55 protein-coding genes, 2 tRNA genes and 1 pseudogene (2 of these 58 cut by a window edge) are annotated in these 56,488 nt (G+C 64.5%); 37 read left to right on the top strand and 21 right to left on the bottom strand.

Features of this window, described 5'->3' with window-relative positions:
- Positions 1 to 504, bottom strand: partial view of a polyprenyl synthetase family protein gene (locus KF733_05345; protein QYK56907.1) — the 5' portion only. Its footprint begins 363 nt before the window's first position; the window shows 504 of its 867 coding nt (coding positions 1-504); it begins with the start codon at positions 502 to 504; its stop codon lies off the left edge, out of view.
- Positions 505 to 536: 32 nt separating this feature from the next.
- Entirely contained in the window at positions 537 to 1,655 is a 1,119-nt protein-coding gene (locus tag KF733_05350; GenBank protein ID QYK56908.1) for an ATP-grasp domain-containing protein, read from the bottom strand.
- 117 nt (positions 1,656 to 1,772) lie between these two features.
- Between KF733_05350 and KF733_05355 the strand changes: the two genes are divergently transcribed.
- On the top strand, positions 1,773 to 3,569 hold the full coding sequence (locus KF733_05355; protein QYK56909.1) for a response regulator: 1,797 nt from the start codon (positions 1,773 to 1,775) through the stop codon (positions 3,567 to 3,569).
- On the opposite strand, the gene leuC is transcribed toward KF733_05355, so the two are convergent.
- Positions 3,547 to 4,929: a 3-isopropylmalate dehydratase large subunit gene (leuC, locus tag KF733_05360; GenBank protein ID QYK56910.1), complete on the bottom strand. Its 1,383-nt coding sequence runs from the start codon at positions 4,927 to 4,929 to the stop codon at positions 3,547 to 3,549. The two genes, KF733_05355 and leuC, sit on opposite strands and share 23 nt — an antisense overlap.
- A gap of 175 nt (positions 4,930 to 5,104) precedes the next feature.
- Here leuC and KF733_05365 point away from each other — a divergent pair, with 175 nt between their 5' ends.
- From KF733_05365 to KF733_05380, 4 genes are all read left to right on the top strand, one after another.
- Positions 5,105 to 5,749: a hypothetical protein gene (locus tag KF733_05365; GenBank protein QYK56911.1), complete on the top strand. Its 645-nt coding sequence runs from the start codon at positions 5,105 to 5,107 to the stop codon at positions 5,747 to 5,749.
- Between the two features lie 116 nt (positions 5,750 to 5,865).
- Positions 5,866 to 5,951, top strand: a tRNA-Tyr gene (locus KF733_05370).
- Between the two features lie 166 nt (positions 5,952 to 6,117).
- Positions 6,118 to 6,192: transfer RNA gene (locus KF733_05375), tRNA-Thr, on the top strand.
- Positions 6,193 to 6,223: 31 nt separating this feature from the next.
- A complete protein-coding gene (locus KF733_05380; protein QYK56912.1) occupies positions 6,224 to 6,682 on the top strand; it encodes a DinB family protein in 459 nt (152 codons plus the stop codon).
- A 52-nt stretch (positions 6,683 to 6,734) separates the two neighbouring features.
- On the opposite strand, the gene KF733_05385 is transcribed toward KF733_05380, so the two are convergent.
- From KF733_05385 to KF733_05415, 7 genes are all read right to left on the bottom strand, one after another.
- Positions 6,735 to 7,352: a PEP-CTERM sorting domain-containing protein gene (locus KF733_05385; protein ID QYK56913.1), complete on the bottom strand. Its 618-nt coding sequence runs from the start codon at positions 7,350 to 7,352 to the stop codon at positions 6,735 to 6,737.
- A gap of 458 nt (positions 7,353 to 7,810) precedes the next feature.
- The gene (locus KF733_05390; protein QYK56914.1) at positions 7,811 to 8,263 is read right to left on the bottom strand and encodes a DUF1854 domain-containing protein; all 453 of its coding nucleotides are present in this window, start codon (positions 8,261 to 8,263) and stop codon (positions 7,811 to 7,813) included.
- A gap of 56 nt (positions 8,264 to 8,319) precedes the next feature.
- Entirely contained in the window at positions 8,320 to 9,732 is a 1,413-nt protein-coding gene (locus tag KF733_05395; GenBank protein ID QYK56915.1) for a VWA domain-containing protein, read from the bottom strand.
- A gap of 72 nt (positions 9,733 to 9,804) precedes the next feature.
- Positions 9,805 to 11,202: an FHA domain-containing protein gene (locus KF733_05400; protein ID QYK56916.1), complete on the bottom strand. Its 1,398-nt coding sequence runs from the start codon at positions 11,200 to 11,202 to the stop codon at positions 9,805 to 9,807.
- Positions 11,203 to 12,465: an FHA domain-containing protein gene (locus KF733_05405; protein QYK56917.1), complete on the bottom strand. Its 1,263-nt coding sequence runs from the start codon at positions 12,463 to 12,465 to the stop codon at positions 11,203 to 11,205. It abuts the gene before it with no gap.
- Complete coding sequence (locus tag KF733_05410) at positions 12,423 to 13,991, bottom strand: NAD(P)H-hydrate dehydratase (protein QYK56918.1); 1,569 nt, start codon at positions 13,989 to 13,991, stop codon at positions 12,423 to 12,425. Before KF733_05410 ends, KF733_05405 begins: the two co-directional genes overlap by 43 nt.
- Before the next feature lie 42 nt (positions 13,992 to 14,033).
- Positions 14,034 to 14,381 (bottom strand): hypothetical protein, encoded by a 348-nt coding sequence (locus tag KF733_05415; GenBank protein ID QYK56919.1) that lies wholly within the window; start codon positions 14,379 to 14,381, stop codon positions 14,034 to 14,036.
- 105 nt (positions 14,382 to 14,486) lie between these two features.
- Between KF733_05415 and KF733_05420 the strand changes: the two genes are divergently transcribed.
- The 12 genes from KF733_05420 to atpG all read left to right on the top strand — a co-directional run bounded on the left by KF733_05420 (position 14,487) and on the right by atpG (position 23,227).
- Positions 14,487 to 15,353, top strand: a complete 867-nt coding sequence (locus tag KF733_05420) for an alpha/beta fold hydrolase (protein QYK56920.1) — start codon at positions 14,487 to 14,489, stop codon at positions 15,351 to 15,353.
- An 85-nt stretch (positions 15,354 to 15,438) separates the two neighbouring features.
- On the top strand, positions 15,439 to 15,954 hold the full coding sequence (locus KF733_05425) for a DUF433 domain-containing protein (protein QYK56921.1): 516 nt from the start codon (positions 15,439 to 15,441) through the stop codon (positions 15,952 to 15,954).
- A 7-nt stretch (positions 15,955 to 15,961) separates the two neighbouring features.
- A complete protein-coding gene (locus tag KF733_05430; GenBank protein QYK56922.1) occupies positions 15,962 to 16,855 on the top strand; it encodes a phosphoribosylaminoimidazolesuccinocarboxamide synthase in 894 nt (297 codons plus the stop codon).
- An 86-nt stretch (positions 16,856 to 16,941) separates the two neighbouring features.
- On the top strand, positions 16,942 to 17,691 hold the full coding sequence (locus KF733_05435; GenBank protein ID QYK56923.1) for a hypothetical protein: 750 nt from the start codon (positions 16,942 to 16,944) through the stop codon (positions 17,689 to 17,691).
- A 4-nt stretch (positions 17,692 to 17,695) separates the two neighbouring features.
- Entirely contained in the window at positions 17,696 to 18,133 is a 438-nt protein-coding gene (locus tag KF733_05440; protein QYK56924.1) for an AtpZ/AtpI family protein, read from the top strand.
- A complete protein-coding gene (locus KF733_05445; GenBank protein QYK56925.1) occupies positions 18,130 to 18,435 on the top strand; it encodes a hypothetical protein in 306 nt (101 codons plus the stop codon). The genes KF733_05440 and KF733_05445 overlap by 4 nt, the downstream gene beginning before the upstream one ends.
- Positions 18,432 to 19,220, top strand: a complete 789-nt coding sequence (locus tag KF733_05450; GenBank protein ID QYK56926.1) for a F0F1 ATP synthase subunit A — start codon at positions 18,432 to 18,434, stop codon at positions 19,218 to 19,220. The genes KF733_05445 and KF733_05450 overlap by 4 nt, the downstream gene beginning before the upstream one ends.
- 51 nt (positions 19,221 to 19,271) lie before the next feature.
- Positions 19,272 to 19,511, top strand: a complete 240-nt coding sequence (locus tag KF733_05455) for an ATP synthase F0 subunit C (GenBank protein ID QYK56927.1) — start codon at positions 19,272 to 19,274, stop codon at positions 19,509 to 19,511.
- Between the two features lie 127 nt (positions 19,512 to 19,638).
- Positions 19,639 to 20,226, top strand: coding sequence for a F0F1 ATP synthase subunit B (atpF, locus tag KF733_05460; GenBank protein QYK56928.1), 588 nt, complete (start codon positions 19,639 to 19,641; stop codon positions 20,224 to 20,226).
- Positions 20,223 to 20,777, top strand: a complete 555-nt coding sequence (gene atpH, locus KF733_05465) for an ATP synthase F1 subunit delta (GenBank protein QYK56929.1) — start codon at positions 20,223 to 20,225, stop codon at positions 20,775 to 20,777. Before atpF ends, atpH begins: the two co-directional genes overlap by 4 nt.
- Positions 20,778 to 20,795: 18 nt before the next feature.
- Positions 20,796 to 22,322, top strand: coding sequence for a F0F1 ATP synthase subunit alpha (gene atpA, locus KF733_05470; GenBank protein QYK56930.1), 1,527 nt, complete (start codon positions 20,796 to 20,798; stop codon positions 22,320 to 22,322).
- 32 nt (positions 22,323 to 22,354) lie between these two features.
- Entirely contained in the window at positions 22,355 to 23,227 is an 873-nt protein-coding gene (atpG, locus tag KF733_05475; GenBank protein QYK56931.1) for an ATP synthase F1 subunit gamma, read from the top strand.
- Here atpG and KF733_05480 read toward each other — a convergent pair.
- Positions 23,224 to 23,895: a hypothetical protein gene (locus tag KF733_05480; protein ID QYK56932.1), complete on the bottom strand. Its 672-nt coding sequence runs from the start codon at positions 23,893 to 23,895 to the stop codon at positions 23,224 to 23,226. The genes atpG and KF733_05480 overlap by 4 nt on opposite strands.
- 29 nt (positions 23,896 to 23,924) lie before the next feature.
- Between KF733_05480 and KF733_05485 the strand changes: the two genes are divergently transcribed.
- Entirely contained in the window at positions 23,925 to 24,356 is a 432-nt protein-coding gene (locus KF733_05485; protein QYK56933.1) for a hypothetical protein, read from the top strand.
- On the opposite strand, the gene topA is transcribed toward KF733_05485, so the two are convergent.
- Positions 24,353 to 26,986, bottom strand: a complete 2,634-nt coding sequence (topA, locus tag KF733_05490; protein QYK56934.1) for a type I DNA topoisomerase — start codon at positions 26,984 to 26,986, stop codon at positions 24,353 to 24,355. The two genes, KF733_05485 and topA, sit on opposite strands and share 4 nt — an antisense overlap.
- Before the next feature lie 180 nt (positions 26,987 to 27,166).
- Between topA and KF733_05495 the strand changes: the two genes are divergently transcribed.
- Genes KF733_05495 through raiA form a run of 4 tightly spaced genes read left to right on the top strand, consistent with a single transcriptional unit; the run spans position 27,167 to position 31,715 of the window.
- Positions 27,167 to 28,552 carry a lasso peptide biosynthesis protein gene (locus tag KF733_05495; protein ID QYK56935.1) on the top strand — a complete coding sequence of 462 codons (1,386 nt, stop codon included), beginning with the start codon at positions 27,167 to 27,169 and terminating at the stop codon, positions 28,550 to 28,552.
- Between the two features lie 5 nt (positions 28,553 to 28,557).
- The gene (locus KF733_05500) at positions 28,558 to 30,039 is read left to right on the top strand and encodes a TRAM domain-containing protein (GenBank protein ID QYK56936.1); all 1,482 of its coding nucleotides are present in this window, start codon (positions 28,558 to 28,560) and stop codon (positions 30,037 to 30,039) included.
- Positions 30,029 to 31,171, top strand: a complete 1,143-nt coding sequence (gene ispF / locus KF733_05505; GenBank protein ID QYK56937.1) for a 2-C-methyl-D-erythritol 2,4-cyclodiphosphate synthase — start codon at positions 30,029 to 30,031, stop codon at positions 31,169 to 31,171. The genes KF733_05500 and ispF overlap by 11 nt, the downstream gene beginning before the upstream one ends.
- Before the next feature lie 4 nt (positions 31,172 to 31,175).
- Positions 31,176 to 31,715 (top strand): ribosome-associated translation inhibitor RaiA, encoded by a 540-nt coding sequence (gene raiA, locus KF733_05510; GenBank protein ID QYK56938.1) that lies wholly within the window; start codon positions 31,176 to 31,178, stop codon positions 31,713 to 31,715.
- Here the strand turns inward: raiA and KF733_05515 are convergent.
- Entirely contained in the window at positions 31,712 to 32,371 is a 660-nt protein-coding gene (locus KF733_05515) for a ComF family protein (protein ID QYK56939.1), read from the bottom strand. The genes raiA and KF733_05515 overlap by 4 nt on opposite strands.
- Positions 32,372 to 32,483: 112 nt before the next feature.
- On the bottom strand, positions 32,484 to 32,684 hold the full coding sequence (locus KF733_05520; GenBank protein ID QYK56940.1) for a helix-turn-helix transcriptional regulator: 201 nt from the start codon (positions 32,682 to 32,684) through the stop codon (positions 32,484 to 32,486).
- Positions 32,685 to 33,605: 921 nt separating this feature from the next.
- Between KF733_05520 and KF733_05525 the strand changes: the two genes are divergently transcribed.
- Genes KF733_05525 through KF733_05540 form a run of 4 tightly spaced genes read left to right on the top strand, consistent with a single transcriptional unit; the run spans position 33,606 to position 36,879 of the window.
- Positions 33,606 to 35,006, top strand: coding sequence for a Sapep family Mn(2+)-dependent dipeptidase (locus KF733_05525; GenBank protein QYK56941.1), 1,401 nt, complete (start codon positions 33,606 to 33,608; stop codon positions 35,004 to 35,006).
- Between the two features lie 10 nt (positions 35,007 to 35,016).
- Positions 35,017 to 35,559 (top strand): PepSY domain-containing protein, encoded by a 543-nt coding sequence (locus KF733_05530; GenBank protein ID QYK56942.1) that lies wholly within the window; start codon positions 35,017 to 35,019, stop codon positions 35,557 to 35,559.
- A gap of 37 nt (positions 35,560 to 35,596) precedes the next feature.
- On the top strand, positions 35,597 to 36,127 hold the full coding sequence (locus KF733_05535; protein QYK56943.1) for an inorganic diphosphatase: 531 nt from the start codon (positions 35,597 to 35,599) through the stop codon (positions 36,125 to 36,127).
- 20 nt (positions 36,128 to 36,147) lie between these two features.
- The gene (locus KF733_05540) at positions 36,148 to 36,879 is read left to right on the top strand and encodes a hypothetical protein (protein QYK56944.1); all 732 of its coding nucleotides are present in this window, start codon (positions 36,148 to 36,150) and stop codon (positions 36,877 to 36,879) included.
- Positions 36,880 to 37,390: 511 nt separating this feature from the next.
- Here the strand turns inward: KF733_05540 and KF733_05545 are convergent.
- Positions 37,391 to 37,918 (bottom strand): RNA polymerase sigma factor, encoded by a 528-nt coding sequence (locus KF733_05545; protein ID QYK56945.1) that lies wholly within the window; start codon positions 37,916 to 37,918, stop codon positions 37,391 to 37,393.
- Between the two features lie 396 nt (positions 37,919 to 38,314).
- On the opposite strand from KF733_05545, the gene KF733_05550 reads away from it, so the two are divergent.
- On the top strand, positions 38,315 to 38,551 hold the full coding sequence (locus tag KF733_05550) for a zf-HC2 domain-containing protein (GenBank protein QYK56946.1): 237 nt from the start codon (positions 38,315 to 38,317) through the stop codon (positions 38,549 to 38,551).
- Positions 38,552 to 38,574: 23 nt separating this feature from the next.
- Here the strand turns inward: KF733_05550 and KF733_05555 are convergent, their stop codons facing one another.
- Positions 38,575 to 40,959 (bottom strand): prolyl oligopeptidase family serine peptidase, encoded by a 2,385-nt coding sequence (locus KF733_05555; protein ID QYK56947.1) that lies wholly within the window; start codon positions 40,957 to 40,959, stop codon positions 38,575 to 38,577.
- A 46-nt stretch (positions 40,960 to 41,005) separates the two neighbouring features.
- Between KF733_05555 and KF733_05560 the strand changes: the two genes are divergently transcribed.
- Together KF733_05560 and KF733_05565 are read left to right on the top strand one after the other, a co-directional pair.
- Positions 41,006 to 42,115 (top strand): hypothetical protein, encoded by a 1,110-nt coding sequence (locus tag KF733_05560; protein QYK56948.1) that lies wholly within the window; start codon positions 41,006 to 41,008, stop codon positions 42,113 to 42,115.
- Between the two features lie 106 nt (positions 42,116 to 42,221).
- Positions 42,222 to 43,532, top strand: coding sequence for a GAF domain-containing sensor histidine kinase (locus tag KF733_05565; GenBank protein ID QYK56949.1), 1,311 nt, complete (start codon positions 42,222 to 42,224; stop codon positions 43,530 to 43,532).
- Here KF733_05565 and KF733_05570 read toward each other — a convergent pair.
- Entirely contained in the window at positions 43,529 to 44,350 is an 822-nt protein-coding gene (locus KF733_05570) for a Stp1/IreP family PP2C-type Ser/Thr phosphatase (GenBank protein QYK56950.1), read from the bottom strand. The two genes, KF733_05565 and KF733_05570, sit on opposite strands and share 4 nt — an antisense overlap.
- A gap of 50 nt (positions 44,351 to 44,400) precedes the next feature.
- Positions 44,401 to 45,303, bottom strand: coding sequence for an FHA domain-containing protein (locus KF733_05575; protein QYK56951.1), 903 nt, complete (start codon positions 45,301 to 45,303; stop codon positions 44,401 to 44,403).
- A gap of 73 nt (positions 45,304 to 45,376) precedes the next feature.
- On the opposite strand from KF733_05575, the gene KF733_05580 reads away from it, so the two are divergent.
- From KF733_05580 to KF733_05595, 4 genes and pseudogenes are all read left to right on the top strand, one after another.
- Positions 45,377 to 45,508: a VOC family protein gene (locus KF733_05580; GenBank protein ID QYK56952.1), complete on the top strand. Its 132-nt coding sequence runs from the start codon at positions 45,377 to 45,379 to the stop codon at positions 45,506 to 45,508.
- 379 nt (positions 45,509 to 45,887) lie between these two features.
- Positions 45,888 to 46,088: pseudogene (locus tag KF733_05585) on the top strand (hypothetical protein).
- A 298-nt stretch (positions 46,089 to 46,386) separates the two neighbouring features.
- The gene (locus tag KF733_05590; protein QYK56953.1) at positions 46,387 to 46,974 is read left to right on the top strand and encodes a DNA starvation/stationary phase protection protein; all 588 of its coding nucleotides are present in this window, start codon (positions 46,387 to 46,389) and stop codon (positions 46,972 to 46,974) included.
- A 26-nt stretch (positions 46,975 to 47,000) separates the two neighbouring features.
- On the top strand, positions 47,001 to 48,713 hold the full coding sequence (locus tag KF733_05595) for a hypothetical protein (GenBank protein ID QYK56954.1): 1,713 nt from the start codon (positions 47,001 to 47,003) through the stop codon (positions 48,711 to 48,713).
- A 41-nt stretch (positions 48,714 to 48,754) separates the two neighbouring features.
- On the opposite strand, the gene KF733_05600 is transcribed toward KF733_05595, so the two are convergent.
- The 3 genes from KF733_05600 to KF733_05610 all read right to left on the bottom strand — a co-directional run bounded on the left by KF733_05600 (position 48,755) and on the right by KF733_05610 (position 52,893).
- Positions 48,755 to 49,276: a peptidylprolyl isomerase gene (locus tag KF733_05600; protein QYK57157.1), complete on the bottom strand. Its 522-nt coding sequence runs from the start codon at positions 49,274 to 49,276 to the stop codon at positions 48,755 to 48,757.
- A 167-nt stretch (positions 49,277 to 49,443) separates the two neighbouring features.
- Entirely contained in the window at positions 49,444 to 50,163 is a 720-nt protein-coding gene (locus tag KF733_05605; protein QYK56955.1) for a peptidylprolyl isomerase, read from the bottom strand.
- Positions 50,164 to 50,271: 108 nt separating this feature from the next.
- Positions 50,272 to 52,893, bottom strand: coding sequence for a S8 family serine peptidase (locus KF733_05610; GenBank protein QYK56956.1), 2,622 nt, complete (start codon positions 52,891 to 52,893; stop codon positions 50,272 to 50,274).
- A gap of 172 nt (positions 52,894 to 53,065) precedes the next feature.
- Here KF733_05610 and KF733_05615 point away from each other — a divergent pair, with 172 nt between their 5' ends.
- The 4 genes in view from KF733_05615 to uppP are tightly spaced (at most 50 nt apart) and all read left to right on the top strand, a layout consistent with a single transcriptional unit that may run on beyond the window.
- Entirely contained in the window at positions 53,066 to 53,548 is a 483-nt protein-coding gene (locus KF733_05615) for a cytidine/deoxycytidylate deaminase family protein (protein QYK56957.1), read from the top strand.
- A complete protein-coding gene (locus KF733_05620; protein QYK56958.1) occupies positions 53,541 to 54,587 on the top strand; it encodes an undecaprenyl/decaprenyl-phosphate alpha-N-acetylglucosaminyl 1-phosphate transferase in 1,047 nt (348 codons plus the stop codon). Before KF733_05615 ends, KF733_05620 begins: the two co-directional genes overlap by 8 nt.
- Positions 54,580 to 55,713 (top strand): UDP-N-acetylglucosamine 2-epimerase (non-hydrolyzing), encoded by a 1,134-nt coding sequence (gene wecB, locus KF733_05625; protein ID QYK56959.1) that lies wholly within the window; start codon positions 54,580 to 54,582, stop codon positions 55,711 to 55,713. Before KF733_05620 ends, wecB begins: the two co-directional genes overlap by 8 nt.
- A gap of 50 nt (positions 55,714 to 55,763) precedes the next feature.
- Positions 55,764 to 56,488: the 5' portion of an undecaprenyl-diphosphatase UppP gene (gene uppP / locus KF733_05630; GenBank protein QYK56960.1), read on the top strand. Its footprint extends 85 nt past the window's final position; the window shows 725 of its 810 coding nt (coding positions 1-725); it begins with the start codon at positions 55,764 to 55,766; the stop codon falls past the right edge of the window.

Consider the following 56,488-nt stretch of genomic DNA (forward strand, 5'->3'; position numbering starts at 1 on the left):
GCGAAGGGCCTCGAGGGTGGTCTCTTGGCCCTCCGCCTCTAGGTCGAGCGTTTCACCGCCGACCAGACCGTCGCTCCCGGTCGCTCGGGCAAGCTCGGCGAGGGCGGACGGAGGCGCGGTGGATTCGGCCAAGGTTCGGAACGCGAGGGCGAAGAGGGCGTCCCCGGCCAACACCGCAGTCGCTTCGTCGAACGCCCGGTGGACGGTCGGTCGCCCGCGACGAAGGTCGTCGTCGTCCAAGGCGGGCAAATCGTCGTGGACGAGGGAAAAGCAGTGGGTGAACTCGATGGCGCAGGCCGCGTCGAGCGCCGAAACGGCCTCGCCACCGGCGGCCACCGCGGCTGCGAGGCACATCGCCGGGCGCAGGCGCTTGCCTCCACCCAAGACTGCGTAGCGCATCGCGCGGTGCAGCCGTGAAGGGGAAGTGTCTTCCGGAGGGAGGAGCGTCCCGAGGCGCGCGTCTACTGTGGCGACGACCTCGGCCCATGGCTCTGTAAGGAGCACGCTTCTGAGTCTACCAGCGGGGCTCGGCGGGTTCAGGAACGCCAGGATCGGTAGAAATGCCCGCGCGCGCGGCGCACGGTCTCGACTGCGCCGGGGCCGACGGCGTTGATGTGCCCCATCTTCCTGCCCGGCCTACTCTCGCCCTTGCCGTACCAGTGGAACCGGGCCTCGGGCACCGCCTCCAACATGGCCCGCATGGCGGGCCGCCAGTCGCCGGACCCTTCGCCGGGGGTTCCTTGGCCGAGAATGTTCGCCATGGCCGCCAGCTGCCCCTCCGGCTCGACGCACGGGGCGCCCATTGCCAAACGCACGTGCTGCTCGAATTGGCTCACCCCGCCCCAATCGAGGGTGTAGTGGCCCGTGTTGTGCGGCCTCGGCGCGATCTCGTTGACCTGGAACGAGCCGTCCTCCAGTTCGAAAAGCTCGACCCCAAAGAGCCCGAAACCCTCGACCGCCTCGACCGCGGCGATGGCGATCTCGCTTGCTTCGACGTCGGCCGGGTAAACGACGTCGCAGACATGGTCGACCTGCTCGGTGACCATTGTCGGGAAGGTCCCCGTCTCGCTCGGCGAGCGGTAAACCATCACCGCCAGCTCACGGCGGAACGGCACGTACTCTTCGGCGAGCCAGCCCCCCCCTTGCCAAAAGTCCGTGAACGCGTGCAAGTCCGCTTCGGAGCGGACGGTGCGGGTGCCTTTCCCGTCGTAGCCGCCAAAACGCGCTTTGATCACGTACGGCGTCGTGAAAGCGGAGGCGTCGGCGGCGCTTGTGAGGGCGATGGCGTGCGGGCTTGGGACGGATGCGGCGGCCAACCTCTCCCGCTGGCGCAGCTTGTCGTTGATCCAGCCGAGCGTCTGCCAACCAGGCGTCACCGCCGTTGCGGCGCGGCCCGCCGCCAGGACTCCCGCTTCGAGCACGTCCGCCGGGATGAACTCGTTCTCCAGCGTCACGCTGTGGCAACGGCGGCAGACTTCGGCAATCGCCTCGGCGTCGTCGAGCGGGCCCTCAATGGAGTCTGCAACATGCCCGGCCGGGGTGCCGCGGCCGGGGTCTAGCGAGAGGCAACGCAACCCCATCCGTTGCGCGGCCATGATCGTCATCCGCGCGAGTTGGCCCCCGCCGAGAAGGCCAAGGTCGTAATCGAACGCCAAAACGTCCTATTGTCCCTTGCGACGGCACGTTTGTTAAGGCAAGACCCTTGCTGCTCTTGCTTTAGCCCTAGAGCAGCGACCATGATCAGAAGTTCCTCAGGTGCACAAGACACTGATATGAGAAAGTACGTCTTGTCCGGAGTCTGGTCGGGTGTGTTAGCCGTTGTCACCCTGAGCGCCGTCGCCTTTGGCATCCTCTTCCTCAGGTTGGGCGGCAGCTGGGAAACGGGCTCGTCACAGGCCCCCGCGACTGGGGGCGGCTCGTTTTGGAGCCGCTTGGACTCCGTGTACACACCGCGCATCGCCTGCATGGGCTTCGAACAGCCGGTCGTGTGGCTGCACTTGGTGTCCGACATGCTGATCGGGATCGCGTACTTCTCCATCCCGATTGCGCTCCTCACCTTTGCCCTGAAGCGTAAGGACTTAGGGTTCAACTGGGTCATCTGGCTTTTCGCTGTGTTCATCTTGGCTTGCGGCACGACCCACTTCTTTGGTGTTGCGAACCTGTGGACGCCCCTTTATAAAATCGATGGCTTGGTGAAGGCGGTGACCGCCTTTGTTTCCATCGTGACGGCCATCGTGCTCTGGCCTTTGATCCCGCACGCTCTTGCCGTGCCGAGCCCGGCGATGCTCGAGCGGCAGGTCGCGGAGCGCACGGCCCAATTGGCCGAGACGAACGAAAACTTAACTGCAGAAGTCGCCGCACGTCGGCTCGCCGAGGCCGAGAACCAGCGCCTGCTCGAGAGCGAGAAGGCGGCCAGGGCCGAGGCCGAGCGGCTCAACCAGGTCAAGGACGACTTTGTCTCGACGCTCTCCCACGAGCTCCGGACGCCTTTGACCGCCATCCTGGGCTGGTGCCACATCTTGCGCTCGCCCCTGCGCGATGAGCAGTTGGAGGAGGGGCTCGCCGTCATTGAACGCAGCACCAAGACTCAGAGCCGACTTGTCGAGGACTTGCTTGACATGAGCCGGATCGCCTCGGGCAAGCTCACGATCGCTTCCGAACCGATCCTCCTGGCTGCGCCGACCCGGGCGGCGATCGAAACGATACAGCCCACCGCGGACGCGAAGTCAATCCGCATCCATGCCAGGGGTCTGGAAGAGACCTGCATGGTACTTGGCGACTTCGACCGGCTCCAGCAAGTGGTCTGGAACCTCCTTTCAAACGCGGTTAAGTTCAGTCAGCCCGGCTCCACGGTCACGCTTAGTCTGACCTCGGAAGAGAACACATGTGAGCTTAGGGTGCGAGACGAGGGCAAGGGTATCTCGCCCGAGTTCCTGCCCCAGGTCTTCGAGCGATTCAAGCAGGCCGACTCCTCGACGACCCGCGAGACGGGTGGGCTGGGCATCGGGCTTTCGGTAGCGCGGCATATCGTCGAGCTTCACGGGGGCACGCTAACCGCGCACAGTGACGGGCTGGGCGCCGGGGCCGTGTTCTCGTTGCGCTTGCCGATCTTCGCTCCTTCGCCGCATGAAGCGGTGAGCGTCCCGACCTTCGAGTCCCCGAGCAATTTCTTGCTCGAGGGGCTGCACATTCTGGTGGTCGATGACGAGGAGGACACGCTGGAGATGGTGAAGACGCTCCTGGAGCGCCACGGCGCGACCGTGACCGCCTGCCGATCGGTCAACGAGGGCTTCGTGCAGCTGGTCACCGCGCGTCCCCACCTTTTGGTTAGTGACATTGGGATGCCGAGCACCGACGGCTACGACTTCATGCGGATGGTGCGCGATTTGCCAGACAGCGAGCTGCGCCAGGTGCCGGCCCTCGCCCTCACGGCCTATGCGCGTCCGGACGACCGGCTGACCGCGATCCGCGCTGGCTACGACTGGCACCTGGGCAAGCCTTTCCCGCCGAACGAGCTCGTAGAGACCATCGCCTGGCTGGCCGTGACTAAAGGCTCCGCGCGTCCGTGAGCCGACCGGTCAGGGCGGTCGCGGCGGCCGTGAGCGGCGAGACCAAGTGAGTCCGAGCGCCGGGGCCCTGACGGCCTTCATAGGGCCGGTTCGAGGTCGAAGCGCTCCGGTGGCCCGGCTTCACGATGTCGCCGTTCATGCCCAGGCACATCGAGCAACCCGCCCTGTGCCACTCGAATCCCGCCTCCCTGAACACGTCCGCAAGGCCCTCTTTCTCGGCCTGGTCGCGGACGCTGGCGCTCCCCGGAACCACCAAGGCGCGCAGGGTCGATGCGACGCGTCGCCCACGGACGATACGAGCGGCCTCGCGAAGGTCCTCAATGCGTGCGTTCGTGCAAGAGCCGATGAAGACGGTGTCGATCGGGAGCCCCGCCATAGGCGTGCCGGGGGTCAGCCCCATGTAGCGGAGGGCGCGCTCTTCGTTGGCGTCGTGCGGTTCTGGAACGGCCTGGTCGATGTCGACCGTCATGGCCGGGGTCGTGCCCCAGCTCACCTGGGGCTTGAGCACGTCCACCGCGAGGGTCTCGGTCCGGTCGAAGACGGCCCCGGGTTCGGTGGGAAGGGAGAGGGCGTACTCCGCCATCCGGTCGAAGTCCGCGCCTTTGGGCGCAAAGGGGCGGTCGCCTTCGGCGACGTAGGCCAGGGTCGTCTCGTCCGGCGCCACCATGCCGGCGCGAGCCCCCATCTCGATGCTCATGTTGCAGATGGTCATGCGCCCGCTCATCGGTAGGTCCACGATGGCCTCGCCACGGTATTCCACCACGTAGCCCGCGGCCCCGCCCGCTCCGAGCTTGCGGATGATCGCGAGGATGATGTCCTTAGCGGTCACGCCTGATTGGAGCCGGCCGCTGGTTTCGACCGCGAGGGTCTTTGGCTTGGTCGCTTGCCGCAGGGTTTGGGTGGCAAGGACGTGTTCGACCTCGGTGGTGCCGATCCCGAAGGCGAGGGCGCCGAAGGCCCCATGGGTAGAGGTGTGGCTATCGCCGCAGACGATTGTCAGTCCGGGCAGGGTGAGGCCGAGCTGGGGGCCGATGATGTGTACGATGCCCTGGCGAGGGTCGTTGTAGCCGAAAAGGGGCACCCCGAACTCGGAAGCGTTCCGGTCCAGTGCGGCAAGCTGCTTGCCGCTGAGGGTGGTCTCGTCAATCGGCCGGCCGTCTGTCGGCACGTTGTGGTCGACCGTCGCAAACGTGAGGTCCGGCCTCCGGACTTTGCGGCGCGCTTCCCGCAGACCGTCGAAGGCCTGGGGAGAGGTGACCTCATGGACCAGGTGCCGGTCGATATAGAGTAAGGCGCCTCCACCCGGGAGGTCTTCCACCTTGTGCGCCTCCCACACCTTCTCAAAGAGCGTCTTGGCCATGGAGCCTCGATTGTACTGCCGCAACGATGCGTCTGCTGTTCCACCGTCCTCCGGTGTTAGGCGATTCTTACGTGCACAGGGCTCGTTTCTTACGGGGTTCCTACAGGGCCGTCCGTTCAACTAACAGTACGGAGCGAGAGCCACTAGCCTTGAGCCGTTAGGAGACACAGAACGAATGAACACACTCTACTTTTCTTTCAACAATCCGGACAATGCGGAGAGGTTCGTTGGTGCCGTCCTTGATCGCGGCGCCAAGGATTCGGACGTCAGCGTCATCGCGCAAGAAGGCGTGATCCGCCGCGGCGACAAGACTATGGGCGAGATCGAAAAGACCGGTGAGCAAGGCATCACCACGACAACGGCCCAAGACGCGGCCAGCGGCGCCATGCAGGGCGCGGGAATCGGCCTTGGGATCGGCGTCCTAGCCGGACTTGCCGCCCTGACGATTCCGGGCGTCGGCCTTGTCCTGGGCGGCGGCGCGCTTGCGACTGCGGTCGCCGGTGCGGCCGGTACGACCGGCGCGGGCGCGATTGCCGGCGGCGTCACGGGCTTCCTTCGTGACCAGGGAGTCGAAGGCGAGGTGAGCGAGAACTTCGACCAGGACTATCGCGCGAACCACGTGATCGTGGGCGTCACACCCGATCCGGAGCACCTTCAGATGGACGAGCTCTGGAACCTGGCGAACAAGTACCACGCCACGCGGACGTCTGCGCCGATGACGGCGGGCGGTGGTATGGCGGTCGTCTCGGACCCGATCATGGAGGACCCGATCATGGAGCGTCCCGAGCCGATGACGACCAGGGACCGTCCCCTGACCTAAAGACTTTCACCATCCCCTCCTCCAGGCGGTCCCACACCGGGGCCGCCTTCCGCTTTTCTTGGCCTCGGTGCCAATCGGGACTCTGCCGAAAAGGTATCATGCGGGACTCTCAGTCTGGGGGTGTGCCCGAGTGGCCAATGGGAACAGACTGTAAATCTGTCGGCGAATGCCTACGCAGGTTCGAATCCTGCCGCCCCCACCAGGTTTCCTCTCAGGAGCCGCAAGCTTCGCCGCGCGTTTCTGCGCCGGTTAAAGTCGCGGGCGATGTCGCGGATCCTTGGGATCGGCTGGGAATGGCACGAAGTTTGTGCTACCCAGAGGCCTCAGCGCCCGCGGGTTTTGATGCGCGGTAAACTCCTAAATCACGGGCCTTTGTAGCTCAGCGGTAGAGCATCCCCTTGGTAAGGGGAAGGTCACGAGTTCGATTCTCGTCAAAGGCTCCAGACATTCGATAAAGACCGCTAAAATAGGGTCTTGCACCCCTATCTCACGAATGTCCTTGAATTCGGCCCGAAGCTCATGGCCTACTCGTGCCGGCGTTTGCCGACTGAGAGTTGGGACGAGCCGACAGGGCCGGGGCGCTTCACCCCCCGCGAGATCCTTGCCCACCTGGCTGACTGGGAGCCCGTTTTCCTGGCCCGGATGCAGCAGGCTGTGCGCCTTCCCGGCAGTGTCCTGAAGGTTTGGGACGAGGGCCAGTGGGCCATCGACCATCGCTACGCCGAGTCCGATCCCGAAGCCTCTTTGGCCGCGTTCGCCAAAGCCCGGTCGGAGACCGCCGAATTCCTGCGGAAAGCCCCGATCGAATCCTTCGCCGCTGCCGCGCTGCATCCGGAGAAGGGGCTGATGACGGTGGACGACATGGCCAACATGCTCTTGGGCCACGACCTCTACCACCTGGAGCAGATCGAAGAGGCGAGCCTCAGATACTAGGACACCCCGGCGCGAGAGCCGGGGTGTCCACGGAACGGAGAGAAGCTCTAGCTTACTTTCGTCGGCGTCGAGCGGCGATCGCGGCGATGCCGGCACCAAGAGCGACCATAGTGGCCGGCTCGGGCACGACGTTCACGCGGAAGGCGCCGCGGGTGGCCTGCGAAATAGCGTAGGGACCACCGTTGGTCTGGAACGCGTGGAGTCCGACGTCGCCGGTGCTGTTGAGGTTCCAAGCGAGCCAGGAGTTCGGGTCGCTGCTCGCCATGAGCCAGTAGTTCTGGCCGGCGACGATGTTCACGGCGCCGCCGACGTTGATCGTCGTGGCGATGCCCGGGTTACCGAAGTTCCCCATGTTCGTGATGTGCCAGGAGCCGATGACCGCGCCAGGCTCAGAGTTGTTGTCGGTGTGCAAAGTGATGGTGGCGCCGTTGGTGCCCGTCACGTAGCCGAGGGCGATCGTGATCGTGTCGACCGGGCCGCCGGCGGCAGCGGTGAACTGGTCGCCCTGGTTGAAGTCGTTGTTGATCGGCGGCCCTTCGGAGATCGTGTAGCCGTTGCCGTTGTTGTAGGTGTCGCCAGGGCCGAAGTTGTTAAAAGCGACGATCTGAGCGTTGGCCAGCGTAAAACCAACGAGAGCGGAAGCGGCGAAAGCCGCGCGTAAGCCTTTCATGAGTATCCTCTCAAAAACCGAGATTTACCTCGGCACTCGTCTTATTACGTACGAGACCCTTCCAATATAACACGTATTCCTTAACACGTGACAGGTATATATACCTGATTCCCGAAGTCTGCCGAAAAAAAGGGCGGCGCAGGGTGCGCCGCCGAACTCGATTCAGAAGGTTTCTGCTCTCGGAAAGTCGTGTAAGTGCCTTTATCAGGCTTGCGCTTGCTGTCTCGCTATCTCTCAGCCTAGCTCGGTTTGCGTAGAAGAACCGTGTTGCGTGCCCACCTAGCTTCGTGGGCCGGACGACAACTCCATCTCGTTCTGCGAACCTCTCAACGTGAACAATCCCATAGCGGATGTCACGCCTTCACCAGACGATGTCTAGTATGCGCCAAGACATGCGCAAAAGTGCCCAGCAATAATGCTGGTTTGCGCGAATTTTTAGGGTGGCAATTTAAACGGCGTCAGACCGTTTTCTCGATCAGGCCGCGGCTTGCCTCGTCCATCTTGGTGGTGTCCAGCTCGTAGCGGTTCCCGTCGACGTCGAGGAGCAGCAGCGTGGTCGAAGTGAGCCAGTTCGCGTTCTCTTGGAGGCTCTGGGTGACCAACTCCCGCTCGCCGCGGTCGGTCACGACCGTCCAATAGGTGACCCCGAACTCGGTCTTCACGCTCTTGACCGCGTTCACTCGCGCAGTGAGGTAGCGCCGGTGCAGCTCCTCGTCGATGATCGCGCGGTTCTCGGGATCGAGCGTGTCCAGGTCTTCGACCATGGCGATCTCTCTCCCTTTTCCGTCGAGCAGGGCCAAGTACTTCCCTGGATGCGAGATCGGCGAGGCCCAAGCGGGCTTGACCTCTAGGTAGCTCCGGTCGTCCTTGGTCAGGCGCAACCGGCCCTCGGGCTTATAAAACAGCTTCATGGGTCAAGAGTAGCGGATTCGCGCCGCTCCTCCTGGGGACGCCCGACCCGAAAGCGCTACCCCCGGGTCTTGCCCTGGTCGAGGTTCACCATCGTGCCCATCAACGTCTTTTCTGCCCCCCCGGTATCGCCCCGTTGGATCGCCTGCATGGCGATCGTCACTTCTTGGGCTTCCTGGACGCGGCCTTGGGAGAGAAGCAGCGCTTGGGTCTTCTGGAGGTCGGCCACGGCCACCGCACTGGTGATCGCCTGCGTCTTCAACCCCATGATCGTCCGCTCGACCGCGCGCCCGGCCGCGGAGACCTCAAACGCCGAGGAGACGCGCGGGTCGACGGGCGCCGAATAGCGGGCCGCATCTGCCGTGAACTCCATGACGAGGTCGACGTCCACGGACTTCTGCCCGCCTCCGTCCGCATACGTCAGCTTTCCGCCCGCGACCCGGTAATGGCCGAGCGGGTGGTTCGGGAACTCGAAGTCGAAGACTTGCTGCAGGGTCGCCCCCCGCTCCAGGTCTGCCATCTCCACGGTGAACTCGCGCTGGTCCGGGACGACCGACATGCCCGTGGCCGCCCGCAGGTTCACCCACCTCGCCAGCTTCAGGGAAAGCTTCAGCCCAGTGACGGCGGTGGTCATCAGCTTCTCCAGTTCCGTGCGGAAGATCTCGGGGATCAGCTGCGGCTGCGGAATGTAGTAGTAGTTGCCCCCAGACCGCTTCGCCATCGAGGCGAGCAACTCCTCGTTGTACTCTGCGCCGAAACCCAGGAACGTCGAGGTGACACCGCGGCCCTTCATGTCCCCGGCGAGTTGGACCAGCGACGAGAAGTCCTTGATCCCGGCCGTCGGCTCGCCGTCGGTGAGCATCACGAGGCGCGTCGCCCGCCCCGTCTCGCCGCCAAATTGGGCGAGCTGTTGGCTGGCGAGGGTGAGAGCGTCGCTGATGTTCGTCGTATAGCCGGGGCGCAACTGCGCGATGCCGTCCTTCACCGCTTGCCGGTTCGTCACCCGCTGCGGGGCCATCAAGACTTCCACGATCTCGTCGAAGACGACGATCGAGAGGACGTCGTTCGGTCCCAGGAGGTCGACGACGTAGTTACAGGCTTGCTTGGCGTATTCCAGCGGAGGGCCCTCCATGCTGCCGCTCCGGTCCACGACAAGGCACAGGTTCACCGGCGTGCGCTGGCCACCGGAGACCATGCCAGGCAGGGCGGCGTCGCCGGGCGCCGTGATCTCCACCAAGAACTGCTCACGCGCCGGGCCGTTGGCCATGGCGGCCTTTCGGCTTGGGGTGGCGACCACGTTCAGCTCGGTCGAAGGGGGCGTCCAGGCGGTCGTCCGGTTCGGGTCTCCCGAAGCGGGCGGGGCACTGATCGCGACTGTCCGGTTCGGGTCCGGCCCACCGCCCAGCACGGTCTTGTTGGGGTCGAACCCCGTCATCTGTGTCTTGTTAGGATCGGGCGGCACCTGGCTCATAGTGAAAAGCGTAACCCTGTAGACGTATTCTCGGCTCTTCTCGTTCTTGACGTGCGATTCTGGGCCATGGGTCTATTCGACCCGAAACTGGGTAGAGCCGATCAAGATCGTGTCTCCCGGCCGGGCTTGGGCCGAAGTCACCCGCTGCCCGTTCACGAACGTGCCGTTCGTGCTGCCAAGGTCAGTGACGATGAGTCCGGCTTGGGTCGGGGTCACGGTCGCGTGACGGCGGGACGCTTGGGAGTCGAACCCGAGCGCGAGCCCCGCCGCCTCCCGGCCGATTTCGAGGGAACCGGCCACCGGGACCCGCTGCCCGGTCAGAGGCCCGCTCACGGCCACCAAGGAGAAGGCGGCCGGGGCCACCGTCGCCACGCCGGGCTGGGGCATGTGGGCCGTGGGTGAGGGCGAAGCCTGATGGGGCTGTTGTTGCGGCGCCGACCAAGGTGCCGGCTGCGCCGGGGCGGGACCGGCCGCGAACTGCCCGTGGGAGATCGCGTGCGCCTTTGCGCGGCCCTCAGCGGCGGCCTGCGCCGAGCCCGCGCGCATGAGGAACTGAAGGTTCAGGGAACCGACCTGGATCGTGTCCCCATGGCGCAGCAGCGCCTGTGGGACGCGGATGCCGTTGTGCCCTACCCCGATGGGGCTGTTGGGGTCTACGAGCATGTATGTCTGCCCCTGGCGCTGGATCACGGCGGCCAGGGCAGGGATTTGCGCGTCGCCGAAAAGGGGAACGTGGGCGCGCTCGTCCCTGCCGATCAGCGTCTGGCCCGCGTCGATCGGCCACTCGCGGCCCTCGTTCCGGCCGACGACAAGACGCAACCAGGCGCGTCGCGTCACCCGGTCTACTAGGGCCGTGAAGAGTCCGATGAAGAGGCCGAGGCCGAAGGCCATCGCGGCCCGGCCCGGTGCCCCGGTCTCGACCTGCTGCCCCGCGGCAACGGAGCCCATGTTCCCAAGCATCGTCACCGAGGCGAGCGCTGCGGCCAGGGGGTCGAAGACCATTCCCGTGATGAACCCGGCGATCGCGCCGCCGATGGCTCCGGAGAACAGCGAGCGGACTGACATCTGCGACGCCCCCACCGCCGCGCCGATTGCCAGCGCCATCGGCACGAAAGCGGCGACCCGCGCGATCGGTCCGGGCCCGCCCGTGCCCATCACGACCGCGGCGAAGACCGCCCCGCCGATGATCTTCCCGAGCCCGCCCCCGACCGCGCCGAAGACGAGCCCGAGCGCGCCCGAGACCAGAATGTTGCGCCTTCCGCCCCGTGCCGCCCCGTGGAGCACCCCCGAGGTACCGCCGACCAGGGCTCCCAGCAAGAGGAAGAGGATCTGTTCGACCGCTGCCCAGCGCGCGTCGACCTGCATCGCGCCAAACCCGGAGAAGACGCGAGGGAAGAAGGGTTCGCAAATGATCCAGGCGAGCGTGCCTGCGAGGGCGCATGCGAAGGCGCGAACAACGACGCTCCCCATCTATGCCTCGTAGCGCAGGGCCACCGACCCGAACTGGACGGAGTCCCCGGGGTTCAGCGCAGCGCTTCCTTCCAGCCGCACGCCGTTCACGAAAGTGCCGTTCGTACTGCCCAGGTCGGCGATGGTGAGGCTGTCCCCGGTCCGCGTGATCTGGGCGTGCCGTCGTGAGACGGTGGACTCGCCTGCCAGCACGATCTCCGCGCCCTCCTCGCGGCTGACCACGGCGGTGCCTTCCGGCAGTAGGTAGATCGAACCGTCCGCGCGCACGAGCCTCGGGTTCGAGACAGCGCCGACGGCGGGAACGCTGGCCGGGGCGGGGACGGGACCGGGGGGGCCGTCCCCGAGCACGATCGGTTGGATCGGTTGCGGGGCCTGCGGCACGGGGGCAGGGTCCCCTCCGGCTTGGGCTTGCTGGCCCTGGTCTCCAAGCCCGACCTGCTTCAGGGCGTCTTGGACCTTGGCGGGGTTGTTCTTGACGAACCAGAAAATTCCATAGCCGACCCCGCCCACGACGGCAAGACCTATAACAAGGTTGATAATTGAGGCGAGGGGGTTCAAGGGTTCTGTCGGCTTTGGCGGTGCCGCTCCGCTTTCTGACGCGGCCGCACCGCCGCTTCGTTCTGGCGCCCCCTCTTTTCGACCGGTCGCTGCGTCCGGCTTTTCTGCGGGCACGGTCTCCACGGGGTCGGCGATTTCGATCTTTCGGGGCTCCGTGACGCCTGCCCCCAGCTTAGCCACGAACGTTTGGGCCGGGGTCTGCTTTTCGTCGCCGCCCGATTTGAACTTCACGGCCACGGTGAAACTCCCCTCGGGAAGGTTTAGGAACTCGGCAATTCCCTTGTCGCTTGGAGTGACCAGGGCAGTCCGCTTTTCGTCCCCGGCGACGACCTCGACCACCGCCGTCGAGACAGGCTCGCCCCCGTGGGTCAGCAAGAAGGCGCTTCGAAAGACGCGGGCGTCGTCTTCGGGCAGCACCCGCCACCGGCCTTCCTGGACCTTCGCCAAGGCGCGGACGGCGACGTTTCCAGTCTTACGGTCGTGGACGAAGATCGCGAGCTTGCCGGGCTTGTCACCGACGGGCAGCTCTAGCGAAGTGCCGCTTGCGCTAACCGGGCCGTCGACCTTGCCGGGCTCCTCGAGCGAGCCGAGCCAGGCCACGCGGTCTCCCTCGCCCGGAAACTCCAGGCGCACAAACTTGGACTGTCCGAGCGATGCGGCGGCTACGAGCAGGAGGACGAGCAGGCAGACCGGTCTTCTTTGCACGTTAGCGTGAGTTTAGCCCGGGCGGCGGGAAGGCGCGAGATCACGTCTCGCGCGGTGTAGCCGACCGCACCCAGTTCCATCGCGGCGAGGTCGCCCGCCAGGCCGTGCCAAAACATCCCGGCTGCGGCCGCCTCAAGGGCCCCGGCGTCCTGGCCGAGGAGGGTCGTGACCACCCCGCCCAGAACGTCACCCATCCCTGCGGAAGCCATGCCGGGGTTGCCAGTCTGGTTCACGAGGAGGTCTTGGCCCGGCCCGGTGGCCAGGCTGTGCGCGCCCTTGAGGAGCACCGTCTTGCCCAGCCGTTGGGCCGCTTCCGCGACGCAGCCGAGGCGGTCGGCCTGGATCTGATCGGCGGACTTTCCGAGCAGGCGGCCCATTTCGCCCGGGTGCGGGGTCAGGACGCACTCGCAAGGCGGCAGGGTCAGCCCAGAGGCGATCGCGTTGAGGGCGTCGGCGTCGATACAGCTCGGCACCTCCCAGCGGCACCAGACTTTGGCCAGAAAGTCCTTGACGGGCTGCGTTTGGCTCATCCCGGGGCCGAAGAGGGCGGCGTCAAAGTGGTGCTGGTTTTCAATGACCCGCTTGAACGCGGCGGGGTCGATCACGCCGTCCGTCTCCGGGAGCGGCATCAGCACGCACTCCGGGCAGTGGGCCATCACGGTCTCGAGGACGGGTTCGACCGAGGCGACCGTCACCACGCCGGCCCCCGACCGGTAGGCAGCCTTTGCTGCCAGCGCCGCCGCCCCGCGCATTCCACGGCTCCCCGCAACGATCAGCACGTGGCCGTTCATGCCCTTGTGGCTGGACCGTAGGCGCTCGGGGACGAGGCTGGCCACCCAGTCTTGGCAGACCATGCGCGTGCCCGTCGGCTCGTTCGCGACTTGGCGCGGGAAGCCGATGTCCGCCACCGTCCAATAGCCGGAGTGCTCCAGCCCCATGGCTTGGAACAAGTAAGGCTTGGGAAGCCCGAATGTCACCGTCCGGAGCGCCCAGACGCTGTCGCCGAGCTCCGCGCCCGTGTCCGTCTCGATCCCGCTCGGGACGTCGATGGCGAGGACAGGCACCCCCGAACGGTTCACCGCGCGGACGGCTTCGGCAACGTTGCCGAGAAGCGGGCCGTGGGCGCCTATCCCCAGGATCGCGTCGACGATGAGGTCAAAACTGCCGAGGCACTCGAGCTTGCGCTCCCAGCGGGGGTCGCCCGCGAAGACGGGCCGCAGGCCCAGCCCTCGGGCCTGGAGCATCTGCTGCCGGCACTCCTCGCGAAGGGACGCTTCGTCCGAGGTGACCAGGCAGGTGACGCCGTAGCCGTGCTCGTGAGCAAGCCGGGCGACCACGAAACCGTCCCCGCCGTTGTTGCCGGGGCCGCAGAGGACGATGATCCGGCCCCCTTCCGGGAGCATCTGGCGAAGGGTCTCGAAGACGGCCAAACCGGCCCTCTCCATCAGCACCATGGCCGGGATGCCGAACTCTTCGGTCGCTCGACGATCGATCTCGCGGCAACGGGCTGTATCGGCGATCCACATGGCTTGCCGCTTTCTACGGAAGGCAGGGCGGGGTGTTTCGGCCTATTCGTCGACCCTGGAGAAGTAAATCACCGTAACCAAATGGGCCGGGGTCACGAAGTCTGTGTAGATGCGGGTCAGAAGGCCGATCACGTCGTCCTGGCTCCGGAGCTCCGGGTTCTCCCGCTCGATGTCCCTCGGGCTGAGCTCAGTGATCGGTTTCACCTCGACACGGTCCAAAATAGCGCAGAACAGCTTCTGGCGGCGTCCGAACCGGGGGCCCACCGTGACCCAAACGACCATGCCCGTCTTGTACTTGTCCGACTTGTCGCCCAGGCGGATCGTGGCCGTCTTCCGACTGTTCATCAGAAGCTCGTCGTAGAACTCAGAGTAAAAGTTAAGGGCGAACATGGTCTGGGAGCGCGTATTCTATCCTAGAAAGTCGGGAGCAACACTTTGTTCTTGACCCCTTTCCTAATCTTCCTCGCCAGTATTCTTGGCATATACCTCCTTGTGGTGGCCGCCGTCGCGTGGTTCAGCGTCCATCCGTTCCGCATCCCCGTCTTCACGGCGCCGGGCATGATGGGCGAGGAACAGCACGTCTTCCGGGTCCAGACGGACGACGGGCTCACCATAAAGGGGTGGTGGTCGCCAGCCCCCAGCCCCCGGTGCGCCGTGGTCTTTTGCCACGGCTACATGATGAACCGGTGCGAGTTCGTCCCCTTCACGTCGCTCTTCACGAGCCGCGGCGCCTCCTGCACCTTCTTCGACTTCCGGGCCCATGGCTGGAGCGAGGGCGGGACCACCTTCCTGGGGGTCGAGGAAAGACGGGACGTCGCCGCCGTCGTGGCCCATATCCGGGAGGTGAGCCCCGGGCTCCCCATCGTGCTCTGCGGGGCTAGCATGGGGGCGGCGGCAGCCGTCCGCGCCTGTGCCACTGACCCGAGCCTGGCCTCGGCGTTGATCCTGGATTCGCCCTACGAACGCCTGGACGTGGCGACGCGCGGCTGGTGGAACTACCTCGACCGGGGGCGGTGGAGCCGCTTCCTGGGTCCGGTCGCCTGGTTCGGCCGCCTCTTAACCGGGGTGGACCCAAAGGCGGTGGACACGGTCATGCTCCTGGAACAAATCCCGGACATCCCGATCCTCTGCCTCATCGGCCGCAGGGACCCGCTCTTGCCGCCGAGCTCCGCGGACCGCCTCCTGCGGGCGTGCGGCGACGACGTCCGCACGGTCTGGTTCGAGCAAAGCGGCCACTCTGAGGGCCGCTTCCACGAGCCCCGAAGATACGTGGAGGAGATGTTCTCCTTCCTGGAATCCCTGAATTTCTTGGATTCTCGCCAAGAGAACTGGATCAAATCACAGGCAGCCTCCGTCGAATAGTGCGGGTACCATGAAGCCCGCTGCAGGGACAACGGCGTTCCGGTATGCGAGTCAGGGCTCGCAAAGATATCGAGAAACGGAACGCATGAAGACCATTTCAAACCACTGGGCGCTTTCCCAGCTAGAGCGGCTTGCCCGAAACGAGCCGGACAAGTTGGAAGTGCTCCTCACAAAGATCAAGGAGTCCTTGCCGGACCTCTATGGCGAACTCGTTCTGATGTCGGTCGAAAGCGGCCAGACCTCGGAAGTCGACGCCGCCCGGCTACTCGACACGGATCCCGTCTCCGTCGGAATGCGGCTTGAGAGCTTCAGGCTCTCGGTCGGAGAGAACCAACTCGGGCACATCGTCCACGACGTTCACGGTGTGGCAAAGATTGAAGACAAACAAGTGACGGTCTGGGAGATCGTGCGCGAGTTTCGGCGCGCCGGTACGGTCTCGGCGATGCGCGACCAGTTCCCGGCCTTGAACGAGGTCGAACTGCGGGCCGCGCTCGCTTATGCGGGCCGAAACCCCGACGAGATCGGCGGCCAGATCCGCGCCTACGAAGAGCTCGTCGAGCGCAGCCGCGCCGCTTATCCGTTCGCCAAGACCTCGCCATAATCCCGGCATGGCGCTTCTTTCGGCCGAGGGGGTGGGACTCCCCCTCGTCCACCGGGGCAAAGTCCGCGACGTGTTCGACCTGGGCGACGCCCTCCTTTTCGTCGCGACCGACCGAGTCTCCGCATTCGACGTGGTGATGGAGAACGGCGTGCCGGACAAAGGCCGCCTCCTCAACCAGATCTCCAACTTCTGGTTCGAGAAGTTGGCCGCCACCGGCCCGAACCATTTGCTCTCCACCCAGGACGAGGAGATCGTTGCGCGCGTCCCCGGCTGGACGCCGGAGCTCGAAGGCCGCTCCGCCCTCGTGCGGAAGACGCGCCCGCTCACCTTCGAATGCGTCGTCCGCGGCTACCTCGCAGGCTCGCTCTATAAAGACTATATGCGCGACGGCGGTCGCGTGCACGGACTCGACCTCCCATCCGGCTTGCTCGATGGGTCGCGGTTGCCGGAGCCCATCTTCTCGCCCGCGACCAAGGCCCAAGAAGGGCACGACGAGAACGTCTCGTACGCCCGCATGGAATCGGAACTGGGCGCGGACGTCGCGCGGCAGGCACGCGAGTGGTCGCTCGAACTCTTCCGGGCCGCCTCGGAGCACGCTGCGACCGTAGGGCTGATCCTGGCCGACACCAAGTTCGAGTTCGGCCTCGCCTCAGACGGGCTCGTCTGGATCGACGAGGCCCTTACGCCCGACTCTTCGCGCTACTGGGAAGCCTCCGCTTGGAAGCCCGGCGGACCGCAACCGAGTTTCGACAAACAGCCTTTGCGCGACTGGCTGGAGGCGAGCGGCTGGGACAAAAAGCCGCCCGGTCCGCGGCTCCCCGAGGCCGTCGTCAAAGCCACGCGCGAGAGGTATGTGTCGGCCTTCGAACGCCTCACCGGCCAAAGGTGGCCCGCCGCATGAACGACGGAGCGCGGACGAGGACGTCCGCGCTCCGGGGAGGGGTGGCGCAATTCTGGGGAGCCTCCATGAGTAGAATCAGGAGGCGCATGCGCGAGAACTACACGCTGCACAAGTTGCACTCGTTGAGCGGGATCATCCCTACGGGCTTTTACCTGTTGCAGCACCTGACGCTGAACACGTTCAGCCTGGCCGGGCCGGAGCGGTTCAACGGGGTCATCGGCTTCTTCGAGGGAATGCCCAAGCATGTGCTCTACGGACTGAAGGCGCTCATCTGGATCCCGCTCATCTTCCACGCGGTCTATGGGCTTTTCATCGTCAGCAACGGCGAGATGAACCAGTACGCGACCTCGGTGTACAAGTTCCGCGAGAACCGTTACTACTGGCTCCAGCGCGTCTCCGGCATCGTGGCGTTCTTCTTCCTTGCGTACCACATGACGATGACCTCGGTGATGGGGCAGATCAAGGGCGCGGAGCAGACGATCACTTACGAAAACTGGGCGAGGATCCTCACCGAGCCTTGGGGGCCAGTCCCCTATGCGGGCATGGCGGTCTACGTTATCGGGATCGTGGCGAGCAGTTACCACTTCGCCTATGGCATCTGGAACTTCTGCATCCGGTGGGGCATCACGGTGAGCGACGCCTCTCAAAAGGCCACCGCCAAGCTTTCCCAGTTCGTCTTCATCGCGGTCTCGCTGCTCGGGATCATCGCCCTCAGCGGCTTCTTCAACCCCGTGCTGGAGGGCGGCGGCCACGGCGCGGTCGAGGTGCGTAAGGAGGCCCAACCGCTTCACGATGCGTCTTTGGAGACTCCGCTGCGAAAGCCTGGGTCAGAATAGGCGGATGGACGACGAGCGCTCTGAGGAAGAGGCTCGGCTGGCGGCAGAGGAACTCCGGTTGAAGGACATCGACGCGGCCATCGCCCGGGCGCGTCAGGAAGCGCGGCTGGCCGCGCCGCACGACGAGGACATCGAACTCCAGCTTCGCGACATCGAAGACCGGGCCCGCCGGGTACGCGCGCAGAAGGAGAGCCCCTTGCCCTCTGTCGGCGGCGGAAAGATGAGCGACGAATCCTACCGGGACGCGGGAGTCGCCTTGGCCGTGGCCTATAACGTCGTCGGCGGCACGATCGGGGGCTGGGTGATCGGCCTCCTCATCGATATGGGCACCAAGAACCCGCCGTTGGGCCAGGCGCTGGGCGCATTGATCGGCGGGGTCGCGGGCGTGACGGGCGCGATCATCATGGCGCTGCGCGCGGATCAGAGGAACTCGAAGAAATGAACTGGCTCATCGCAATCGGCTGTTTCGCACTGGGATTGGTGACGGCGTGGGTGAGCGTGGCGGGAACGCGCGCCTATGTGCGGCTCGTCTCAGGCGAGGGGACGCCCCCCGGCCTCGGCCGTACTATGATGATCGTGCTCTTCGTTCTGAAGCTGCCGCTGCTCTGCGGGGCCGTTTGGCTCGCCACAAGACCCGGGCCGTGGGGCTGGGGCCCTTTCTTGGTCGGCGCGGCAGTTGTATACTTTTTGACCGTCGGGAAGTCGGTCAAGCGACTTGAGAAGACCGACGCGACCCAAGTATGAGAGACTTACTGCCGGGCCTCTTGCCAAGCCTGCTCGCGGAAGCGGAGCATGCCGCCGAGGGGGGACACAGCGACCACCACGCAGCGGGTTTCTATATCTTCATTTACGTCGGTATTACGATCGCCGTAATGGTCGGCTTCTTCATGCTGATGAAGCAGGGTCTTTCGACCCGCGGCGCCAAGACGCTGCCCGCGAAGCTCGGCGAGCACATCTACCTCTTCCTCGACCGGATGTGCGTTTCGATCATCGGCCCGCACGGGCGGCAGTACCTGCCCTTTCTCGCCACGCTGTGGTTCTTTATCTTCACGTCGAACATCCTCGGGCTCTTCATGGACCGCGCCGCGACCGGCAACCTCGCCATCAACGCGGCGATGGCGCTTATCACGGTCATCTACGTCCAGTACGCAGGCATCCAGAGGAACGGCCTTGCCGGCCACTTGAAGCACTTCGCCGGCCCCGCCGGAATCCCAATTTTCATATCGGTCCTGCTCTTCGTCGTCGAGCTCGTCTCGGAGACGGCGAAGATCGGCTCCCTCACCCTGCGCCTCTTCGCGAACATTGAAGGGGGCCACTTGGTCGTCAAAAACATCAACGACCTCTTGACCGGCCAGCTCGCGGGCATCCCGCTCGGCGGGCTGCTTCTGCCGATCAAGCTACTTTCGGCCATCTTGCAAGCCTTCATTTGGGTTATGCTGACTTCGGTCTACTTGAACCTGGTCACCCACCACGAGGGCCACGACGAACACGACGACCACGACTCCCCCGTCCTTGCGGGGGCGCACTGACCTCAACCGCTTTTCAACTCGCAGACCACACTCGAAGGAGAAACTAAGGAAATGGAGAACCTCATCGCCCAGGCAGGAGCCCCGCTCGCACCAGCCTTTGGATTCGGCATTGGCGCAGGCCTTGCCGCTCTCGGAATCGGTATCGGACAAGGGCTGCTCGCCGGCCAGGGCCTCGCGGCCATCGCACGGCAGCCGGAGAAAGCCGGTGACATCCGCACGTCGATGATCATCGCGCTCGTCTTCCCCGAGCTGATCTTCCTGCTCATGTTCGTCCTCTGCCTTATCAAGTAAGGCCGGGCGGACGCGCCGATTTAGCCGGGAGCGCCTGACGGGCCTCCCGGCGACGACCCCGCCCGCTGTGGCGAAACCATCAAGAGAAGTGAGCTCAGAAAGCACTGGGAATAACAAGACGGGCAAGGTGCCGGCAACCACGTTCTTCGTGGTCGGCGTCGTGTTCTTGGCGGTCGGCTGGTTCCTGCACCAACAGGGCGCCAACGCCATCATGATCGGCGGCCAGTTCGAGTTTGACTACGCGGTCATGGTCAGCATGATCGGCGTGCTCTTCCTCCTTTTCCCGGTGGTCGACATGTTCTATTTAAAGCCGCTGGGAGACATCCTCGAACAGCGGAACAACGAACTGGAATCCACCTTCGCGGAGGCCGAAGCGCTGCGCACGCAGATGACGGACATGAAGTCCGACTACGAGCGCCGGCTCGCCGACACCGAGGCGAAGGCCCGCGAACAGATCCAGGGCCAGATCCGCGAGGCCCAGGAACTCCGCAAGACGCTGATGGCGGAAGCCACCCAGCGCGCGGACGAAATGGTCAAGCGGGCTCAGGAAGAGATCGCCGCCGAGCGCGACCGCGCCCTCGCCGGCATCCGCATCCAAGTGGCCGACCTCTCGCTGATGGCGGCCGAGCGCATCCTCCGCGAGAACATGGACGACGAGCGCAACCGACGGCTCGTCAACGAGTTCTTGGACACCGTCGAGGTGCCCTCAGCGTGACGGACGCCAGGGTCGCCCGCCGCTATGCAAGGGCTCTCTTCAACGCCGCGAAAAAGCAAGGCATCGTGAAGAGCGTCGAGGACGACCTGGCCCTGATCGGGACCGTCACTTCCAACACGCCGGGCTTCCGGCGGTTCCTGAACGACCCCTCCGCGCCCCAAGCCACGAAGCTCTCCCTCTTTGAGAAGGCCTTCAGCGACCGGGTCACGGCGACGACCATGGGCTTCCTGCGGCTCGTCCTGGAAAAAGGGCGCGAGGACAGCCTCGACCTGGTCCGGTACGCGTTCGTCGAACTGCGCCGCGAGGACGAAGGCGTCGTCCGCGCAGTCGTCACCACCACCCGCGACCTCTCGGAAGAGGAGCGGAGGCGCATCGTGGACCGGCTCACCCGCGCAAGCGGCAAAACGATCGAGGCCGAGTTCGAAATCGACCCCAGTTTGATCGGCGGCATCCGAGTCGCCTACGCCAGCTACGTGCTCGAAGGCTCTGTGAAGGGCGCCCTCGACCGGATGCGCGAAAGACTCATCTACGACGTTCTCAAGCAAAACTGACCCTAACCACCAACGACCATGGCAATCAGACCGGAAGAGATCACATCCATCCTTGAACAAGAACTGCAGCAGTTTGAGCGCAAGGCCGAAGTCGAACACGTCGGCACCGTGCTGCAGATCGCGGACGGCGTCGCGCGCGTTTACGGCCTCCCGGACTGCCAGGTCGGCGAAATGCTCGAGTTCCCAGGCGGCGTCATCGGCCTCGCCTTGAACCTCGAGGAAGACTCGATCGGCGCGGTCTTGATCGGCGACTACACCAAGATCAAGGAAGGCGACCCCGTCCGCGAGACGGGCCGAATCATCGAGGTCCCCGTCGGTAAGGCCCTGCTCGGCCGCGTCGTCAACGCGCTCGGGCAGCCGCTAGACGAGGCGGGCCCCATTGCCGCCACCGAGAAAAAGCTCATCGAGACGCTCGCCCCCGGCGTCGTCGACCGACAGCCGGTCACCGAGCCGCTCCAGACCGGCATCAAAGCCATCGACGCGATGATCCCGATTGGCCGCGGCCAGCGCGAGCTGATCATCGGCGACCGACAGACCGGCAAGACCTCGGTCGCGGTCGACACGATCCTCAACCAGAAGTCCACCCACGAGCCGGGCGGAAGCCCCGTCTACTGCATCTATGTCGCGATCGGCCAGAAGATGGCCAACGTCGCGCGCGTTGTCGAAACGCTGCGCGCGAACGGCGCCCTCGAATACACGACCGTCGTGGTCGCCAGCTCCTCGGACTCGAACGCCATGCAGTACCTCGCGCCGTTCGCGGGGGCCTCGATGGGCGAGTACTTCCGCGACAACGCGATGCACGCGCTCATCGTCTACGATGACCTTTCCAAGCACGCCGTCGCCTATCGCGCGATGTCGCTCTTGCTTCGCCGGCCTCCGGGACGCGAGGCTTATCCCGGCGACGTCTTCTACCTGCACAGCCGCCTGCTCGAGCGCGCGGCGAAGATGTCCGATGACCGTGGGGGGGGATCGCTCACCGCACTTCCCATCATCGAGACGCAGTCCGGCGACGTCTCCGCCTACATTCCGACCAACGTCATCTCGATCACCGACGGGCAGATCTACCTTGAGCCCGACCTCTTCTTCGCGGGCGTCCGCCCTGCGATCAACGTCGGCATCTCGGTCTCCCGCGTCGGCGGCAACGCCCAGATCAAGGCGATGAAATCGGTCGCGGGCCGCCTCAAGCTCGAGATGGCGCAGTTCCGCGAGGTCCAGGCGTTCGCCCAGTTCGCGAGCGACCTTGACCGGGCGACCCAGATGCAGCTGCTTCGCGGCCAACGCCTGACCGAGCTCCTGAAGCAGGGTCTTGCGGCTCCGTACAACGTCACGGACCAGGTCGTCGTGGTCTATGCGGGCACGAGCGGCATCCTTGACGAAGTCGAGAACTCGCAGGTCCCTGCGTTCGAGCGCAGCCTTCTCGCCCACGTCCACGAGAAGTACCCGGACGTGGTCGAAACGCTGAACGCGACAAAGGCTATGAGCCCCGAAATCGAGGAAAAGCTTAAGACCGCGTTCCAAGAAGCGCTCGCCGCGTTCAGAAAGTAACGCGTCTTCTGGCCGCTTAACCGCTAACAGAAATGGCAACCCTCAAGCAAATCCGCCAAAGAATCCGGACGTCGAAGAACATCCGGCAGATAACACGCGCCATGAAACTCGTGGCCGCGGCGCGGCTCAACCGCGCGAAAATGCGGGTTGAGGAAGCCCGGCCTTACGCGGAGAAGATGAGGGAGTTCATGGGCAGCATCGGTGCGGCGGGCGAGCTTCCGCCGCACCCCCTGCTTGAACGGCGGCCGGTTAAAAAGACATTGCTCTTGCTTGTTACGGGCGACCGTGGACTTGCCGGATCCTATAACACGCTCTTGATCCGAAGGGCGGCTGACTTTCTGCGGTCGGTCGAAGGCGAAGTCGGAGTGATGGCGGTGGGTAAGAAAGGGTCGCAGTTCTTCGGAAAACGGGGCTATTCGATTGTCGAGACGATTACGGTCCCTACCGCCGGCGCCCGGCTCGAAGACGCCGTTCTTGTCACCGATAAGCTGCGCAAGCTGTTCGAGGACGGATCGGTCGACGCCATCCACATTTGCTACTCAAAGTTCTATTCTCCGATCCGCCAAGTGCCTCAGGTTGTGCAGCTCCTGCCAATCGAGCCGCCGCGGGCCGAAGAGAACGAAGCGGCGGCGGCTGGAGCCTCGAAAGAATATAAGTTTGAACCTGAGCCGGTTGAACTCCTCGCCCTGCTCCTCCCGAAATACTTGCTGACTGTGGTCTACCAAGCGATGCTCGAAGCGAGCGCAAGCGAGCACGGCGCGCGCATGACCGCGATGACCAGCGCGACCGACAACGCAGGCAAGATGATCGCGGACCTGACCCTGAGCGCCAACCGGGCCCGGCAGGCCGGTATCACCAAGGAAATCTTGGAGATCGTGGCCGGCGCCGAAGCGCTAAAGGCTTAAGACTTCTGGGCCCAGACGGACTGCATCAAACTGTAACCTTTGGGGTCAAAGGTAGCCAGTTCCGGCTTCGTAAAGGGGTAAAAGTCGTTCTGTCCGAAGAACGCCTCGGTAGCCTCGGCGAAGTATTCCATCTGGTTTGTTAACGCATAGTGACGGACATTCTTGCCGTCCCAATGGAGGACGCTCTCGTACTTCTTTGCGGCGACCGCACTTTGATAAGCCACCAAGACTTGGGGGTTCTCAAACCCAGAGTCGAGGAAACGGTCGTGATAGGCGTGAGCCAGCTCGTGCAAAACCATCCATGGCTGTTGCTGCGTCCAATCAATGAAAGTCTGCAAATTGCCGACCTCCACGCCCTTCTCCATTTCTGGGTTTAATCCGTGCTGGACCAGCCAGTCGGCGCCGGGGTGGTAGGCCATGCAAGCGGTGTGCTTGTTGCCGTCGTTCACCCAAACTATGACTTCGCGCAGACGTGAAAGGTGTGGCTCTGGGACGACGCGCGAGACTCGATAAAGTTGTGTCGCCAACTCCTTTCGAGCGCGCATCCAAGTCTCAGGTGACGCTTGGGCGATCCCCAAGTCAAACCGCACGTCCCAGCCTTCGATCTCCTCGAGACGATAGCTGCCCGGGGTCGCGAGAAGGGTCCATGCGACAAGGCATCCGACCATGGTTCGGATATCATACTGGAGCGAGCGGCATGGAGCCAGAGGAGCCGACCAACGAGTCCCAGGCCACGACGGAGGCCTATCCCGATCCGCCCCCGGCCAACCCCCGAGAGCTGGCGTCCGTCGTAATTGGAACCCTCGCCGTCCTTGCCCTCCTCGTGGCGCTCGTGATCTTCACGACCCCCTACGACATAAAGGAGAAGAGTCCGATCCTGGAGACCGCACATATCTCAAGCCTTATCAAGGCAGAAGCGGTTAAGGGCGTCGCCGAACCTTCGTGGCCGACTTACGGCGAAGACGAATCAAAGCCACCGGGTACATACCGCCTGGTCAACACCTATTCTAAGCGCGAGAGGTTCTCGGTGAATTACTACGCAGACTATGACGTTATGGTGCTCGGCAAGCCACGAAAGCTCACCGTCTCCGTCTCTCAGGGCGAACTCACGCACGCCTCGCGGGACTAAGACTTCTTGCGCCGGACGAACCGCTTCTTCTTGGTGGGCCCGGCAGCCTGTCGCGCGCGCAACAGCTCCATCGCTTGTTCTACAGTTAACTTTTCAGGATCCGTGCCTTTTGGAACCGTGGCGTTCGTCTTTCCGTCCGTGACGTAGGGGCCGTACCGGCCTGGCAAGACGCGGACTTCACCCTCGAAACCTTCGAGTTTTCCAAACGACTTAATCGGCTCGCTCTTCGCGGCCGTTCCGCCCGATCCCCAGGCCTTGCGAGGCGCGTTCAGCCGTTCGAGCGCTTCGGCCAGGGCGAGGCTGCGCGCTTCGCGCCAATCGCCGACGTTTGCCCTCTTCTCCCCGCTCGAGAGATAAGCGCCATAGCGGCCGATGGCGAGGACGACGGGCTCGCCGCTCTCCGGATGGTTTCCGAGTTCCTTCGGAAACTTGAGGAGTTCGGCGACGTCCTCGTCGGAAAGCTGTCCGCCGTCCATGCCGGGGGGCAGGGTCACGCGCCTTGGCGTTGCTCCTCCCGCCCTTTCATCCTCGCTTTGGTCGACTTCCAGGTAGGCGCCGAAGCGGCCCTTCTTGAAGAAGACGCAGCGCCCGGAACCAGGGTCGACGGCGATGGCGGCAGGACCCTGAGCCTGGTTCTCGATGAGCCGCTTCGCCTCGTCCAGGCTGAGGTCGGCGGGCGGCATCTCCTCGGGGATTGAGGCTGTGTTGCCGGTGCCGCCTTCGCCGCGCTGCAGGAACGGGCCGTTGCGCCCGATCCGCACGACGATGTCGTCGCCGAGGGGCATGACGGGGAAGGGGATCTCCTTCGCTTTTGACTCGACCTGAGTCTCCAGGCCCGCCTCGTCGCCCTCGCCTTCATAGAACTTTCTGAGGTGCTGGACCGGGCTGCGCCTGCCGTCGGCGATCTCGTCCAACTGCTCCTCCATGTTCGCCGTGAAGCTGGTGTCCACAAGCTGCTGGAAGTTTTCTTCGAGCAGGCTCGTCACTGCAAAAGCGGTCCAGGTCGGCACAAGTTCCTTTGCCCGACGGAAGACATAGCCCCGGTCTTGGACCGTGCCGATGATCGTTGCGTAGGTGCTCGGTCGCCCGACCCCTTCTTGTTCGAGCTTCTGCACGAGCGATGCTTCCGTGTAGCGCGCGGGCGGCTTGGTCTGGTGGCTCGTCGCGGTGACGGCCTTGGCGGCCAGGGCCTCGCCCTGGCGCATGGCGGGGAGGATGCGCTCGCGGTCGCCGAGTTCGGCCTCCGGGTCGTCGGCGCCTTCGACATAGACACGCAGGAAGCCGGGGAAGACGATCCGCTTGCCGCTCGCAACGAAGGTCAGGGTCTGCCCGTCGTCTTCCACCTCGACTTCGACCCGGGTCCGCTCGACCTCGGCCTGCTTCATCTGGCAGGCCAGAGTGCGCTTCCAGATCAGTTCGTAAAGCTTGTACTGGTCGGCGTCCAGGTGGCGTTGGACGTCCTGCGGGCGTCGCCCCAGGTCTGTCGGACGGATGGCCTCGTGGGCTTCCTGCGCGTTCTTCGCCTTACTCTTGTACTGCCGGGGCTTGGCAGGGACGTATTCCTTGCCGTAGAGGTCGGCGATCACGGTGCGGGCTTCAGAGACCGCGCGTTCGGCCAGGCTCAAGCTGTCCGTGCGCATGTAGGTGATGAGGCCGACGCGCTCGCCGCCGATGTCGATCCCTTCATAGAGCTGCTGGGCGATCTGCATGGTGCGGCGCGCGGCAAAGCCGAGTTTGCGGTTCGCCTCTTGCTGCAGGGTCGAGGTCATGAAGGGCGGGGGCGGGTTCTCGACGCCGGGGTTCGTCTCAAGCTTTGTGACGGTCCAGGGCGCGGCCCTCTCCAGCCGGGACACGCGGGTCTCGGCCTCCTCTTGCAGCAGCCACCGCGCGTTGCGCTCCACCAGTTCGCCTCTTGGCGAGAAGCTTTGCCCATCGGCGACGGGCGCCCCTTCGATTCGGGCCAACCGGGCCGAGAACTCGCCTTCGGCGGCGCCCAGCTTGGCCTCGATGCCGCTATAGTCCACGACCACGAAGTCGCGCCGCTCTCTCTCGCGCATCACGATCAGCCGAACGGCCACGCTCTGCACACGGCCCGCGCTCAGGCCCTTCGCGACCTTGCGCCAAAGCAAGGGGCTCAGCGTATAGCCGTAGAGCCGGTCCAGGATGCGCCGCGTTTCCTGGGCCCGGACCAGCGCCTCGTCGATGGACCGCGGGGAATCGAGGGCGGCGCGGATGGCCTCAGGCGTGATCTCGTGGAAGACGATCCGCTCGACCTTCACCTTCTTCGCCGGCTTGAGGATCTGGAGGACGTGCCAGGAGATGCTCTCGCCCTCCCGGTCTTCGTCTGTCGCGAGCAGCAGCCGTTCGATGCCCTTTGCCGAGCGTTTCAGCTCGTCGACCCGCCTCCGCTTGTCGCCGGGCACCACGTAGAGCGGCTCATACTCGCCCTCGACGTTCACGCCGAGCTTGGCCCACTTCTTCTTCTTGAACTCCTCCGGAATGTCGTCGGCGCTTTCTGGCAGGTCGCGGACGTGCCCATAGCTGGCCACCACGTCATATCCGGGACCAAGGAAGTTCGCGATCGTCTTGGCCTTCGCGGGAGATTCGACTATTACAAGGCTCTTGGTCATGGGCGGCGTCGGGTTTGTACCAACCTCAGTCAAGGGCACCCCCGTCCATCGGGCCCAAGGCGAACCTTTCGGCTAAGCCTTTTCCCGCTTCCACCGTACCTAGGAGCGACGGTTCGCCTTCTGGCCCAATTGGGTGGATCGCCTCCGCTTCGGAATCCGTCACACTGCTAGATAAACGCCATGAGCCGAATCTGGTCCGCAATTGTGCTCGTCGCCTTCGCCGCCCTTTCTTGGGCGGGCGAGGAGTGGCTCGGCGTTTACCTCAACAACAAGAAGATTGGCTACGCAAGCCACATCTCGCGGCCCGAGGGGAGCGGCAAAGTCACCGAGAGCACGGAGGTGATCGACGGCCGGCTCCTGGGGGCGCAACTTGCCATGACGGTCGTGACGAAAACATGGCAGGACGGCTCGGGGCGCATCACTCGGATGCAGTCCAAGACCGAGAGCGGCGGACGGGTCCAGCATGTGGACGCGGAGTTCGGCGAAAAGGAGATCGTCGCGACCACGTCCAACGGCGAGACGACCTCCAAGAAGACGATCCCCATTCCTTCCGGCGCGCGGCTGGTCGAAGACCCCATGGCGCCGCTCCTCCAAAACGGCTTCGTAGGTTCCACGACCGTCCACGTCTTCGACCCGAACACCCTGACCCTTTTGGAAACGAAGGTGCGGGTCGCTGGACACGAGGCGCTTCAGACTGAAGCCGGGGAAGTCCAGGCGACCGTGGTGCGGGTGGAAGACCCGCGCGCGCCCTTGACCGTCTACCTCTCGCCGAAAGGGGACTTCATCAAAGCGGTCGGCCCCTTCGGCATGGAATTGCGGCCCGAAACTCGGGAGCATGCCCTGGCTGGGTTGGGCAACGACGTCGATATCGCGACGGCGAGCTCGATCGTGCCGGACCGGAGCATCGACGGCTACCTCTCCGCGACCCGCGTGAAGGTGAGGGTCACGGGTGTCGACCTTGCAAACTTGCCGAGCGACGCCCACCAGACCGTGACGAAGGACGGCGACGGCTGGATCGTCGAGGTCCACCCGGTCAAGCCGGGCGAAGGGCCGAAATCGGAGGAGAGCCCCGCAAAGTGGCTCTCCGAAGACACCTATGTCCCGGTCGGGAACGCGACCTTCCGGTCGCTGGCCCACGAGACCGCGCGGGCAGACGGCTCCAAGTGGGTCGTGGCGGAGAGCCTGCGAAAGATGGTCCATAACCGCGTGGAGGCCAACGCGGGCATCAGCGTCCTGCGGGACGCGACCGAGATTTGGAGCAGCGGGGAAGGCGTGTGCCGCGACCACGCCATAGTCCTGGCCACGATCCTCCGCTCGAACGGAATCCCAGCGAGGCTTGTGAGTGGGCTGGTCTACGGGGCCGGGGCCTTCTACTACCACGCCTGGGTCGAGGCGCTGATCGAGAACCGATGGATCGGGCTGGACTCCACGCGGAGCCGCTCCTTGATCGATGCCACGCATATAAAGGTGCGGGAGGGCACCGTCGGGGAGGCGTTTACGTCCTTTCTTTTGGACGGCGCCAAGATTCAGGTCTTGGAGGTTCAAGCTCAGGGTGACGAGAAATGAAGGATATGCGGCTTTTCGTCATCGCTGCGTTCGCCCTCTTGGGGGCGTTCCTCTCGGTGACGGGCATGCCGGCCGTGCTGGACATGATCTTCGAATCTGTCCGGTCCTCCACAACGACTTCGCAGGTTAAAGAGCAAACTTCCGCGGCTGTCGACATCGAGACGTTCCACTTCCGTCGCATCGTCTTCGGCGACCCCACAAAGTCTGCCGAAGAGCGGCTGAAGATGGCGCGCAGCGCGGAAGACGCCGTCCGCTCGAAGGAACTCACTTTCGGCCAGGCGATCGACCGTTACCAAAGCGAGAAGTACCCGACGACCGTCGGCTTCTCGGAGAAAAAGATCCGCGAGCGACCGGATTTGGCGCCGTTGCTCAAGCTGCAGCCGGGCCAAATCAGCGACGTCTTCATCGATTCGGAATTGCAGCTGCCCGTGATCTTCGAGCTGCAGAGCATCGACCAGGCAGGGGGCAACTCGGCGGCGGTGGAAGACCAGACCGGTTACCGTGGCTCACAGAACCCCTCGGTCCTTGTTGCGCTTGCTCTCTTCGGCGCCGTCCTTGGCGCCGTGACGGGCACCCTGGTCTGGCGCGGCCTTGGGGCCCTGGCGACACGTTGGGAGGGCATGGACACGGGATCCAAGGTGACCCTCTTCGTGGGCATTTTCTTTGGGGTCGTCGCCTCGCTGCCGTTCCTGTTCGCCTTTGGAAGCCTCGGCAACGTCATTGCGCCGCTCCTCACGTTCGGCCTGACGATCGGCCTGAGCGCCCTCACCGTCTATGCCCTGCGATCGATGGAGGACGTCTTGCCCTGGCAGACCGGGAACCGGAAAGTCCGGCGGACGGGGGTCAAGGTCCTCGACACGAACGTTTTGATCGACGGCCGCATCTACGACCTCGCAAGGACGGGCTTCTTGGAGGGCGAGCTTTACGTACCCCGGTTCGTATTGCTGGAGCTCCAGCACATCGCAGACTCGTCGGACACTTTGCGGCGGCAGCGGGGAAGGCGCGGCCTGGACGTCCTCCGCCATCTCCAGTCCGACTTTCCGGTCGAGGTGGGGACTCACGACAAGCTCGCCGGCGACGACCGCGAACCGGTCGACAGCCGCCTGGTGCGGCTTGCGAAGGCCCTCGGCGCAGACTTGGTGAGCAACGATTACAACTTGAACCGGGTGGCAAGCATCCAGGAGGTCCGGGTGCTGAACATCAACGACCTCGCCTTGGCCCTGCGCCCGACCGTCCTGCCCGGCGAAAAGCTGGAGCTCAGCATGATCCGGGAGGGGAACCAGGCGGGGCAAGGCGTGGGCTACCTCGACGACGGCACCATGGTCGTCGTCGAGCAGGGCAAGCGCTTCATCGGGGAGTTGGTCACGGTCTCCGTGACGCAGGTCATCCAAACTGAGCGCGGCAAGATGATGTTCGCCGAGATGGACGAGGAGACCCCGACGAACGAACCTGTCCGACGCAAACCGGGCGCCCGGCATGAGCGCTGAGCCCCCGGTCTGCGCCATCGTGCTGGCCGGGGGCCGGTCCGAACGCTTTGGCGCGGACAAGCTTTGGCAAGAGCTGGACGGCGCGCCGCTCTGGACCGCCAGCCTCCGCCGCTTTCTCCAGATGCCGCAGGTCTCGGCCGTGGGCGTCGTCTGCGGCCCGGGGCGAGAACCGGAATACCGCCCCTGGGCGCGAGACGCGGCCTTTCTAGTGCCCGGGGGGGATTCCCGGCAAGAGAGCGCCTTGCGGGGCCTCCTGGCCGTCCCAGAGGCCTTTGAATACGTCCTGGTGCACGACGCGGCCCGGCCCAACGTCTCAGAGGCGCTGGTCGAGCGGGTGGTGCAGGCGCTGGCCGATGCGGACTGTGCCTTTCCCGGCGTGCCCGTCACGGACACCCTGCGGCTGGTCGAGACGGACGGCTTCTCCGCTGTGGACCGTAGCCGGGTGCTGGCCGTGCAGACCCCGCAGGGTGTGCGGCGGTCCAAGGCCCTCGCGGCCTATGCGGCCACAGACTTTGCGACCATGACCGACGACGCCGCCGTCTTCCAGGCCGCGGGCGGTAAGGTCGTCGCCGTGGAGGGCGATCCCGCGAACCTGAAGGTCACCTTGTCTGGGGACCTGGACCGTCTTGCCGGCCCCTTTGAGACGCGGACGGGCATGGGCTATGACGTCCACGCTTTCTCGCAGGACCCCGACCGGCCCCTCTGGCTCGGCGGGGTGGAGTTCGACTCTCGTCCAGGGTTGGAGGGCCACTCGGACGCGGACGCGCTGCTGCACGCCGTCGTGGACGCCCTCCTCGGGGCGGCAGCCCTTGGCGACATCGGCCAGCACTTCCCGAACACGGACATGCGCTGGCACAACGCTCCCTCTCGAACCTTCCTGGCCCACGCCGCGAAGCTCCTCCAAGAGCAGGGTTGGCGGATCAACCATGTCGACGCGACCGTGGTCGCGGAGCGCCCAAAGGTGATGGCCCGCGCCCAAGAGATCCGGTTGGCGATCGCAGACGGCCTGGGGACGACCGTCGACCGAGTCAGCGTCAAGGCCACCACGAACGAAGGATTGGGCTCGATCGGCCGCGGCGAAGGGATCGCATGTTTCGCCACAGCCACGATCGCCCGTCGTGTGAGAAACTAGGGACATGGAGTTACTCGTCCGGAACGCCGAAGGCAACTTGACCGAGAAGGACAAGGAGTACGCCGCCAAGAAGCTGGGGCGACTCGACCGCTACTTTTCCGCCGCCGACAAGGTCGAGATGGTGCACCGCGAGGAGAAACGGGGGCACCGCATCGAAGTGACCGTCTTCGCAGACGGGCTTTACCTTCACGCGAGCGAGACGGAGACCACCACCCACGCCGCGATAGACAGGATCGCGGACAAGATGGAGAACCGGCTCCGCCGCCTGAAGACGCGGCTCGTGGACGCCCACAAGAAGCGGGGCCGCGCGGTGGCCACCGCCCTAGAGGAAGTCGAGTCCGTCCCCCTGGAAGACGAGGAGGTCGGCGACGTCCGCGAGGAGCGTCGCTTCTCGATGAAGCCGATGTCGGTGGAGGAAGCGATCCTGCAGATCGAACTTGGCGACCATCCGTTCTTTCTCTTCCGAAACCAAGATTCCCAGCAGACCGAGCTCCTCTATAAGCTTGACGGGGGCGGGTACGGCCTGCTCATCCCCCACGGTTAGTTTCCGACGCAATAGGTGAGCACGCCGACGCTTGCCGCCCCCGCAATTTTGAGGGCACTGGCGCAAGCCACGGCCGTTCCGCCCGTGGTCAAGACGTCGTCGACGAGAAGGACGTGCCGGTTCAGCGCTTGGGGGTCGGCCCGAAAGGCGTCCCGCAGGCTGCTGAGGCGCTCGGCCGCGCTGAGCTCCACCTGGGGGCGGGTCTTGCGGATGCGGACCAAGCAGTCCCAGGAGACCAATTTGTCCGGCATGCCCTCCGTCAGAAGCTCGGCCTGGTTGAAGCCCCGTTCCCGGTGGCGGCTCTGGTGGATCGGTACGGGCACGACCATGTCGTGGTACGGCAGGGCCGCCCGAGCTGCGGCAAGCTCTGCCGCCAAGGGCCGCGCGAGCGCGGTCTCCCTTTGGTACTTCAGCCTCCGAACGGCTTGGGAGGCCCGACCCCAATACGGATAGAGGCCGTACGACCAGTCGAGGGGACCGTGCGGCGCGCCCAACCGGTCTTGCCAGACCGGGAACTCTAGGCGGCACCTTTCGCAGATCGGCTCGACGCCAAGGGACTCGCAGAGGCAGCAGCGGCGGGGATAGACCCAATCCAAAGCGGCCTCGAGCCACTCCGGCGGGGAGAGCGGCCGATCACGGAGGGCGCCCTGGAACACGGGCCGATTTTGGCACCGTGGCCTGACAAGAGGGTGCCAGTAAAAAGAACGGGGCTCGACCTACTGCGGTCGAGCCCCGTTCCGTCGTGGAACCGTAGCGCCTGTCAGGACCCTACGATTCGCCCTGCGTGTGGCCGAAAAACGGCTCAAACGGGATCAAGCCAAGTCGCGTCGCCGCGCGCAAAGCCTGGACTCGGTTGTTCACCTGCAACTTCTGATAGATGTTTGCAAGGTGGAAGTCCACCGTTCTCTTGGAAACGACCATTCGATCGGCCGCTTCTTGACTGCTATGACCTTGAGCGATTAGGCTCAAGACTTTAACCTCCGTCGGCGTGAGTCGCACGCCCCGGGGGCTATCACTGGATCTGCTCGTACCTGGCATTGCCATTAACCCATCCCTCGCTTCGAGTTGATTTGCCGCCTGCCGGTCTCTTTCCATGTCACCCCAGAAATCTGAGATGATCTGCCCCGATTTTTTAAGACGCTTTGCCGGTTTAGCGGTGGTTTAGGAGCGAAGCCCCGGTTATGGCGCCGTACAAACGATCCGTGCCCCCCTGTCCCGGATCTAGTGCCCAGGCTCGGGTGGCGGCACGGCCAGGTCCGACTCGCCGCCAGCAGACGCCCAGTCCCGCAGAAGGCGGTACGAACGATAAGCGGGCGGAAGGCCCGGCGTCCCACGCGGGTAGCGCTCGGGTGCGACCTATTAACCATGCCGTCTATTACGATGCGAACGGGCTGTGAAATGTTCCGTTGGGTCCTGGGATTCATGCCGGTCGCAAAATTGCGAGGGGCATTTGGAACCCGCCTCGCCGGAGGGGCGCAGGACCGGAACCTTTCGAAGTCGCTTGCATTGGACAACGTCCAATGGGCCCAGACGGGGCCGGTATGAGAACAGTTCACTGCCTGGTCGGCAGGGGTCCGCGATTTGTAGACGTTCGGGCACTTTGGGGTACTTCGAATCGAGTGATCAAATGCCGGTCCTTCGGCTCTGTGGCAGTCCCTTGACCTGCGGTTGTGTCCCACCACCTTAACATTCTGTCACTTTGCCGTTTTCCCGGTATGGATAACAGGGCGTTACGACCGGGTACTGGGAATATCTTGGTTGGAGCGCGGCGGCCCACATTTGTCGCCCGGGCTGTCCGCGCCTCCTACTCCCTGGCCCCCTCGACGGGGTTCCAGGGAGTTTTCTTTTGGAGCGCCAGGGTCTCCTTTTGGGCAAAGGTAAAAAGGTCTCATGGCTGACGAGACCGTCGGGCGCCTTCATGCGTGGCTGGCTGACCACGAGAACGAGCTGCTGCAAAACTTCCGCTCTCTGCTCAACATTCCTTCGCTCAAGGCGGATCCCGAGCCGAACGCGCCCTACGGCGCCGCGAACCGGAAGGCGCTGGACTTTATGCTCGCCCTGGCCAACGAGAGCGGGATGGTGACGGTCGACATGGAAGGGCACTGCGGGTGGGCCGAGTTCGGTTCCGGCGAGGCCCAGGTGGCTTCGTTCGGCCACTTGGACGTTGTTCCCGTGGGGGACGGCTGGGCTCACGACCCCTTCGGCGCGGTGATCGAGGACGGTTATGTCTACGCCCGTGGTGCGGTCGACGACAAGGGCCCGACGATCGCGAGCTTCTATGCCTGCCGCGCGATCCAAGCGGTGGTGGGCGATCCCGGCGCACGTCTCCGCCAGTGGTTCGGCTGCGACGAAGAATCCGGTTTCGGCTGTTTACACCACTATACGAAGACTGAGGCCGCGCCGACCTTCGGGGTCGCGCCGGATTCCGGCTGGCCCCTCTACCATGCGGAAAAGGGCATTGCGAACCTTCACGTCGAAGTCGTCCCGCCGAGCGGAGAGCTCACCTTGCTGGAGGTCTCGGGCGGCCAACGCGGCAACATCGTCATGGATTCCTGCACCGCCCGGTTCCGCGCCAATCGGAAGGTGGTCGGGCCCCTGCTGGCCGAACTCTGGGACAAGAACGTCGTCTTTCGGTGGGAGGGCGAAGACCTGGTCCTGAAGGCGAGCGGCAAGGCCGCCCACGGATCGACGCCGCACTTGGGCGACAACGCCGCCGCCCGCGTCTTTCGGGCTTCCCGCGAGATCGCCCCGCCCTTGGAGCGTTATGCGTTCGAGGACCTGCTCTCCATGATCCACCCTGGTGGGGAGGGGCTCGGCATCACCGGAGCGGACGCGGAGAGCGGCGCGCTGACCAACAACCTTGGCGTCATCGGGATGAACGCGGGCAAGGTCCGCATGATGTTCAACGTGCGCTACCCGGTGACTTGGTCCGCCCAGGAAGTCCCCGGTCGGTGCGAAGCGGGCTTGAAGAAGCTGCAGCACTTGGAGGCGAAGCTGGTCGAGTCATCGGACAGCCGCCCGCTCTATTTCCCGCTTGACCATCCGCTCGTCGCGACGATTGTGGACGTGGTCGAGGCCGAGACCGGGCAGCGCAAGGAGCCCGGGGCGATGGGGGGCGGCACCTATGCCCGCGCCATCGGCAACACGGTGAGCATCGGCACGGGCTGGGCGGGGGACGGCGCCGCCCACGAGACGGACGAGCGGCTGGCCATCGAGAGCCTCCACAAAATGAGCCGCATCTACGCGCACATTCTGTGGAAGCTGCTGCAAGCCGCGAGGGCTTCAGCGTAAGGTTAGACAGATGTTCCGACGGCTGAGGACCCTGCATAAATGGGTCGGTCTGGTGTGCTCCCTCTTCCTCGCCCTCATCTCCGCGACGGGCTTCCTCCTCGCGATCAAGGCCAAGCTGGATTGGGTGCGGCCCCCGACCATGAGCGGCGGCGAGGTCCAATCGCTCTCTGAGGTCGTCTCGGTCCAGAAGGCGGTCGACGCGGTGGTCGCCCTTGGGCACCCCGAAATCCAGTCGATCGACGACCTCGACCGGTTCGAGTACCACGCGGACAAGAACGTTTACAAGCTGATCTCCAAGGACAACTATTTGGAGGCGCAGGTCTGCGGTCTGACGGCGGACGTCCTCTCCACGGGCCGCCGGAACGACCAGTTGCTGGAGGACATCCACGACATGTCGTTTTTCAGCGAGGGCGCGAACGAGTGGCTGCTGCCCGTGGTGGCGGCGGGCCTCTTCGTGCTTTCAGTGTCCGGCATCGTCATCTTCGCGGTGCCGATCTTCCGCCGCATAAAGTTCGAGCGCCAGCGGCCGGGGCGTGCGGCCCCGGGCGCTTAGCCCGGGCAACTTGGGGATCGGCAAGGTTTAGGGAAGCGTGGGACGGTACGCTAAGGGCCGCATGTCGCTCCTGACCGTACCGATTGGCCATCGGGCTCCAGACGAGGTCAACGTCATCATCGAGATCCCTCGTCTGAGCCAGAACAAATACGAGATGGATCCAGAGCTCGGTGTGATGAGGCTGGACCGAGTGCTCTTTTCCCCGCTCCACTATCCCGCCGACTATGGGTTCGTGCCGCAGACCCTCTATGAAGACGGCGACCCGGTCGACGCGCTCGTGCTGGTCTCCCGTCCGACATATCCCGGCGTGGTCGTGGACGCCCGTCCCGTGGCCGTGCTGGAGATGCGGGACGGTGGCCTGCCAGACGAGAAGCTGCTCTGCGTCGCCACGCGCGACCCGCGCTTCAACCCGCGCCGGACCCTGGCGGACATGAACCCTCACACCCTGGCCGAGATCGTCCATTTCTTCGAGGTCTACAAGCAACTCGAGAACAAGCAGGTGGAGATCCTGGGCTGGAAGGACCGCGATTACGCCGTAGCGATCATCGAGAAGTATCGTCTGCCTTAGAGGAGGTACTTTCCGACCAAATGATCGCGCCGCTTGCCCTTGCGCTCACCCTTGCCGGGCCAGACGAGACGCTCACCCTGCGCATGCCGAACGGCGCCCTGTTCACGGCTTACGTGACCAAGCCGCCCCATCTAGACAAGGCCCCGGCCGTGCTTTTCGCACCGGACGCGGCCTACCCCATGAGCGAGCCCTTGATCGCCAGGGCGAAGGACGAGCTGGTTCGCAAGGGCTACCTGGTCATGACGATGGACTGGCACTTCTATATCCAGGGGGCGAGGCCCTCGGGCCAGCTCGAAAGCGAAGAGGCGCAGTGCCAGGCGGCCGTGAACCACCTCAACATCCACCCCGGCGTCGACAAGGCCCGCGTGGTGGTGGTCGGCAAAGGGCTCGGCAGCGTCGTGGGTTGGCGGGTCTTCCAGAAGACGCCTTGGCTGGCGGGTTTCGTCATCACCGCTCCGTCGTGGCCGACCGCTCGCGAGGCCCGGCGCAACTATCCGGGGATTGGCGAGGCGACGAGGCCCCTCGCCTTTATCATCCCTACAGACGACGCAGTTGGGGCGCCGGCTGACGTGCGAGCGGCCTTTCTGGCAGGGGTGCCGAGCGGCGCGATCGTGACCGAACTGCCGGGCGACCACTCCTTCGAGGTAGCCGACCCCGGGTCTCACCAGGGGCCGAACCTGAACGAGGCCAGTGTCCGGGCGGCGATCGACGCAACCGTGGCAGCGGTGGAATCGATGACGAAGGGGCGCTGAGAGCGTCCCCGCAAAAAAATGTCGACCGGGGGAGAGGTAACGAACCCCGATCGGCAACCTGCTTTCTCCACGCGGCGTTTTGCCGAATCTGTCGCTCAGCCGTCGCAGTCGAATCGTTGCGGCCTCGCCAGAGGACCAGCCGCTTCCGCCAAATCTTCGGTTCGGCACCGGATTCTCGGTACCGTGCAAAAAGCGGGTTTCTTGCTGCGTGCCGCGCGGCCACAGCAATAGTCCCAGCCTCAGAACTATCCTCTCACTTGCCCTCGTCCAAAAAGTGCTGGCCGGCAGAGAGGTACAAGCGCCGACCAGCGAACCTTGGGCTTTTGTGCGTAGGAATCGCGCCCTCGCACTTGCCATTTCGGTGTCCCCCGCTATCTGAGGACTACCACGCTCTTTGATTGTCAAATAGCGCGCCTTTTGTGACGTCAGTTTTCCACATGACAGACAAAAGTGCAGGCAAAAAAAAGAGCCAGCCCCGAAGGCTGGCAACTTGAACGAATCTCGATTGGACTTAGACTGCGAAACCGAATTCCTGGCGCAACCCCTGGTTCTGACGAAGCGCCTCGACAGCCCTGGAGACGCGCTTGCGCGCGTTCACAGGAGTCAAGCCCGACATGTGCGCGATCTCGTCGAAGGAATAGCCGAAGCCGAACCGCATTTGCAGGAGCTCGACGTCTATCGGGCTCAGCGAGCTGAGCGCCGTCTCCAGCGCCCCGCTGCCCGCGAGGTCGACTCCATCGGGCGAGGCCATTTCGGGGACGACGTCAAACGCGGTCTCGCTCTCGCGACGGGCATAGACGCCTCGCCACCAAGAGCGCGCCACGTTGCGCGCGAAACCGGAAAGCCAGGCGTCCAGGGACCCCTTGCTCTGGTCGAAGTCGCCCAAGGCGTCAAAGATAAGGGTGACGCAATCCTGTACGAGGTCTTCAACATCGTTCGAGTTGAGACCAAGCGCAGAAAACCGACGACGAAGAACGGCGCGAAAGTGTTCGGCGAGCCGCTCACCAGAGTGACGGTCGCCGAGAGCGTATTGCTCCAACCAACGGGCAGGTATGCCCTGTTCCTGAACTCCTAGCATATGAACCCCACAAGCAAGAACCCCTTAAACAGCGGTGCGTCCGACTTGCGCCGGTTCCCCACGCAGACCACTGTGGCTCGTGAGAGTATTGACTCTTGGGGGGCCGAAAGTGACGCTTCGCGACCGCGATTTTTCAACACTCGCAAAAATCTCGGAGGGGGCCCCAGGGCGTGGACCCCAGCATACGTCCCTGGTTATTGGACAAGTAACATAATAGCAGTCACATTTCGCCCAGGCAGATACAAAGAGTCCTGTAAGCGAAGTCGCAGTCTTTAAAATCGACGGACTCTCGCGGAATGTTGGCTGTACGTCACGTATCTAGATTAGGAAGTCGGACTCCTTCACTCAAAATTGACCATGAATCAGCGCCGTACCACCGATCCTGAGCCCAAAATCCTCTGCCAGGACGTCCTCGACCTTCTCTACCTCTACGCGTGCGACGAGTTGGATCCGGAAGAGAAGGACGAGGTGGAGAAGCACGTCGCAGTCTGCGAGTCTTGTCGAAAGGCGGCCGCTGAGCACCGCGTCATGCAGCGCTCGCTGCCTTCCGGTTTCGCCTCGCGAAAGCTGTTCTATTACAGCTCCAATAATTGATCCGCGAGACGGGTAGAGCCTGTCTAGAAATTCGGAGCCTTCCAGTCAGGCGTGAAAAACCCGGCGTCCGCGACCTTTCCGGTGCCCTCGCCGACCGCCTCAAAACCCGTCACGACCCAGTCCGGGAAGTGCGTTGCAGCCGCCAAATAGGTTAAGCGCGTGGTCGCGCGCAAGGCAGACACGTCGCCCGCTCCCACCGCGCCGACCAACCGACCTTGCCGTCCAACCTTCGGCAAGGCCACTAGACAGGCCAGTTTTCCTACTTGGGCCTTCGTGCCTATCATGATCCGCCCAGTCTGAACATTGATCGGTGACTTATCCAAATAGGTGTTCCAAAGGCGGTTCGTCGTCGGGCCGCCATAGAGGACAAGGTTCCGGTCGGCGAACTTCTGAGGGTCCACGTCTATGTCGCGGACGATCTCTGCGTCACCGTTCGCCCTGGGCCACCAGACCTCGGCGTCGTAGCGCGCCCGGTTATAGATCTCCTCGGACTCGCCCTGGGTGCCGCCAGTCCCCACCACTAGCGCGAAGCGGTGGCGGAAGACGTCCTTGAACCCGCCGTAAGCCGCCGGGCTCTTCTCGCCGACCGGTTCCTCGGCGACTCTCCAGGCGCCGTTCGAGTCTCGCCGGAGCCAAGTCTTGGGGCCCACGCGAGGAAGGGTCAGATCCTGTCCGTCGAGCTCCGCCAAAGCGGTCTCGCCCATGAAGAGCCGCTCCGTATCGAGGCAGAGCGTGCGGACGTTCGAGGTCGTCCCGCGCAGGCGGACAGAACCCAAGCCCAGCGTCAAATCGATCTTGCTGACCTCGAGGGGCCGCTCCTGGTTATAGACCTCCGCCCAATGGCACTTCGAGTTAACGGCGGGGGAAACGGTCGAGAACACCACGCGGTCGGTATCCAGCGCGCGGCGGTGCCGACGGAAGAATTCGAACAGTGGAGGATAGTCGATGCAGTCCGCACCGGGGTCGTCGCTGTGGTCGTACCAGTGGCTGCCGCCTGGCTCCTCGTGCCAGTCGACGTCGCGGTGGAACTCGGCCAGCTTTTCACGCATGGTCCGCGCTTCCGATACGGGCACGGTCTCGTCCTCGGCCCCGTGCAACACGTAGACCCCGAAGGCCGACGCGTTCCGAAGGTTGAGCAGGATGTCGCTCACGTTCGCCGCCCGCCGCAGTTGCGCCTCCACGGGCGTCGGGTCCGGATAGTCGATCGCGTTCGCGTAGGTCCACATCGAGATCCACCCCGCGCAGGGTGCGATCGCGCCCCACCGGTCCGGGTCGGTCAGTCCCAAGTACCAGGTGCCGTGACCTCCCATCGAGTGGCCGGTCAGATAGATTTGGCTGGGGTCGGGCTGCAACCGGCTCTCCGCGTCGGCCAGCGCCTCGTAGGCGTCCAGGCGCCCCCAATCCTCCCAGTTAAATCCGTACGGCCTCCGGTTCGTGGCGCAAACGATGTCCGCCCAGTCCTTGCGACCGTAGGCTCCGGCCTGGCTGGTCGCCTCGACCCCCGCGCCGTGGATGCTCAGAACGAGCGCGCGCCCAGGCCGCCGTTCGCCGAATGCGGGCACGACAGAATAGTATTGGACGCTGCCGTCGATGTCGCTCTGGTAGGTGACCTTGTAGCGCTCTCCGGGCGCCCGCGCCGCGAGCGTGAACTCCGGCTTCGATTCGGGCATGCCCGGCGAAGTGAGGGTCAGTGTGGTCGGCACCGGGCCGGCCGCCGAAGGGGTGAACGCAGGCAGTTCGAGTGCCAACTTGCGGTTGGTCAAAGGGCCGAGGACGGCCGTCCGCTTTGGGCCCTCTTGATCGCCGACGCGCGCTTGCAGGGTCACCGTACGCCACTGGTCGGTCGCGTTCTGGACCACGGCGGCCGCCCACTTGCGTTCCGAGCGGTCTACTTGGTAGTCGGGGAACGTGGGATCGTCGGCAAGCACCGAGACGGGCGCCGCCGCCGGCACGAGGCGGGCACGGAACCGCCCACGGCCCACGGGTGCCAGGAACCAGTTCTTGCCCTTCCGGAGGTTGACTGGTAATTTTACGGTGCCGTCCGCATAGACGTCGCCGCCTCGGGCGACGCCGTTCACATAGACCATGGCGTGTCCGGCAGCGTCCAGCACCATCGTCTGCTCGCGGGCAGAGTCGAGCTCGAAGAACACATATCCGCCCACGAGCGCCTCGTCCTCGAACCAGTCGTCCGCCTTCGCCGAGAGCTTCTTCCATTGAGCCCGGCCAGTCGGGCCCTCCACCGTCTCGCCCTCGCGCGGGGCTTTGAACTGTTCGCGGGCGACGGCCTCGGCGAGGGCGTCCGCAGGGAAGGGGGTGCGCGTCCGCGAAGACGTCTGGGCGACCGCGAGGACGTGGTCGATCACGATCTGCTGGCTCAAGAATCCGACCGTAACGAAGGCGGTTAGCATTCGCACGCTTTCATACCCCGGTTCGAACGGCTACACTCGCGAGCGGGTGTCGAAAGAGCCACAAGCGCACCGAGGGCAACCGAGCTGGCCGATCAACAGCAAGACGGCGAGCGGCTGGGTCACCGAGAAGGGGGCCATGCTCGGCCCGGTCGAGTTCGAGGTCGAAGGACAGAAGGTGTCCCCGTTCCTCGTCGCGCCGTGGGCTGAGGAGGACGCAACGGGGATTCCCGAGGTGGTCCAAGCCCTCCGCGGCGATTTCTTCGCGATGCCCTTCGGGGGCATCGGCGACCCATACTTGGGCGAGGACCACCCGCGCCACGGGGAGACTGGGAACAAGGCCTGGACGCTCGACGCCGCGTCCGACGACCGGCTAGAGCTCGTCCTCGATGGAAAGATCCGGCCTTGGCGGGCGCACCGCTCCATCCGCCTCGTGGGGAACACGGTCTACCAGCGAACGGCGGTCTTCGGCCTTTCCGGCCCGATCAGCTATGGCAGCCACGCGCTCTTGAGTTGCGCGACCGTGGGCAACCTCTCGACCTCGCCTTTCCGCCTGGGGCAGGTCTGCCCCGCAGGCGAGGATCCGGCCAGAGGCGGTTACTCGTTCTTGGAGCCCGGCTCGACGTTCGCCCAATTGGAGCGGGTGGAAGGCATCACAGGGGAGATGCTGGACCTCACGACCGTCCCTGGCCGCGAAGGCTACGACGACAGGATCCAGTTGGGCTCGCCGGCCGAGGACGGGATCGGGTGGACAGCTTGCGCCTTCCCGGAGCAGGGATTCCTTTACTTTCAGATTAAGGACTTGTCGGTTTTACCGAGCACGGTTGTCGGCTTTACCAACGGAGGGCGGCACTACCCCCCGTTTTCGGGCCGGTTCAAAAGGGTTTTGGCCCTGTGCGAAACGATGGCTTACTTTGATTTCGGGCTTCGGGGGAGCGTCGTGCCGAACCTTTTCCAACAGCGGGGCGTCCCCACGTTTGCCGACATCGATCCATCGAAGCCGCTTGTGGTGAGTCTGGTATCGGGGGTAGCGGGGATCCCCAGGGGTTTTGACAGGGTGGAGCGGATCGTTCTGACGGGCGACCGCGCGGTCTTTGTCGCGGCGAACGGCCTGCGTTCGGACACTAACCTTGACGGGCTTTTCCTGCGAGGCGGATAAAGATCGTTTGTTTTTTAAGGGAATCATCCGCAGAACCGGGCGCGTCCAGGAACCTGTAGGTCATGATTCGCGTTGAACATTGAGGACTAAAGGCCCAAGCTTGGCAATGACCACTTTCTCCGAATCGACCCGCCTCCTCGAGGCGGTCCACCTAGCTGCCCAAAAGTTGGCGAGTTCCGCCGACCTTGAGTCCGTCCTGCGCGACGTCCTCGAGATCTGCGTGCAGGCGGTGGGTGCCGAGGGCGGGACGATCTACATCCACGACCCGGTCAACCATAAGCTCAAGTTCGCGTTCGTGTCTCCGGACGAGGTGGCCCAGCGCCTGGAGCGCCTGGACATCCCGGAGGACTACGGCGTGGCCGGAGAAGTCTTCCGCTCTGGCAAGACCGTGATCAGCAGCTTCCCGCGAGAAGGAGACCCCCACCGGCTCAGGATCCGAGAGAAGACCGGGCTCACCGTGAGGACGATGATCACCGTGCCGCTCGCGATCGCGGGGCGGGACGCCATCGGCGTCGTCCAGCTGGTGAACAAGCGGAACGGCAACTTCAACGAGAACGACTCCGCCGTCTTGGACACGGTGTCCGACGTCTCGACCCTGGCGATCATCAATTCCCGGCTTCTCGCGCAGCAGACGCGGGTCGCCTCGCTCGAAGGGATGGGGCGTGCCGCCCACGACCTCGCTAACAAGGCGGGCGTGCTCACTACGTTCCTCGCCGACTTCCGCAGGAACCTGGATGGCCTCAAGGAGGCCATGGCCGAGGTGCCGACCCCGCCGAAGGCGTGCTTCTACCTCGACATGCTCGAGACGACGTTCGAAGACGTCTTCGCGCCGTACTCCGAGCGTGTCTTCCGCTATGCGAGGCTCATCAACGACCTTGCCGCCGGCAAGAAGCTGGAGCCCAAGTTCCGCAAGGTCTCGCTCGGCCACATCGCCCGGGAGAGCGCCCAATACTTGGAGTCGCAAGCCCGCGGCGTCAGGGTCCTCATAGAGTACGAGGTGGACGACACCCTCCCTGAGATCGACTGCGACGACCTCTTCGTGATCCGCATCGTCGAGAACCTGGTCGGCAACGCGATCAAGGCGGTGAGCGAGACCTTGACGGACGAGTGGCTCGCGCGGCACCGGTCGGACGAAGAGCCGGTGGGCCGAGTCGTCCTCCGCGTGACGAAGTCGGCGGACGGCCAGGTGCTGGAAGTCGAGGACACTGGCCCGGGCATGTCCCCTGGGGCGATCCGCGCCGTGCTCGGCGGGGCTGCGGCGAGCGGTTGGACCCGGTCGGAAGGCAGCGGGCTTGGCACGAAAGTCGTATTGGACCTTGTCCAGGCCCTCGGAGCGAAGCTCTCTATCGACAGCCGGTTGGGAGAAGGCTCGAAGTTCCGGATCGTCTTCCCGACTCCTGGCCCCCGCCTCGCCTAGGCCGGTTCGAGTGCGTCGACCCGCACAACGATGAGCGTCGTGTTGTCGCTGCCGCCATCGATCAACGCCGAGGAAACGAGACGCCACGAGGCCTCGCTCGGCCCGCATTCGGAGAGGACCTGGAAGATTTCCGCGTCTTTCACGTGGTTCGTCAGGCCGTCGCTACAGAGAAGGTAGACGTCACCTTCCTGCAAAGCAAAGGTCAGCACGTCGGGCTCGCCGCTCTCCTCGGCTCCGATCGCCCGCGTGAGGGCATGGCGGTTTGGGTGGCGCTCGGCCTCCTCGCGACTGATCGCGCCCAGGCGGACCATGTCCTCGACCCACGTGTGGTCGTGGGTGAGCTGTTGAAGCTCGCCATCGCGGAGGCGATAGACCCGGGAGTCGCCGACTTGGGCGATATAGCCTTGGTCCTGGACAAGCATCAGGGCGGAAAGGGTCGTGCCCATGCCGCGACGGGAAGGGACCGCACGCGCCACGTCCACCACGAAGCGGTTCGCGGCCGAGACAGCGGCACGGATCGCGGCCTCGGGCTCTTGCGACGGGTGGCTGTAGTAAACGTCGAGGAAGGTCTTGCAGGCGAGTTCGCTCGCGATCTGCCCAGCCTCGTGCCCGCCCATCCCATCGCACACCACGAAGGCAAGGCCGCGCGCTGCCAGGCGTGCCACATCCTCGGGGATGTAGAACTCGAACTTGTCCTCGTTGTTCTCGCGGACGCGGCCGAGGTCCGACTTGGCTCCGACCGTGGTGCGGGAGCGGACTCGGAGTTCGACGTCCGGGGCGATCTGGGCGACTTGATACTCGGCGGTGATCTCGTCCATCGGCGGCTTGTCGCTAGTATCCCCTTTCCCTGGTTCTGGCAAGCCCGCGGTCACTTCTTGAACCGGATCCGGATCTCCTTCGCGCCCAAGCGTACGACGTCTTCCTGGCCGAACCTCGTCCGCATGTTCGGGGTCAGCTTGGCCTCGTTCAGCAAGGTGCCGTTCGTCGAGCCGGTGTCGGTGAGGAACACGCCCTCCTCGGTCACATCGATCTGCCCGTGCCGGCCGCTGACGTAGGGGTCCGAGACGACGATGTCGTTCTCGCTCTTGCGGCCGAAGGTGTAGGTTCCCAGTTCGAGCGGGGTCTCCAGCCCGTCGACGTCCAAGAAAGCGACTGCGGCGGAGGTGGTCGGCGCGGCCGAGATGGAGACCGTCTTGCCGCTTAGCGCCTGGATCGTCTTCGAACTCTCGCCGGGGGTGCTGACGGTGAACTCGAAGCCGCCGAGGGAGACCTTGTCGCCGCTGGCGACCGGCTTCCTCTCGCCTTCGCCCAGGCGGGCGCCGTTGACCGCGGTGCCGTTGGTCGAGCCCAGGTCCGCGATGGTGAGCCCTTCAGGCGACACGGTGACCTCAGCATGGCGGCGGCTGACTCGGGTGTCCTCAACGGCGACGTCCCCGGCCCGGCCAAGCACGTTCGCCCCGGGCCGGAGCTGGTGCTCGCGGCCGGAAGAGTCGACCAAGACGGGCAAGCGGACTGACGGCGCGCCGAAAGCGTCGCCGTCCAGAGCCATCTCGAAGATGAGGCCACAGTCGTTGCAGTACATGACCCCGGGCGGGTTGAAGGCCTTGCAGACCGGGCATTGGACGGGCTTGATCGTCACCGTCGTGTTGAGCGACGGGGCTTGGCCCATGATCGTCCGGTTCGGGTCCGCCGTCGTGACGTTGCCCATCACGGTCTTGTTCGGGTCCGATTGCGGCGGGGTGCCCAACATGGTCTTGTTCGGATCGCTCATGGCTCTCAGTAATTCTGGCCCTTCAGGGCTCACTCTTCAAAGTTCGGGACGGAGGGTCGGGTATGACGAGTTCGTGGAACCGGGTGTTTCCCTTGACACCGTCTTCGTCCGCGTTCGCGACATTGCCGCTTCGACCGCTTTCTATCGAGACGTCCTTGGCCTGGAGATCTCGTCCCAAAGCGACTATTGGACAAGCTCTCGATAACGGGCAGCTTGCCCTGCACGGACCGTCCGATCCAGGGCTCGCCCCGCCGTGCGGTGGGTGGGTGGTGTGCCTGACGGCACACGACCTAAGCGACCTGCGCCGACGGCTCCGAGGGGCTGGGGTTTGGGTCGCGAACCGGGACCATAGTACTCCCCGGGGGGACGTGCTTGAGTTCCACGACCTGGATGGTAACTCGCTCCAAGCGATAAATCTAATCCAGGACTGAAGTGGAAGGCTGGAAAAGTCGTATAATCATTTTGTATCGCCTCGCGTCCAAGTGATTTGCTGAGTGAGCCGCCCGGCTCTGTTCTCCTGCATCCCTCCCGACACGATTCGAAACGGCGCCGCGGAGGCCTTAGTCCGTGACCAGGAAAATAGAATGGCAACGAAGTCCCTGTATGTGGGAAATCTTCCTTACACGACGACCGAGTCGGCTCTGACCGACCTTTTCGCCGAATACGGCGGTTCAAACGCCCGAATCGTTGAGGGGCGAGGCTTCGGCTTCGTCGATGTGACCGAGGAGCAGATGGAGGCAGCAATCGAAGCGACCCATGGCAAACCGTTTGGTGGCCGAACGCTGACCGTGAACGAGGCTCGTCCCCGTGAGCCCCGCCAGAGCTATGGCGGCGGCGGCGGTGGCGGCTACGGCGGTGGTGGCGGCGGTGGCCGGAGCGGCGGCGGTGGTGGCGGCGGCTATGGCGGCGGCGGTGGCGGTGGCTACGGTGGTGGTCGAGGCGGCGGCGGTGGCCGCGACCGAGACCGGGACCGCGGTGGCCGCGGCGGCCGCTGGTAAGGCCTGGCCGACCCAACGACCCTCAGCCCCTTCCCGCAGAAAAGCGGGAGGGGGCTGTCCTTTCTAAAAGGGGTAAAAGTCGGGCATGAACGCCAAGAAGATCTCGGACGCTCTGAACGGCGTCTTGGCCGATACCTACGTCCTCTTCACGAAGACCCAGAACTACCACTGGAACGTGGTCGGGCCGAACTTCCACTCGCTGCACGAAATGTTCGAAGAGCAGTACACCGAGCTCTTCGCCGCCATTGACGAGATCGCCGAACAGATCCGGCAACTGGGGGTGGCCAGCCCCGGCACGATGGCCGACTTCCTTCGATTGGCCAGCATCTCTGAGGGCGATTCCTCACTGAGCGCAGGAGAAATGGTCGCCGACCTGGTCGAGAGCCACGACCGCGTGATCGCCCGCGTCCATGCCTGCGCCCACGTCGCGGACAAAGAGGACGACGAGAGCACCGAAGACCTCATGACCCGACGCCTCAACGCCCACCGCAAAACGGTCTGGATGTTGAGCGCGACCCTGGGGCACCCTTCGCCCGCGCAGCCGGCCGAGCCCGCCGCCCTGCCCGCTCCCGAGGAGCCGACCGCCGTGCCGCCCCGGGCTAAACCCGCGAAGAGCGACCGCAGTACCACCGCCAGCAAGAGCAAGAAGAAGGCGCCTAAGGCGATGGGTTGAAGGAAGGTCGGGGCATACTTTAGCGCATGCCAGACGTCCGGTTCGACCGCTATTACCGCTATGCAGAGCTGACGGCGATCCTCCGCGCCTATGCCGAGGAGAACCCCGGCCTTGTGCGGCTGGAATCGATCGGAAAGAGCCACGAGGGCCGAGACATCTGGCTCGTGACGGTCACGGACCCTGCGACCGGGCCGGCGGAAGAAAAGCCTGCGTTCTGGTGCGACGGCAACATCCACGCGAGCGAGGTGAGCGCCTCGACCGCCGTGCTCATGATCCTCAAGAAGCTGGTCGAAGACTCGGCGCACGGTGAGGTGTTGCGCGATCGGGCGTTCTACCTCGTGCCGCGCTTCAACCCGGACGGGGCGGAGTGGGCGCTCGAGGACACGCCACGCATCATTCGCTCCTCGACCCGGCCCTACCCCTACGACGAGGACGACCACTACGGGCTGGAGCGTCGGGACGTGGACGGGGACGGCCGCATCCTAAGCATGAGGGTGCGCGACGATAACGGCCCCTGGAAGATCGCGGACGAGGAGCCGAGGCTGCTGAAGCGGCGCGAGCCGGGCGAAAGCGGCGGCACTTATTTCCGGGTGTTGCCCGAAGGGCTCTTCCACAACTACGACGGGGTGACCATGCGGGGCCGGCGCGTGAAGGAGGGGCTCGATATGAACCGAAACTTCCCAAGCGCCTGGCGGCTGGAGAACGAGCAGTACGGCGCAGGGCCCTATCCGACGAGCGAGCCGGAGGTCCGCGCGATCGTGGACGCCATCGCGAAGCGGCCGAACATCTGCGGCGCGATCACGTTCCACACGTTCAGCGGCGTCCTCTTGCGCCCGCCGAGCCGCATGCCCGACGACGACATCCCGCCGGAAGACATCTGGACGTACAAAGCCCTCGGCGAGCAGGGCCAAAAGATGACGGGTTACCCGGCCATCAGCAACTTCCACGAGTTCAAGTACCACCCGAAGGAGGTCATCACGGGCGTCTTTGACGACTGGATGTACGAGCACCGTGGGGTGCACGCCTGGACGGTTGAGATCTGGTCTCCGCAACGTCAGGCGGGCATCACTGAATACAAGTACATCGACTGGTTCCGCGACCACCCGTTCGAAGACGACGTGAAGCTCCTAAAGTGGAGCGACGAGAAGCTTGGTGGGAAGGGGCATGAAGAGTGGCGCGAGTTCGAACATCCGCAACTCGGCAAGGTGGAGATTGGCGGCTGGGACCCGCACTACGCCTTCCGCAACCCGCCGCCGGACTTCCTTGAGGCGGAGGTCGCGCCTCTCGCGGATTGGGCGATTTGGCACGCGGCCACGGGCCCGCGCCTCGTGTTGCGCGAGCTCCAGACGGAGCCGGTCGACGACGCGGGGGCGCCCGGCGTCGTGCGGGTGCGCATGGTCGTCGCGAATTCAGGGTGGCTGCCCACGAACGTGACGAAGATGGCGACCAGCAAGAAGCTTACGCGCGGCGTTGTGGGCGAAATCGTCCGCGCCGGCGAGGAGCGCGACCCGGCGGGCGATCTCGTGCCGCAGTGGCTCGTGAGCGGAGAGATCCGCCAGGAGAAGGGTCAGTTGCGCGGCTGGAGCGAGGTGCCCGTGAGCGGCTTCGGTTGGCACATGGACGAGACGGACGACCTCGCCGTCTTTGAATGGGTGGTACGGGGCCCCGGGGATTTCGAACTCACCGCACGCCACGAACGGGCGGGCGTGGTGAGGATCCAGGTCGGGATAGGGAAGTGAGGAACGGGCCCGGGAGCGTTCCCGGTCCCCGTTCTGCCGACTTACTTATCGAGGGGCCAGGCCTTGATCTCGACCTTCTTCAGCACGATCGCCTTCTCCGGGCTGACCATGCCGTTGTTCGTGCGGCCCCCGGTGGCCACGATCTTGTCCACCACGTCCATGCCCTCGACCACGATTCCGAAGCCGGAGTAGTTGTGGTCCAACGACTCGGCCGTATCGACCATGATGAAGAACTGGCTGCCGGCGCTGTCCGGGTCTTGCGAGCGGGCCATGCTGAGGACGCCGCGCGTGTGCTTCAGATCGTTGAACTCCTTCTTCACGCGCTTGTCAGGGCCGCCCGTGCCCCACTGCGCGACCTTGTCCATGTCCTTTGAATAGGGGTCTCCGCCCTGGACCATGAAGCCGGGGATGCAGCGGTGGAAGCGCGTGCCGTCGTAGAACCCTTCCTTCGCGAGCTCCTTGAAGTTCTCGACGTGGCGCGGCGCGTGCTCGGGATAGAACTTGATCACGATCCGGCCCGCGTCAGTCTGCAAGACGGCGACTTCTTCGCCTTCCTTGGGCATCGGGGCGTTCGGGGCGGCGGTCAACGGAGCGGTCTGGGTGGTCGTCGTGTCTTGCATGGCGTCTTGAGAGGCAACGCCCAAGGCAGCGAGCAAGAGCACGGTGGTTATGGCCGTCGTCATTATCGGCCATTATGACGTCCCACCCGGACGGTCGCTTCGCGAGAAGCCTACTTAATGGGCCACTTCTCGATCTTGATCGACTTGACCACGATGGCCTTAGCGGGCTCGACCATGCCGTTGTTCACCTGGGTGCCGGTCTGGTCGACGATCTTGGTCACGACATCCATGCCCTGGACCACCTGGCCGAAGGCGGTGTGGACGCCGTCGAGGTTTTCGGAGGTGCCGACCATGATGAAGAACTGGCTGCTGCCGGTGTCCGGAGCGGCGGTCTTGGCCATGCTGAGCACGCCTGGCACGTGCTTGATGTCGTTCGTCTCGTCCTTGATCATGTCCGTGCCGCCCGTGCCCCACTTGTCGGCCTGGCTCAAGTCCTTTGAAAGCGGGTCGCCGCCCTGGATCATGAAATCAGGGATGACACGGTGGAAACGGGTCCCGTTATAAACACCCTTGCGGGCCAACTCTTTAAAGTTTGTGACGGTGTTCGGCGCACGGTCCGGATGGAACATCACGACGATGCGGCCCGCCTGGGTCTCGATGACGCCGACTTCATCGCCGTCCTTAGGCGCGGTGGCGAGGGGCTTGGCTCCTTCCTTCTCCGGTTCGGTCTTTTCGGGGTCGGCCTTTTCGGTCTCGCCCGCGTGCTCGGAGGTGGTGCCGGTGGTGGTCGTGCTCCCGCTGGAATCGGCGGCCGGCTCACTGGTGCAACCGACTGCGACCAGGGCCGCGAAGACGAAGGCAAGGACGGCTAGAAGAAGGGTGCGCGTCATTTCTGCCGGGATTATGCCACTGCGGGTGGCAGGCACAAGGCCGAACCGCACAGGCGAAACGAAAACGGGCCCGCACCAGGCGGGCCCGAATTCATCGCGGGTCTTCCGTTAGCCGTTGATGAAGAGCCGAACGTGGTCGACCCGAGCCTTCCAGACGGTCGGCGCAGGATTGGCCGTGTTGCGCTCGACCGTGACCCCGGCGCGGACGCGACCGTTGCCGTCAATGAACCGCTGCAGATCGCCAGTCGGGCTCGCCGAGAACCGGCCCTTCGAAAGGGGAGTGCTGCCCATCTCGAAGTTCTCCCAGGCGTTAGCCTGGAAGTTGAACAGGCGGAGGCGGAGCGGAAGGTTCGCGATGTTGGTCTCAACTTCGGCCACCAGCGTGAGCGAACTCGGGTTCGGGTCGCTGACCGTGTGGGTCGTGATCGTGCCCGTGTTGAGGACCGCATTGCCTCCGACGCGCAACGGAGTGCGCAGGATGACCTTGCTGTTGTCGCTCTTATAGACCTCGCTCAGCCCGCCGGATTCGATCGAACCCGGAGTGAAGTCCGTGATCGATTCGGCCGGGGCCTGAGCCTCCGCGCCCGAGACGACCAGGCCGTAGGACTGGTCGATGACGCCCGGGGTCTCCGGAACGCCGTCCTGTGGCAGGTTGTCGGCCGTCACAACGATCGTCCAGACGCCCGATTGCGGGTTGTTCACAAAGACGTTCTGGATGGTGTTGCGAGTGTCGGCAGAGCCGCCCGGCGTCGTCACGTTCGGCAGGTCGTTCGCGCCGGCATTGGCGCTGCCGCCCATGCCGTTGTTGCCCCAATAGACCGTGCTGTCCGGCGCCACGACCTTCAGGCTGACCTCGTTGACCCTGGTGGGGTTCGCGAAGGCGACGGCCCAGTAGTCGGTGTAGGCCATGGTCGCCTTGAAGGACGGCGACCCAGGGGCGACGTAGACCTGGTAGGTCTTGGACTGGAGCTGCTCGAGGTTCGTGTTCTCGTCCACGACGAGCATCTTGGATGCGTTGTCGAAAACGTTCTTCACGTTCGGCAAGCCCCAACCCTGCACCCTTCGCTCGATGTCCAACTGTTGGTTCGAGTAGGCCGCCGCAGTGTTGATCATGAGAGCCCGCGCGGTGGCGTTCTTCATGCGGTTGTCGAACACCGTCGAACCGAGGTTCGTGTTGCCGAAGATGCCGTCGCCCCACATTTGGAAAGCCAGGCCGAAGGTGCCCGCGCTCATCGGAGTGGCCGCGCTGGTACCGCTGAAGATGCCATACCCGCTCGGAGAGGTCGTGTATGTCGTCGTGATCTGGTCGTAGTAGAAGCAGAGGTCTGGCTTGATGCGGCCGTCGGCGGCGGGGCCGATGCTCGCGCCGTTTTGCCAGCGGTCGTCCGCGAGGTTCGCGTTGTTGAAGTGGTAAACGCCGCCGATCGCGACGATGTTCTTGCCCCAGGCTTGCGGTCGCACCACAGTGTTGCCTGCGGCGTTCGACATCGAGTTGAGGATCACGAGGTCGGTCTTGAAGACGATCTCGTCCATATAGCTCGAAATGCCGGTGTACGACCCGGTGAGCGAGTCGCCCCAAGAGTTCGTCTCGACGACGCAGTTGAAAACGTTGACGGTGTCCTGCGTGAGAGCGAGGCGGGCCGGGCCGGACCAGTTGACTGTGTACGGAGTGGCGATGCCGTTCGCGAGGGGCATCATGCCGCGCGCGGCCGGGTTGCCCGTGCCGTCACCGACCACGGTGCCGAGCGTCGCCGTACCGTGAGAGTCGATGCCCGGGTTGTTGCGGAACGTGACACGGCTCGCGTAGTCGATGTGGTTTCGGACGAAACCGGCGTCGATGTCGTGGATGTTCACGCCCTGGCCCCGATAGTTGCCGACCGTCTCGACGTAGTTCGCACCGCTCACGATGCGAACGTTGTCCATGTCGGAGCTCGGCTCGCCCGTCGGCGCGACGAAGGTGACGCCGTCAATCGCGGCGACCTTGCCGACCTGGGCATTCGTCAGCTCGGCCTCGATGACCTGGCCTTCTCGCGGGGAGTCGATGATCTTGCCCCCGAGCAGCTTGATCGCCATGGTGGCCTCAGCCTTCAGCTGGGCGTCGTCGCCGCTGACCACGATATCGTAATGCTTGGTCTCGAGCTTGCCCGCGAGGAAGTCTTTCTTGACCTCAGGTAGGAGGCGAAGGCCCGGGTCAAGTTTGCCGACGTAGCGGACGAAGTCCATCGAGCGGACCTGCTCGACGGCGCCCTCGGGCAGGATGACCGCATAAGCGTTGTCCGGCACGTAGTTCAGAACCTTGCCGCCGGCCCGCACGATCGCGTCGCGGAACTGGGCCAAGGTCTGGCCGTGGAACTGGACGAGGTACGTGTTGACGCTTGCACCGGCTCGCAGCGCGGAGTCCATCGGAAGGGCGCCCTTGGTCGGGTCGAAATCGCCGTGGACGGTCCTGATCAGGCCGCTGTCCTCGCCGACCCGCTTGATGGTGGTGCCGTCGAGGGAGACGGCGAACATCTGGCGCTGCTCGTTACCGGCTGATTCTTGCCAGGTGGCCAGGCGACCCGCGGTTCCAGGAAGGTTGTGGACGGTCAGTTTGCTGACCGAGTTGTGAGTCTTGTGGAAGGCGGCTCCGCCGCCGATATTGAGCGAAGTCCAAGCTCCGACTCGCTCCACGCGGACATCCCAAGAGCCGCTCGGGCCAAGGACAAGCATCGCTGCGAAAAGGGGGTTCATTTGCACTCCTAAAAGCCGTCCGACAAACTGCCCATCGTGACGGTTGGTCGAGTATGGCTTTCCCGCACCCCGTTCTGCAATGAAACGTCGATATTTCTTTTCGATCACCGGCAGATTTACTGAGCGCTCTGTTCCTAGGCTCGTTTAGAGCGGAGCCCGCATAATCAACGTGGTGCTAGAGCGGCCGAGCTGGGACACATACTTTATCCAGATCGCGCACCTGGTGAAGTCAAGGGCAACCTGCCCGCGACGCCAGGTGGGGGCCGTCATCGTCCGCGACCGCCGGATCCTGGCGACAGGCTATAACGGCGCTCCCCGCGGACTGCCCCACTGCCCTCCCGGCGGGCCGGACCACGATTGGCCCGAAGGGTGCATGCGGGCGGGCCACTGCATCCGCTCGCTCCATGCCGAGCAGAACGCCCTGCTCCAGGCCGCGATGATCGGCGTCGCCTGCCAGGGCGCCACCATCTACGTCACCTGCCAACCGTGCAACACCTGCGCCAAGATGCTGATCAATGCAGGGCTTGACCGGGTCGTCTTCGAGGGCGATTACCCCGACGACTTCGCCCTCGAACTCTTCAGGTTGGCGGGAACCGAAGTCTATCGGTACGTCGACGAGCGTCTTGAAGAGTTGGAGTTAGCCCCGCGTGCCTAATTGGACCGGACTTTTCGCCGCGGTCTCGGCCCAGGAGCCTTGGGACGGGTTCTTCTTTCCGCTGGTCGCGATGATCGTCGCGCTCCTGGCGACGATCGTCCTGACCCCGGTCGCCCAGAAACTGGCCCTGAAGCACGGCGCCGTGGACGACCCGAACCGCGACGACCGCCGGGTCCACAAGGAGCCCACCCCGCGGTGGGGCGGCATGGCCATCTTCGCGGGCATCGTGCTGTCGCTGGTCACGGTCCTGCCGTTCGCTTACCCCGTGCGCCCGTTCCCGCCCTATCTGATCGGCATGCTCGTTTGCGGCCTGCTCTTGGTGGCGGTCGGCGCGTGGGACGACGTCAAGCCGCTCTCGGCTAAGTGGCAGGCGCTGTGGATCCTGGGGCTCGGCTTCGCCGTACAGCTTTTCTCGACTCCGGGCGACAAGACCGGCATCATCCGCATCCAGGGAATGGAGTGGCCGCTGGTCGGCCCCTACCACTGGGTGGCGCTCGGCCCCTGGGCGGCCGTGCTCACGGCGGCTTACATCTTCGTGGTCACAAAGACTATGGACACGATCGACGGGATCGACGGCCTCACCGCCGGCATCTCCGGCATCGCGGCAGGCACGCTTTCGATCATCGCGACCTATGAGGGCCAGCCTCGCGTGGCGTTGATCGCGGCCGCCATCGCGGGCGCCTCCGTCGGATTCCTCCGCTATAACTACAACCCCGCAAGGATCTTCATGGGCACGGGCGGAGCGCAGACGCTCGGTTTTTTACTCGCCTGCCTCTCGATCGTCGGGGCCCTGAAGACGGCGGCCGCGCTCGCCCTGTTCATTCCCGTGCTGGTCTTTGGCGTTCCGCTCATTGACGCGGCTGTCGTGGTGCTGCGTCGCGTCGCCAGCGGTCAACCGATAACCCAGGCCGATAAGCGCCATATCCACCACACCCTGCTCAGCCGGGGCCTCAACCAGCGCCAAGCGGTCTGGGTGCTCTATGTCGCCGCCATGGCCATGTGCGGCGTGTTGCTCACGATGCTGAAGATCTATGGCTAGGCCCGTCGTTGCTTTTGTCGTCGGGACGCGGCCCGACGCCATCAAAACGGCGCCCGTCGTCTTGGAAGCCTGTAAGTTCAGCGACCTGTGGGAGCCGGTCTTGATCAGCACGGGCCAGCACCGCGAGATGCTGCGGCAGGCGCTGGGCGCCTTTGGGTTGGAACCGGACGAGGACTTGCAGGTCATGACCCATGGCCAGACGCTCGCCCAGGTGACCTCTCGGTCGCTGGACGGTCTCGACGGGCTCTTCCGGCGGCTAGAGCCGCAGATCGTCTTCGCCCAAGGCGACACGACGACGACGTTCGTCGCGGGGCTGGCCGCCTTCTACCACCGGCGGCCATTCGCCCACATCGAGGCGGGTTTGCGCACGCCCACGGTTTGGGACCCGTACCCTGAAGAGTTCAACCGGCGCGCGGTCGGTCTGTTCGCCTCGTTGCACTTTGCTCCGACCGAATGGTCGCGCGATAACCTCCTGCGCGAAGGCGCCGCGCCACAGAGCGTCTTCGTCACCGGGAACACGGGCATCGATGCCGTAAAGCTCGCCACCCAGGCGGCGGGGAAGGACTGGTTCCCCGAGCACACCGGCCCGGTCGTCCTGCTCACGACCCACCGCCGCGAGAACTGGGGCGATCCGCAGCGCAGGATCGCGGAAGCAGCGCTTGAGGTGGTCCGCGGGGTGCCGGACGCGTTGCTGGTCGTGCCGATGCACTTGAACCCCGCCGTGCGCGAGACGCTGACGAACGTGCTGGGCGGAGATCCGCGCATCCACCTGATTGAGCCGCCGGACTATGTCGACTTTGCACGCCTGATGGCGCGGAGCCGCCTGATCCTCACCGATTCAGGCGGGGTCCAGGAGGAGGCGCCGACCCTCGGCGTCCCGGTCTTGGTCTTGCGCGAGACGACGGAGCGGCCAGAAGGCGTGGAGGCCGGGACGGCCAAACTGGTCGGGACGGAAAAAGATAAGATTGTCCAGGAAGCTATGCGCTTGTTGGGGGACTCGGCGGAGCACGAACGAATGGCCCGGGCCAGTTCTCCTTATGGCGACGGAAAGGCCGCGCAGCGTATCCGTTACGCCAGCATGAAGTTTTTGGGATTAGGGAGTCCGGAGGAGCCGGCTTGGAAGTAAGCCTCCTCCAGGCTGTCGCTTATGGACTTGTGCAAGGCTTGACAGAATTCTTGCCCATAAGCAGCAGCGGCCACCTCTTCCTCTTACCCGAGCTTCTGCATTGGAGGGACCCCGGTGCAGGCTTTACCGCCGTGATCCAATTGGGCACTATCTTGGCCGTCTTGTTGTACTTTCGAGACGACCTCTTGGACGTTTCGACGGCGTGGGCAAGATCGCTCTTTAAGCCGTCTGCGGCGCGCACGGATTCGGCCAGGATCGGTTGGGCGATCTTGGTGGGCACCGTCCCTATCTCGGTCGCCGGGCTGCTCCTGGAGTCCAAGATCGACAGAGATTTCCGATCTGCCTATGTCGTCGCTTCGACACTTATCTTTTTCGCCGTCTTCCTCGCTATAGCAGAGCGCGTCGCAACCCAGCGGCGAAGTTTCACGGACGCGACTTGGAAGGACGGCCTTGTCGTGGGGCTTTGGCAAACTTTGGCGCTTGTCCCTGGATCAAGCCGCAGTGGTTGCACAATAACGGGCGGCCTGTTCTCTGGTTTCGACCGAGCGGCCGCGGCCCGCTTTTCCTTCCTGCTTTCCGTCCCCGCCATCGTCCTTTCTGGTTTGTACAAGCTATACAAGGAAAGAGACGTCTTATTAGCCAGTGGGATGGCACCGACGATCGTTGCTACGGTGGTCGCGTTCGTGAGTGGCTATGCGGCGATCGTTTTCCTCATGAAGTTCCTGCAGACCCGCACGACCATGGTGTTCGTCTGGTACCGGATCGCGCTCGGCCT

The organism is Fimbriimonadaceae bacterium (assembly GCA_019454125.1).
In the GTDB taxonomy this organism is placed as follows: Bacteria; Armatimonadota; Fimbriimonadia; order Fimbriimonadales; family Fimbriimonadaceae; genus JALHNM01.

Coding starts and splice junctions, on each gene's coding strand:
- KF733_05395 (QYK56915.1), bottom strand. CDS start 9,732: ATGAGCCAGGTGCCGCCCGATCCTAACAAGACACAGATGACGGGGTTC.
- KF733_05410 (QYK56918.1), bottom strand. CDS start 13,991: ATGTGGATCGCCGATACAGCCCGTTGCCGCGAGATCGATCGTCGAGCG.
- KF733_05425 (QYK56921.1), top strand. CDS start 15,439: ATGAAGACCATTTCAAACCACTGGGCGCTTTCCCAGCTAGAGCGGCTT.
- KF733_05450 (QYK56926.1), top strand. CDS start 18,432: ATGAGAGACTTACTGCCGGGCCTCTTGCCAAGCCTGCTCGCGGAAGCG.
- KF733_05415 (QYK56919.1), bottom strand. CDS start 14,381: ATGTTCGCCCTTAACTTTTACTCTGAGTTCTACGACGAGCTTCTGATG.
- KF733_05440 (QYK56924.1), top strand. CDS start 17,696: ATGGACGACGAGCGCTCTGAGGAAGAGGCTCGGCTGGCGGCAGAGGAA.
- KF733_05525 (QYK56941.1), top strand. CDS start 33,606: ATGGCTGACGAGACCGTCGGGCGCCTTCATGCGTGGCTGGCTGACCAC.
- KF733_05590 (QYK56953.1), top strand. CDS start 46,387: ATGAACGCCAAGAAGATCTCGGACGCTCTGAACGGCGTCTTGGCCGAT.
- KF733_05565 (QYK56949.1), top strand. CDS start 42,222: ATGACCACTTTCTCCGAATCGACCCGCCTCCTCGAGGCGGTCCACCTA.
- KF733_05435 (QYK56923.1), top strand. CDS start 16,942: ATGCGCGAGAACTACACGCTGCACAAGTTGCACTCGTTGAGCGGGATC.
- KF733_05495 (QYK56935.1), top strand. CDS start 27,167: ATGAGCCGAATCTGGTCCGCAATTGTGCTCGTCGCCTTCGCCGCCCTT.
- KF733_05500 (QYK56936.1), top strand. CDS start 28,558: ATGCGGCTTTTCGTCATCGCTGCGTTCGCCCTCTTGGGGGCGTTCCTC.
- KF733_05480 (QYK56932.1), bottom strand. CDS start 23,895: ATGGTCGGATGCCTTGTCGCATGGACCCTTCTCGCGACCCCGGGCAGC.
- KF733_05445 (QYK56925.1), top strand. CDS start 18,130: ATGAACTGGCTCATCGCAATCGGCTGTTTCGCACTGGGATTGGTGACG.
- atpA (QYK56930.1), top strand. CDS start 20,796: ATGGCAATCAGACCGGAAGAGATCACATCCATCCTTGAACAAGAACTG.
- wecB (QYK56959.1), top strand. CDS start 54,580: ATGGCTAGGCCCGTCGTTGCTTTTGTCGTCGGGACGCGGCCCGACGCC.
- KF733_05575 (QYK56951.1), bottom strand. CDS start 45,303: ATGAGCGATCCGAACAAGACCATGTTGGGCACCCCGCCGCAATCGGAC.
- KF733_05555 (QYK56947.1), bottom strand. CDS start 40,959: ATGCTAACCGCCTTCGTTACGGTCGGATTCTTGAGCCAGCAGATCGTG.
- KF733_05610 (QYK56956.1), bottom strand. CDS start 52,893: ATGAACCCCCTTTTCGCAGCGATGCTTGTCCTTGGCCCGAGCGGCTCT.
- KF733_05385 (QYK56913.1), bottom strand. CDS start 7,352: ATGAAAGGCTTACGCGCGGCTTTCGCCGCTTCCGCTCTCGTTGGTTTT.
- raiA (QYK56938.1), top strand. CDS start 31,176: ATGGAGTTACTCGTCCGGAACGCCGAAGGCAACTTGACCGAGAAGGAC.
- ispF (QYK56937.1), top strand. CDS start 30,029: ATGAGCGCTGAGCCCCCGGTCTGCGCCATCGTGCTGGCCGGGGGCCGG.
- KF733_05430 (QYK56922.1), top strand. CDS start 15,962: ATGGCGCTTCTTTCGGCCGAGGGGGTGGGACTCCCCCTCGTCCACCGG.
- KF733_05570 (QYK56950.1), bottom strand. CDS start 44,350: ATGGACGAGATCACCGCCGAGTATCAAGTCGCCCAGATCGCCCCGGAC.
- leuC (QYK56910.1), bottom strand. CDS start 4,929: ATGGCCAAGACGCTCTTTGAGAAGGTGTGGGAGGCGCACAAGGTGGAA.
- KF733_05600 (QYK57157.1), bottom strand. CDS start 49,276: ATGCCCAAGGAAGGCGAAGAAGTCGCCGTCTTGCAGACTGACGCGGGC.
- KF733_05390 (QYK56914.1), bottom strand. CDS start 8,263: ATGAAGCTGTTTTATAAGCCCGAGGGCCGGTTGCGCCTGACCAAGGAC.
- atpG (QYK56931.1), top strand. CDS start 22,355: ATGGCAACCCTCAAGCAAATCCGCCAAAGAATCCGGACGTCGAAGAAC.
- KF733_05540 (QYK56944.1), top strand. CDS start 36,148: ATGATCGCGCCGCTTGCCCTTGCGCTCACCCTTGCCGGGCCAGACGAG.
- KF733_05605 (QYK56955.1), bottom strand. CDS start 50,163: ATGACGCGCACCCTTCTTCTAGCCGTCCTTGCCTTCGTCTTCGCGGCC.
- topA (QYK56934.1), bottom strand. CDS start 26,986: ATGACCAAGAGCCTTGTAATAGTCGAATCTCCCGCGAAGGCCAAGACG.
- KF733_05355 (QYK56909.1), top strand. CDS start 1,773: ATGAGAAAGTACGTCTTGTCCGGAGTCTGGTCGGGTGTGTTAGCCGTT.
- KF733_05550 (QYK56946.1), top strand. CDS start 38,315: ATGAATCAGCGCCGTACCACCGATCCTGAGCCCAAAATCCTCTGCCAG.
- KF733_05455 (QYK56927.1), top strand. CDS start 19,272: ATGGAGAACCTCATCGCCCAGGCAGGAGCCCCGCTCGCACCAGCCTTT.
- KF733_05485 (QYK56933.1), top strand. CDS start 23,925: ATGGAGCCAGAGGAGCCGACCAACGAGTCCCAGGCCACGACGGAGGCC.
- KF733_05365 (QYK56911.1), top strand. CDS start 5,105: ATGAACACACTCTACTTTTCTTTCAACAATCCGGACAATGCGGAGAGG.
- KF733_05530 (QYK56942.1), top strand. CDS start 35,017: ATGTTCCGACGGCTGAGGACCCTGCATAAATGGGTCGGTCTGGTGTGC.
- KF733_05400 (QYK56916.1), bottom strand. CDS start 11,202: ATGGGGAGCGTCGTTGTTCGCGCCTTCGCATGCGCCCTCGCAGGCACG.
- KF733_05595 (QYK56954.1), top strand. CDS start 47,001: ATGCCAGACGTCCGGTTCGACCGCTATTACCGCTATGCAGAGCTGACG.